Below are 57671 nucleotides of genomic sequence, written 5' to 3'. Positions count from 1 at the left end.
GATGAGCGCGATTTACGACCTTTTAGTCATCGGCGGCGGCATCAACGGCGCGGGGATAGCGCGCGATGCCGCCGGGCGCGGCATGAGGGTGCTGCTGGTCGAGAAGGACGACCTTGCTTCGCACACCTCCTCGGCCAGTACCAAGCTTGTGCATGGCGGTTTGCGCTATCTGGAACACTATGAATTCCGCTTGGTCGCGGAAAGCCTGCGCGAGCGCGAGGTGCTGCTCCGCAATGCGCCGCACATCATCTGGCCGCTACGCTTCGTCATGCCGCACGAACCGACGATGCGGCCGAAATGGATGCTACGGCTCGGACTTGCGCTCTACGATCGTATTGGCGGGAAGATGAGCTTGCCGCGTAGCAAGCGCGTGGACCTGCGCATCGCGCCGCATCGCGGCGTGCTGCAGGACCGGCTTGCGGCGGGGTTCGAATATTCGGATTGCTGGGTCGAGGACGCCCGCCTGGTGGTACTGAGCGCCAAGGACGCGGAGGAACGCGGAGCAGAGGTCCTGGTGCGCACCGAATGCACTGATCTCGAGCGCTCCGCCGAAAGCTGGAGCGCCACTCTGCGCGACAAGGAGGGCGAACGGAAGGTCTCCGCGCGCGCGGTCATCAATGCCGCCGGCCCCTTCGTCGACCGGGTGGCGAAGGTCGCGCTTGGCCAAGGCACCCCCGCCCACCTCCGATTGGTCAAGGGCAGCCATATCATCGTCTCGCGCCGATTTCCCGGCGAGCACGCCTATATTTTCCAGCAGCCCGATGGCCGCATCGTCTTCGCGATCCCTTACGAGCGCGATTTCACGCTGATCGGCACCACCGATCTGCTGCATGAAGGCAACCTCGATGCGGTGCGCATTTCGGATGAGGAAACGCGTTATCTGTGCGATGCGGCGTCGCGCTATTTCGCCAGCGCGATAACCGTGGAGGAGATCGCCTCGACCTATGCTGGCGTGCGCCCGCTCTACGAAGACAATGCCGCGAGCAATTCGACCGTGACCCGCGACTATGTCTTCGAACTGGAAGCAGAGGGCGGCGCACCGATCCTGTCGGTCTATGGCGGCAAGATCACCACCTACCGCAAGCTTGCCGAACATGCGCTCGACAGGCTGGGCAAGGTGCTCGCCCTGCCGGGCAAGCCATGGACCGCCCATGCGCCCCTGCCCGGCGGAGACATGCCCGATGGCGATTTCGCCGCCTTCCTCTGGCGCGCGAGCGAACGCTATTCCTGGGTTCCGCCGGAGATGCTGCTGCGTCTCGCGCGTGCCTATGGCACACGGATGGACAGGGTGCTCGGCACAGCGACATCGCTCGACGATTTGGGGCGAGATTTCGGCGGGACGCTATTCGAAGCCGAGCTACGCTATCTCGTCGACCAGGAATTTGCGCGCACGGCCGAAGACGCACTGTGGCGGCGCAGCAAACTCGGCCTCCATCTGCCCACCGAAGCGCGGCAGGCAGTCGCCGAATGGTTCACCGCCAGGGCGTAACGCGACGTTACGGAACCAAGGGCTTTCACAAAGCTTGAAAGCAAGTCGCCGCGGGTCCAAGTGGCGCGAAATAACCCTCTAGTCATTCGGAGTCGTATGGCCCTGCACGATCCTGTTCGCCTGCCCGCAATTTCCCGCCAAACCGTTCGCGAAGCCTATCGCGCGGAGGAGAATACCTGCGTGGCCGAGCGCCTGGCGCAGGCGGCCGGCGCAAGTGCGAAACACGAGGACGCGGCCCGCATTGCGGTCCGCCTGATCGAAGAAGCACGCAAGCGCAAAGCCAGCGGAATCGATGCTTTCCTTCAGCAATACGGCCTCGCGACAGAGGAGGGCGTCGCGCTGATGTGCCTCGCCGAGGCTCTGCTGCGCGTGCCCGATGCCGCAACCGCCGATGCGCTGATCCGCGACAAGATCGGCGATATCGACTGGGCTGAGCATATGGGAGAAAGCTCATCCACCTTCGTCAATGCGGCAACATTTTCGCTGATGCTGACGGGGGAGGTGCTCGAACGCCCCGAAGAAGCCCAGAAAGGGATGCGCCGAACACTCAAGAACGCAGTCACACGACTTGGCGAGCCGGTCATCCGGAAGGCCACCTTGCAGGCTATGCGCATTCTGGGCGGGCAATTCGTCTATGGTCGCACGATCGAAGAATCGCTGAAACGCGCCAAGCCCGAGCGTGCCCGTGGTCTGACGCACAGCTTCGACATGCTCGGCGAGGGTGCGATGACCTATGCCGATGCCGAGCGCTACCGGACGAGCTATGAACTGGCGATCAAGCGCTTGGCGCGTGAGTCGACAGGCGATATGCGCACCTCGCCGGGCATCTCCGTCAAACTGTCGGCACTGCATCCGAAATACTCGTTCCTGCACGCCGATCTCGCTATCGCCGACCTGTTGCCGATCGTTCGCGATCTCGCAGCCAAGGCACGCGATGCGAATATTCACTTCACGATCGATGCCGAAGAGGCGGATCGGCTCGAGCTGTCGATGGACTTGATCGAAGCGCTGGCACGCGACGATACCTTGTTCACGCGCCCCGATGGCAGCCGCTGGGAAGGCTTCGGCTTGGCTATCCAGGCCTATCAGAAGCGCGGCGTTCCAATGGTCGACTGGACCGCCCGGCTCGCGCGCAAATATGATCGCAGATTTTTCGTGCGGCTGGTGAAAGGTGCCTACTGGGACACCGAAATCAAGCTCAGCCATGTCGGTGGCTTCACCGATTTTCCGGTCTTCACGCGCAAGCTCGCAACCGATGTCAGCTATCTCGCCTGCGCGGAGAAGATGCTTGCCGCGGACGATGCGATTTACCCCGCCTTCGCCACGCATAACGCCTATACGATCGGTGCGATCAAGGCGCTGGCCGGTTCCAAGCCGCTGGAATTCCAACGGCTGCACGGAATGGGCGAGGACATTTACGGCGCGCTGGCGCAGATGGAAGGCAATGCCCGTACCAATGTACGCATCTATGCGCCCACCGGTACACACAAGGATCTGCTCGCCTATCTCGTGCGCCGATTGCTCGAAAACGGTGCCAACAGCTCCTTCGTCAACCGCATGGCCGACGCCGAAGTGCCCGCCACCGAGCTGGCGACCGATCCCGTAGCCGAACTCGCCACGCTCGAACCCTATCGCAACCCGGCCATTCCGCTGCCCGCCCAAATCTTTCCCGACCGCCGCAATTCAGCCGGCATCGACCTCTCCGATCCCTTGGTGCTCGAACCGCTTCAAGAACGTCTTGCCGTGCTCGAAAGCAGGCACTGGGAAGCCGAGCCGACGTTCATGTCGGGGGCGGAAAGCGAACGCGCACCGATAACCAAACCGCACGATCTGACAGCCGAGGTCGGTACGCGACGCGACACACTCGATTTCGAGGTCGAAGAGGCCATCACTCGCGCCGAAGCGATCCAGCCCGGCTGGGACCGGCTCGGCGGCGAGAAGCGCGCGCTGCTGCTCGAAGCGGCGGCCGACCTTTTCGAAGAGCACACCGACGAGTTCCTCAGCCTGTGCCAGCGCGAAGCGGGCAAGACGCTGATGGATGCGGTGCTCGAACTGCGCGAAGCTGTGGATTTCCTCCGCTTCTATGCTAACGAGGCGCGCCGCCTGTTCACCCGCCCGATGCCGTTGCCCGGCCCGACGGGCGAGGAAAACCGCCTGAGCCTTCACGGACGCGGCGTGTTCGCCTGCATCAGCCCGTGGAACTTTCCACTCGCGATTTTCATCGGCACGCCTGCCGCCGCGCTTGCCGCAGGCAATACGGTGGTCGCCAAGCCCGCCGAACAAACCCCGCTGATCGCGGCGCTGGCAGTGCGCCTGTGCCACGAGGCGGGCATTCCCGAAGAAGCGTTCCAGCTCCTTCCGGGCGCCGGCGATGTGGGTGAAATGATCACCTCGGACCCGCGCATCGCGGGCGTTGCCTTTACCGGTTCGACCCAGACCGCACAGGCGATTAACCGCACCCTCGCCGCGCGCGAAGGGCCGATCGCTACCCTGATCGCAGAGACGGGCGGGCAGAATGCAATGATCGTCGATTCCACTGCACTGCCCGAGCAGGTGACGCGCGACGTGGTGGCATCCGCGTTTCAGAGCGCGGGCCAGCGCTGTTCGGCGCTGCGCGTCCTCTACATTCAGGACGACGTCTATGACGAGATGCTGCGGATGATCCACGGCGGGTTCGAGGCTCTGACCATCGGCAATCCAGAGGAGCTTTCGACCGATGTCGGCCCAGTGATCGATCCCGATGCCAAGGCCGCGCTCGAACGCCATGTCGCGCGTCGCAAGAAGGGGGGGCGCCCGGTTTGGCGCCGCAAGCTCCATCGCGGAGCCGGTGCCGGATGCTTCGTCGCGCCGACGATCATCGAGATGGATTCGATTCTCGACCTGAAGCGTGAGAACTTTGGGCCCGTGCTCCATGTGGTGCGCTGGAAGGCGAGCGATCTCGAGCAGGTCGTCGCCGACATCAACGCGACCGGATACGGCCTTACCTTGGGTCTCCACAGCCGCAATGACGACGTGCGCGCCTTCGTCGAGGCCCGCGCCAAGGTCGGCAACTTCTACGTCAACCGCAACCAGATCGGTGCGGTGGTCGAAAGCCAGCCTTTCGGCGGCGAGGGCCTGTCGGGCACCGGTCCCAAGGCCGGCGGCCCGCACTATGTCGCGCGCTTTGCGACCGAGCGCGTGGTCTGCATCGACACAACGGCGGCCGGCGGGAACGCGACGCTGCTGGCGAGCTGACCTCCCCCTACCTCCGCTCAGGCTGAGCGGGTGGGGGAGCGCAGTGAAGCGCTCCCCCACCCGCCGCGATCGCGCCAAAGAGGGGATATTCCGCGTCTCCCGCTTGCCCCCGCCAGCCCAATCGGGAATGCCTCTCCCATGGCGATTCTTTCCGACAAGTGGATCCGCGACAAGGCGCAGAACGAAGGCATGATCGAGCCCTTCGTCGAGGCGCAGCGGCGCGAAGGTGTAATCAGCTACGGGCTGTCGAGCTATGGCTATGACGCGCGCGTGGCGCCGGAATTCAAGATCTTCACCAATGTCGACAGCGCGGTGGTCGATCCCAAGGATTTCGCCAGCAACAGCTTCGTCGACCGCGAAACCGACATCTGCGTGATCCCGCCCAACAGTTTCGCGCTCGCCCGCACAGTAGAATATTTCCGCGTGCCGGAAGACGTGCTGGTCATCTGCCTCGGCAAGAGCACCTATGCGCGCTGCGGGATCATTGTGAACGTCACCCCGCTGGAGCCGGGCTGGGAAGGCCATGTGACGCTGGAGTTTTCGAATACTACGCCGCTCCCGGCCAAGATTTACGCCAACGAGGGTGCGTGCCAGTTCCTCTTCCTCAAGGGCAACGAGCGCTGCGAGACCAGCTACAAGGACCGCGCGGGCAAATATATGGGCCAGCGCGGGGTCACATTGCCTAGGCTCTAGAGTATCGTGTAGCTCGGCTCAGGCACAAAAGCGCTGCCAACACCGATCACATCCCGCCAGGCCGGAGTGTGGCCCCATCCCCGGTCACCGTAACGGCTTTGACTCTCCGTCTGCCCGCGCGCAGACAGGCGGTTGAAGGAGAGATATATGGCCGACCGCGAATTCGACATCATAGTCTATGGCGCAACCGGATATACCGGTCGCTTGGTTGCCGAGCATTTCGTGCGCGAATACGGCAACGCCGCCAAGGGGCCTAAGTGGGCAATGGCCGGGCGCAGCATGGACAAGCTGGAAGCCGTGCGCGACGAGATCGGCGCGCCCAAATCGACCCCGCTGGTGATTGCCGATGCCGACGATCCTGCGAGCCTCGAAGCCATGTGCGGACGAACCCGAGTGGTTCTAACCACGGTAGGCCCCTATCAGCTCTATGGCGATAAGCTGGTCGCCGCCTGTGTGAAGACCGGGACCGATTATGCCGATTTGTGCGGCGAACCCGCCTGGATGCGCGAGCAGATCGATCTGCACCACGATGCGGCGAAGACATCGGGTGCGCGGATCGCCTTCTCGTCCGGCTTCGATTCGATCCCCTTCGACCTCGGCGTACTGATGCTGCAGAAGGAAGCGGTGGCACGCCACGGCTCGCCCGCGCCGCGCGTCAAGGGCCGGGTGCGCGCAATGCAGGGCACCTTCTCGGGCGGCACTGCGGCCAGCCTGACCGCAACGATGAAGGCAGCGGCGAAGAACCCGGGCATTATCAAGGTTCTGAACGATCCCTTCGGCCTGACGCCGGGCTTCGAGGGCCCCGACCAGCCCAGCGGGATGATCCCGCGCCACGAGGCGGAGCTCGACAAATGGGCCGCGCCCTTCATCATGGCGACGATCAACACCAAGAACGTCCACCGCACCAATTTCCTGCGCGGGTATCCCTATGGCGAGGATTTCCGCTATGACGAGATGATGCTCACCAGCCCGGGTGAGGCGGGTAAGGCGGCAGCCAATGCCGTGGTGGAAATGCTCAAGAACCCCTTCGGCGCCAAGCCGCCCAAGCCGGGCGAAGGACCGAGCAAGGAAGAGCGCGAGAACGGCTTCTATGATGTCCTGTTCGTCGGCGAATGGCCCGACGGCAAACGGCTTCATTACGGAGTAAAGGGCAAGTACGATCCGGGTTACGGTTCGACCAGCCGGATGCTGGCAGAAACCGGCATGGCGCTGCTCGACAGCGACGCCGAAGGCGGAGTCGGCACGCCCGGTTCGTTCCTCGGCGAAGCGCTGGTCGAGCGGTTGCGGAACCATGCGGAGCTGACCTTCGCGGTAGAGGAATAGGAACCACCAAGCCGCAGCGGGTTTGAGAGAACATTATACGGGGAGAGAAGCAATGGCAGCCATTACCGCGACAATCGGGCGCATCCTGCTCGGCGCACTGTTCGTCTTCGCCGGGTTCGGCAAGGTCATGGATACCGCCGGGACCGCCGCCTATATGGAAGCGGAATCGCCCTTTCCAGGCAGCCTTGCGCTCGCTGTGGGCGCATTCGAGATCGTGGCCGGGCTGGTGCTGGCCAGCGGCTTCGTGACGCGGATCGCCAGCCTTTCATTGATCGTCTTCACAGCGCTCGCCACGCTGTTCTTCCACGAACAGGTCACCGACCAGGTCCAGGCCGCGATGGCGCTGAAGAACCTCGCCATCATCGGCGGCCTGCTGATGGTCTTTGCCTATGGCCAGGTGCGCGGGCGGATCGACGTGGTCGACGAGCGCGCGAAGCGGCTCGACGCCGAAATCCGCGCCGCGCATGCCGAAGGCAAGGCCGAGGGCGCCAGTGCGGCCAGCAGCGACTAGAAGCTGGCGCGCACGCTCGCGCTGATGTTGCGGCCCGCCAGCGGCACGAAATCCTTCGTAAAGCTGGTGTGGCGGCGGCCCGTCACGTCGAGGATATTGTCGGCCTTCACGATGAAGCTGACGTTCGGGTTGTCGCGCAGCGGCCGCCAGGTGATCGCCGCGTTCACGTGGGTGAAGCCTTCGGTTGCGGTTTCGAACGGCGCGACCTTGCGCTGATCGTCGAACCATTCGACCTCGCCGCGCAGGTCGAAATCCCCCGCCGACGCGGTCAGCGCGCCGGACAGGCTCAAAGGCGGAATGCGCGGAACCGAATTACCGTCGGAGAGCTTGGCGCGGACATATTCGCCGCGCAGTTCGGCACCGAGTGCGACATTGCCGTCATCGTAGAACTCGTAATCGATCTCGCCTTCGACGCCGGTGTAGGTGGCGTCCTGCTGGCGATAGGCGAAGACCGGCAGTTCATCTTCTTCCGTGCCGGTGGCGCTCAGGTAGATGAAGTCGTCGAACCAGTTCTTGTATGCCGCAAGGCTGAATTCCGCGCGCCCCACACGGCCGCGCGCGAAGATTTCCGCGCCCCATGCCCGTTCGGTGTCGAGGTTCGGATCGCCGATCTCGAATGCCTGGGTGGCGATATGCGGACCGTTGGAGAACAGCTCTTCGCCCGACGGAGCCCGGGCCACGCGTGACACGTTCACGCCCGCGCGGAAGGCCTGCGACCCATCATAGGCCAGCCCCAGCGCACCGGAGAAGGTATCGAAGCTGCGTTCGATGCCGAGCTGGGTCGAATCGACGTCGGTCGATTCGAAGCGGACGGAACCTTCTACCTGGACAGGCCCGTTGCCATATTCCTGCAGCGCGAAGAACGCGATCTGCTCGGTCCGGTTTGGCGCCACGAAGGCTTCTGCGCCGACCGCTTTGAAATCGCGGAAATAATATTGCGCACCCATCGAACCGCGCCAGCGCCCCTGCTGGTTCTGGACCAGTTCGAGCCGCCCTTCGATCCCCTCGACATCGAAGACCGTGCCGACCTCGTCACCCTCGAATTCGGTATGGGTGTAGTCTGAATAGCCCGCGCGCAGCCTCAACCGTTCAAAGAAACCCTCGCCCAGGAAGACGTCACCGCGCAAGTCCGCGCGATATTGGCGCAGGCCAATGCTGACGAGTTCCTCGCCCTCTTCCTCGCCATGCTCCTCGTCGCCGTGATCGTCCTCGTCATGGCCCTCCTCTTCCTCGCCGTGATGGTGCCCCGCACCGGGACGACCAGGGATGCCATAGTCCGTGTCATAAACGCCGAAAGAGACGCCAAGGCTGCTGTCGCCGCGAAAAAAAGCAAGGCCGGCATTCGCGGTCCAGGTCTCGGTCGCGCTGTTAGGCAGGATTCCGCGCTGCTCCGCCGCTTCGCGCAGTTCGGCAGCTTCCTCGACTTCGCCTTCCGCCTCTTCTTCGGCTGCCTCTTCGAGCAGCTCGGCACGCAGGAGCGGGGCGACCTGATAACCTGCAATCTCGAGATCGTTGGTTTTGCGCCATGACCCATCGATATGGGCCACGAAACCGCTATTCCCGAGAGGCACATCGATCGAGCCGCCGAATTCGCGCAGGTCGCTGGCGGTATCGCCGCGCGCGACCAGATCGACATGGATCGGTTCGTCGGGAATGCGGCGCGGAATGCGCTTGTCGATCACATTGACCGCGCCGCCGATTGCCTGGCTGCCGAACAGCAGCACCGCAGGGCCGCGCAGCACCTCGATGCTTTCGGCGGTCAGCGGGTCGATCGACACGGCATGGTCGTCCGAAGTGTTCGACGCGTCGATCGCGCCGATCCCGTCGACCAGGACCTTGACGCGCTCTCCGGCAAACCCCCGCAGGATCGGGCGCGACGCCCCCGGCGCGAAGCCCGAGGCCGAAACACCGGGAAGACTAGCAAGAACTTCACCGAGCTGTCCGTCCATATTGCGCTGGAGATCGGCCGCTTCGACCACGCTTGTGCCTGCCAACAAATCGAACTGGCGCAGGCCCTGCGCGCTGACGATGATCTGCCCCTGATAGTCGATCCGGCGATCGTGCAAGTCTTCGGAAGGCGGTTCATCCGCTTCCGAAAGTGTGGGATCCTCGCTTTCCTGCGCAGCTATCGGAGCGGCGGCAAGCACGGTCGCGAGTGCGAGTGTGGAGGCGAAAAGGCGGCGGGAGGTTTGTTTACGATACAACATATCCTCGCCAATAAACGGACTCCGGAATGACGCAACCGTTTTTGTCCTTCGTCTTCCGGCGGATCGACAAACCTACGTTTTTCGACGACGAAATGTGTGGCGGTGCATTGGCTCGGTTGCGACCTGTGCCGACAGGCAGGGCGCGATTTCATGCGCCCCGTACGGCTACGGACGGCGAAGGACCGGAGCGTCCGCGCTCGATGACGAAAACATCACCGAGGATACGCGTCGCTACCGATACGCGACAATCCACGCATGCACTCGGCGAAAAACATCGTGCGCAGGCGGCGGCCCCTAGCCTTCCTGCGTATAATACAATTCCGCGACACTCGCATTCGGGAGCGTCTTGCACGCCCATGGTGCGGCGGCCCCTTCAACCGTCAGGAAGTGGGTTGGACCGGTTTGGTCGACCTCCACACGCTCCACCGAGATAATCGATGTCGGCTGGTTCGCGATCCGTGCCAGTTCCTCAATGCAGTTTTCGGCGGCGATATCGGGCGCTTCGGCATCGCCCTCGGGATTGGTTTCCACCGGATTGGGGGCAAGGTCGGTGTTGTCTTCCTGCATGGCGGTGGCTTCGGGGGTCATCGCGATCTCGCGATCAGGAGATTCGCTTTCAGCCGAACCGCAGGCTGCCAGAAGGGTCGCAAAAAGGGCGAATGCGGCGCTGGCCGCGACGAGCTTGGTTCTCATGGATCAAAAACCTGTCGTATCGAAACCGGTTCCCATCACGGTCTTCAGAAAGGTCCAACGATCGACGATGTATTGCGGCTATCAACCGCCGGTCGCCGCACCGTAGAATGTCCGAGGAGGCTGGCGCCGACAAGACGCTAGCAGGATAAAAACAGCTTGGCAGGCGGCACTGATGCGCCTGGCATACGGCCCGATCAGGAAACGGGGCGCGAACTGCTGTGATAGCGCAGGATCTTCCATCCCGCCGCATCGTGCATCAGGACAGAGGTCGCGCTGCCGCGGCGTTCGATCGCACGGCCGTCTGCCAGTTCGATACGGTAGCGATAGGTTTCCATACCCATCGCCATATGTTCACCCTGGCGGACGATATCGATCGTGGGTTCGATGAAGCGGAAGCTCTTTATAGCTTTCAGTTCAGGGCCGAGATGGTGTTCGAAATACTCGGCGAAGGTTCCTTCGGCCTTGCCGTTCTCGACGATGACTGCTTCGTCGGCAAATAGCCGCGTCATTGCCGCGCCATCCAATCTTTCAAGCGCCGAGCGGAAGGATATGAGGGCCTCTTCGGGGGTGGCTTGGCCGACGGCAGCCACTTCCGCCTGCTGCGGCGTATGCGCGGCATGACCGGAATGGTCCTGAGCCAGCGCGGGCGTGGCAGCTGTGGCCTGCGCCATCATGAGCATAGTGAGAATTCGCATGGTGTTCTTCTCCTCAGAACCAGAAACGGATGCCGACAACATAGTTGGTGACGCTGGGATCCTCGCCCGCAAGGCGGGCGAAATCGGCACTGCCGCCCAGCTTCCATTCTTGGTCGACGCCGATATAGGGCGCGAATTCGCGCGCGAATTCGTAGCGGAGGCGCACTCCCAGCTCCACACTGTCGAGGCCCGCGCCCACTCCAATCTCGGGGATGTCCTGAGCGGCAAGCGAGAGTTCAGCGCGCGGCTGCAGGATCAACCTTTGGGTGATCCGCTGGTCGAGTTCGCCCTCGATACGGGCCGTCAGATCGCCCTTGGTCGACAGGAAGGCCGCCGCATCCACCTCGAATTCATAGGGAACCAAGCCCTGTATGCCGACGGCAAGATGTGTCCGCTCCGGACCGGTGAGGTCCTGCTTCACACCCAGCTGGACATCGAAGAATGGCGCGATTGCGCGGCTGTAAAGCGCCTGCACCTCGGCGCTTTCGATATCCTCGCCAAAGGCGCCCTCGCCTTCCGCCTTGAACCACAATTTGTTCAGATCGCCGCCGTAATAGCCCTGGAGATCGAACAGATAGCCGTCTTCGCCCTGGCGCGCCCGATATTCAAGCCGGTCACCCTGAACCCAGAACACCTTCGGCCCGCGAATTTCGCCGATCACTTCGGCGCGCGAGGCGGACATCACATCCGCGCCGACAAAGGCATCGGCGGCGAAACCGGGATTCTCGAATGCTTCGGGAGGTGGGGCGGTTTCGGGAATAGCCGAATCCATCGCCATAGTGCCGTGCCCCATGGCGGCATGATCCATCGCCGACATCTCGCCGGACTGCGCCGCCGAGTCTTTGGCGCGGTCTTGCGAAGCCGTCTCCTCGGCATCCATGGATGACATGTCATGCGCCGACTGCTCTTGCGGGGACTGCGGGGCGGGCATCGTATGTGCTGCGTGCGGCTGCTCTTGCGCCATGGCCGAAGTACCAACCGCCAGCGCAGTGCCGAGAAGGAAGAAAGCGCGGATCATTTTGCGCCTCCACCGGCCAGCGGGCGTACTGTCACCACCTGGAACATGCCGTTGTGCATGTGGTAGAACAGATGGCAGTGGAACGCCCAGTCGCCGCGTTCGTCGGCAGTGAGATCGAACTGCGCACTGCTGCCCGGCTGGACCGTCAGCGTGTGTTTTTTCGGCTGGCGGTCCGGAGCTGCGCCATTGACCAGTTCGAAGAAATGACCGTGCAGGTGGATGGGGTGCGCCATCATGGTGTCGTTCACCAGCTTCACCCGAACACGCTCGTTATAGGCAAAGCGGATCGGTTCGGTCACGGCACTGAACTTCTCCCCATCGAAGGACCACATATAGCGGTGCATGTTCCCGGTCAGATGTAGCGTCTTCAGCCGGGTCGGCTGGCGCACTTCGGCATGCGGTTTGTGAGAGACGAGCTGGCTATAGTCGAGCACACGATGACCGACATCCTCCAGGCCAAGGCCGGGGTAATCCATCCTGTCGACGGGATTTGCCGAGACCATGTCGAGACCGGGGCCGACCTTGACGGTCTCGGGCAGGCGCGACGTATCACGCATTGTCATGGCTCCCCCTGCCATCGCGGCCTCGCCCGACATGTCACCGCCCATAGAATCCCCGCCGCCATGAGCGGAATGATCCATGCCGCCCATACCCATATCGGCCATGGTCAGCAGCGGCGGCTTGCGCAGCGCCGGGACTGGGGCCTTCGCACCCGGACGGCTGGTCAGCATCGCCACCCCCATGCCCGACCGGTCGGTCGATTCGGCAACGATCGCATGGGCGAGCGCCGTCGGCTCGACGATCACGTCATAGGTTTCGGCAACGCCGATCTGGAATTCATCGGTTTCGACCGGCTGGACATTCTGCCCATCGGCCTGGATCACCGTCATCGCCGTGCCCGGTATGCGGACATTGAAATAGGTCATGGCGGAACCATTGATGAAGCGCAGCCGCACCCTCTCGCCGGGCCGGAAGAGATATTCCAACCCGTCCTCGGGGCCATGCCCGTTGACGAGGAATGTATAGGTCGCACCGCTGACATCCGAGATATCGGTCGGCATCATCCGCATACGCGCCCACATGCGCCGATCTTCGCCGGACATATCATAATCGTCGGTCCAGGTCGTCTGGTTGTAATTGAAGTAGCCGTCCGCGACTTTCAGCTTTTTCATGATCTCGTGCGGGCTCATCTCGCTCCAGTCGGAGAGCATGACGACATAGTCGCGGTCGTACTGATGCGGTTCGGGCTCGATCGGATCGATGATCAATGGCCCGTAGTGACCGAGCGGTTCCTGCAGCGTATGTGCGTGCCACCAATAGGTGCCCGATTGGCGGATGGGGAATTCGTACCGATAGGTCTCACCGGGTTCGACAGCCGCCATGCTGACGCCGGGCACTCCATCCATCAGGAAAGGGACAAGGAGGCCATGCCAATGGATCGACGTTCCGTGCGTGCTGTTGTTGACGAGGTCGACAACGAGGTTCTGCCCCTCCTTCAGGCGGACAAGCGGGCCTGGAATGGTGCCGTTGACCGCAACGCCCGGGCCTCGGCGCGATCCGGTGGTGAACAGGGTGTCGGCCACCGACATGGTCAGATGCTCGCCCGACAAGACGTCGCTGCCCTTGCGCGCAACGGTGCCCGATACCGCCCCACGCGCCCAGGCGGGCATGGCGGTAAGCAGGCCGGTGGCGGCGACGGCACCTGTACTGGACGACAAAAACGATCGACGGCTGAGCGCGGACATGAAGGCGGTTTCCCTGACTGTTTGACCGCTCTTACGTTGTCGCCGGTTCCACCCCTCAGTTTTGGTCGAACTTTTTTCGCAGAGTCTTGCGGGCACGATAGACCCGGGTTTCCACGGTCTTTTCGCTAACGCCGAGAATATCCGCCGCCTCCCGTTGGCTGCGTTCGTCCACGGCCACGAGGACAAGCGCCTCACGCAGTTTCATGGGCAGCTTGTCGAGCGCTTCGCGCAAATGTGCCAGCTTCTGCCGGTCGATCGCCTGGGCTTCGGGATCGGGAGTATCGTCGGCGATGGATAAATCGTCGATCTGCTCCGGAAAACCGAAAACACCCTTGACCTTACGGCGCCTTAACCGATCGCGGCACTTGTTCAGCACAACCGTGGTCACGAACGGCGTAAACGGACGCTGGGGATCAAGGCGTGCGCGCGCCACCCAAACAGACGCAAGGGCATCCTGAACGCATTCTTCGGCCTGGGCCGAAGCGCCGAGCATCCGATTGGCCATGGCGATCAGCCGCTGGGATTGCGGACGGATGAGCGCGGCAAACGCCTGCCGATCGCCCTCCCGCACGCGCTCGACCAGAACCTTTTCGCTGCCTGGTTCCTGCTTCAACCCGGCTTCTCAAGCGCGCGGGTCGCGCGTTAAAGCGGTTCCGACATGCCTATCGAACAGCTGCTGCTGGGCCGGGTTCAGAAGTTTGCGCATATCGAATACGTGGTTGATGGTCGCCTTTTGCAAGGCCCCCATGCGCGCATGCACCTCGTCGATAGCGGCGGCAACTTCGGGACCGAACTCGTGTTCTTCGTCCATGGCGCGCGCCAATCTTGCATTGGCGGCGCGCAGTGCAAGTTCCAGTTCTTTGTATTCCACGGCATAGGCCGCTTCGAGGGTTTCGAGCTGCTTGCTCTGCTCCGCGGTCAACTCGAGTTCGTCGTGGACGAACTCGTGCAGCGTCGGCTCGTCATTCGCACGGATCCACCGATCTGCCGCCAGCGCCCCGATGCAACCGGCCAGAGCCGCCAGCAATACTGCAATGGCGAGATGCCAGGGCTTTATGCTCATCGCGTTACATGAAGCAGGGCAGAAGGCGTCAGATCACCACCCGAAAGAGTGATGGACGGAGCATCGGAGGCGAACGCCGCTGTCTGGGGCACGCCCATGCCCGCGCCCAGCCCGACCACGAAGAGCGCCGCGAACATGCCACTGCGCTGTCTGGCCTCGTGCTTTGCCTGTAACTGTCCGGCTCTCTCCCACACCGCATCGAAAGAGATACTCGCTTGCGATGAAGCGGTGAGCCGGGAAAGGCCTTTCAGGCCCTGGTCGATCTGATCGTAATCGCTCATCGTATTCGGTCTTTCGTGAAAAGGCTCTCCATGCCCTTTATACGCGCGGCACCGAACTGACACTCAACAATTTTTTTGAGGGATGGTTGGTACACCCACGTACTGTTCGACATGAAGCTCGTTCTCTCCGCCCTTCTCGCCGCTCTGCTATTCGCGGGTCCAGCCACCGGCGCGTTCGCCCACGAAGCGCATCAGCAGGATATGTCTGACGCGGAAATGGCAGCAATTATGGCGTCCACGCATGGCGAGGCGGCGGCGTCAATCGAGACGGGTGCAACAGCAACCTCCGAGACGCTGGATGGCTCAGCCGTCTCGCAGGCGGTCGAGGACAGGTCCCTCTCCCTCTCCGACGTCCTTGGCCGCCTGCATCCCTTTGCCGCGCATTTCCCGATCGCCTTGCTCCTGACGGCGTTTCTCGCCGAGCTTGTATTGCTGGCCCGCCCAGCTCTCGGACTGGAAACGAGCGTTCGTGTTCTTGTCGCCGGCGGAGCCCTGGGCGCCACCTTTGCTGCTGTGCTCGGCTGGTTTGCCGCAGGCTGGCGCCTGACCGACAGGTCCGAAACGCTCGGCCTGCATCGGTGGAACGGCACGGCGATCGCCATCGTTTCGCTGATTGCCTGGTGGGCGGCATCGCGACCGTCGCGGACGCCCCTGCGCGCTCTTCTCGCACTGCTCGCAGCCGCCATTCTTTACCAGGGCTATCTCGGTGGCGAGATGGTCTTCGGACCAAATCACCTCGGACTATGAACAGAACAAGGATCGAGACATGAAAACGCTCAAGTCCCTCGCGGTCGCAACCACACTGTCGCTCGCAGCCCTGTCGCAGGCGGCGCAGGCTGCCACTTACACCATGTATCGTGATCCGAACTGCGGTTGCTGCCACAAATGGGCCGAGCAGATGGAGGCCAAGCTCAAGGTCGATATAGCGGTGGTCAACCGCGTCGACATGGCGCAGATCAAGAAGGCTAGAGGCGTGCCCGCCGACCTTGCGTCCTGTCACACGATGACAGTGGCCGGTTATGTGATCGAAGGCCATGTCCCGGCCAAGGAGATCGCCCGCCTGCTTAAGGAAAAGCCCAAGGGTGTAACCGGCATCGCCGTACCCGGAATGCCGCTCGGTTCACCCGGTATGGAGGCTCCCGGCCATGAGCAGCATTACCAGCCTTACAAGGTCGTTTCCTTCGGGAAGGCCGGTGTCCGCACCTACGCCAGCTACCGCTAAAACGACGCGCGATAACCGCTGATCGTAACGGAGAGCGGCATGGCCAAATGCTGCCAGAAGGGCAAGAGCGGCACGATGGGGTGCTGCAAGAAGGATGAGGGCGGGACTATATCGCGCCCGAATGATGGATGATAATAAAAGCGCAGGGGCCGAAGACGAAGCGGCCCTTGCGAAAGGGCAAGTCGCCAGTCGGCCGGACTTAAGCGGCCAACAGAAGACATGACACGGAACGCCGACAGCAAGGGGGCTGACATGGCAATTCAGGAAACGATGGGCAATGCAATATCGCGCTGGGGCTGGACGATCTCCACCTTCCTCGCGATTTCCTACTTGATCTGTATTGGCTTCGGCCTCCTTATGCCGGACGCAATGCGCATGTGGACAGCTTGGGCGCCTCTCCTGCCAGGTTTCGAATGGTTGACCTGGACGGCATTCCTGTCCGGTCTGATCAGCGCCTTTGCCTATGGCTGGTATATCGCCCTGATCGGCGTTCCGCTCTATCGTTTCTTCGCAAAGCGGTATCCGGCATGAGCAATCATTCCGGTTGCCATCAAGGCCACGACACACCTGCATCCACCGACGGGCGTTACGACGAAGTTCCCGTCGGTTACGACGGTCCGGTCTGGACCTGCCCGATGCACCCCGAAGTGCGCCGCACCAGCATGGGCAGTTGCCCGCTATGCGGTATGGGGCTGGAACTGGAATCGGCAGCCATGGCCGTCGACGAGCCGAATCCCGAACTGGTCGATTTCACCCGCCGGTTCTGGATTGGCACGGTTCTGACCATCCCGCTGCTGGTGCTCACCATGGCGCCATATCTCGGCTTTCCCGAAGTGCGGGACATCCTCGGCGAGCGCGGCACGCTGTGGCTTGAACTGGTCCTTGGCACGCCGGTCGTGCTGTGGAGCGGCTGGCCGTTCATGGTACGCGGGTGGACCAGTTTCCGTACGCGCAACCTCAACATGTTCTCGCTCATATCCATGGGCGTTATCGCCGCCTGGCTGTTCAGCGTGGTGGCCGTGATCGCGCCTGGGATATTTCCTGCGGGGTTCCGCAATGCCGAAGGCCATGTCGGCGTCTATTTCGAAGCCGCAGCGGTGATCGTCACGCTGGTTCTGCTGGGTCAGGTGATGGAGCTGCGCGCGCGCGAGGGTACCGGCAAGGCCATTCGTGCCCTGCTCGACCTCGCCGCCAAAACCGCCCGCGTGATCCGCCCCGACGGCACGGAAGAGGAAATCGAGCTGGACCATGTCGCGGTCGGCGACCTGCTGCGCGTGCGCCCGGGCGAAAAAGTGCCGGTCGACGGCACCGTGACGGAAGGCCGTTCCTCGATCGATGAAAGCATGATCAGCGGCGAACCCGTTCCGGTTGAAAAGACCGTTGGCGACGCTGTAACGGGCGCGACGATCAACGGCACGGGCAGCCTGGTAATCGAAGCGCGGCGCGTAGGCGCGGACACGATGCTGGCACAGATCGTCGAGATGGTTGCCGCCGCCCAGCGTTCGCGGGCGCCGATCCAGAAATACGCCGACAAGGTGGCCGGCCTGTTCGTACCCGTAGTGATCGCGATCGCCATACTGGCCTTCATCGCCTGGGCGGCCTGGGGCCCGGCTCCGGCACTGGCCTATGCGCTGGTGGCATCGGTCGCGGTGCTCATCATAGCATGTCCCTGCGCGCTCGGGCTCGCGACACCGATGTCGATCATGACCGCCACCGGGCGCGGCGCCCAAGTCGGTGTGCTGATCAAGAATGCCGAAGCGCTGGAACGGTTCGAGACGATCGACACGCTGATCGTCGACAAGACCGGTACGCTCACCGAGGGCAAACCGCGACTGGTCGGAGTCCTCCCCCAGGCAGGGTTCACCGAGAACGAGGTGCTGGCGCTTGCCGCCTCTCTCGAGCGCGGCTCGGAACATCCGCTCGCCGAGGCCATCGTGCGAGGCGCCGAGGAACGCGACATCGCGACCGAGACCGCCGGGGATTTCGAGGCGGTCACGGGTAAAGGTGTACGCGGCACGGTTGGCGGCAGGGCGGTCGCGCTCGGCAACGCCGCCATGCTCGATCTGATCGGTGTTGAACGCGATGATGGCGCGCAGAAGAAAGCTGGAATGCGCCGCGATGATGGCGAAACTGTCATGTTCGTGAGCATCGACGGCACGCTGGCAGGGCTGGTGGCCGTTGCGGACCCCGTCAAGCAGACGACCCCTGCGGCATTGAAGGACCTGCATGCGCTCGGCCTGCGGATCATCATGGCGACCGGGGACAACGAGCGGACGGCGAATGCGGTGGCGGCGCGTTTGGGGATCGACGAAGTGCGTGCCGACGTGCTGCCCGAGGACAAGGCACGGATTATCCGCGAATTGCAGCAGGCGGGCGCGAAGGTCGCCATGGCCGGTGATGGCGTGAACGACGCGCCCGCCCTGGCTCAGGCCGATGTCGGGATCGCCATGGGCACCGGTGCCGATGTCGCGATCGAAAGCGCGGGGATCACGCTGGTGAAGGGCAATCTCGATGGTATCGTCCGCGCCCGGCGGCTTGCCCGTGCAACGATGCGCAACATCCGGCAGAACCTGTTCTTCGCGCTGGTCTATAATGCCGCAGGCGTGCCGGTCGCAGCAGGGGTGCTTTATCCGTTCTTCGGCATCCTCATCAGCCCGATGTTCGCTGCCTTCGCGATGAGTGCCTCCTCGATCTCGGTGGTACTCAATTCGCTGCGGCTGCGTAGCGCGAAACTCTAGGCGATGGAGCAACACAGCCACACGGACTCTTCCGAGAAGGGCTCGATCAGCCTTGCCGGTGGGGTCGCCATGGGCACGGGCGTCATGATCGGTGCGGGTATATTCGCGCTGACCGGCCAGATCGCGGAACTGGCCGGGCCCCTGTTCCCGCTCTCCTTCGTTGCGGGCGCGATCGTCACATCGCTCGCCGCCTACAGTTATATCAAGATGTCCAACGCCTGGCCTTCCTCGGGTGGCATCGCAATGATCCTGCAGAAGGCCTACGGTCCAGGCACGGTCGCGGCCTCGGCATCGCTGCTGATGGCACTGTCGATGGTCATCAACGAAAGCTTGGTCGCGCGGACCTTCGCCACCTATGCGCTGCGCCCGTTCGAAGCCGATGGCAACGGGCTGCTGGTGTCCGCGCTGGCTTTGGGGCTGATCGGCTTCGCCTATCTGGTCAATGCATCGGGCAACCGTTCGGTCAGCTGGCTGTCGCTGGTGATGTCCGCCGTCAAGGTCGGCGGGATCGTGCTCTTCGCCGTAGCGGCGATGTGGACCAGCGGCTTGGGGGACGGGGCTTTCGCCGGGCCTATCCGGCTGACGAATGGCGAGGCGCTGCTGGCCTCCGTCGCCTTCTCGATTCTCGCCTTCAAGGGCTTCACCACCATTACCAATAGCGGCGGCGAAATCGTCGATCCGCACCGTAATGTCGGCCGCACGATCATGATCTCCATCGCCATTTGCGTGGCAGTCTATCTGCTGGTCGCCTTTGGCGTCGGCGCGAGCCTGACGATCCCCGAAATCGTCGCCGCACGCGATACGTCGCTGGCCGCAGCCGCTCGTCCCGCACTGGGCGAGCTTGGCTTCTACTTCACGATCGTCATCGCACTGTCCGCGACCATGTCGGGCGTGATCGCCAGTGTCTTTGCCGTCTCCCGCATGCTTACCATGCTGACTGAGATGGAGATGATCCCGCACAGCCATTTCGGCATGAGCGGCGGCATCCGCAGTCATATGCTGGTTTACACGGTTGTCATTGCGGGCACGTTGGCGGTCCTTTTCGACCTGTCGCGCATCGCCTCCCTCGGCGCGATTTTTTATCTGGTGATGGACATGCTGGTACATTGGGGTGTGTGGCGCCACCTGCGCAACGAGATCGATGCCAAAAGCTGGATACTGCTGACCGCACTTGCTGCCGATGCCGTGGTGCTGATCGCGTTCGCATCGATCAAGCTGGCGAGCGATCCGATGATCCTGGTTATCGCCGCTGTGCTGATCGGCGCGGTCTTCCTGGCGGAGCGTATCTATCTGAGCCGCAAACCGGAGGTGCGTGCCTCGAACGACGGCGGGCGTGAAGAACCCCTCCGATGACGATGGCGATCGCGCTAGGCCTCGCCATTGCGCTGTTTCTCCTCTCGGTGGCACTTCATCTCGCCAGTCTCGGTGTGGGTCATCGATGGCTGGCACGGCGCAACGATTTCGTAGTCAAGCTGGCCATTTCGCTACTCGTACTCCTATCCCACCTGCTCGTCGTTTCCCTGTTCGCCACCGGATTTGAACTTGGCGTACTGTGGGGGCTCGGCACGTTCGCCGGAACCCAATCGCTCGGCTGGATGGATCATTTCTACTTTTCGCTCGTGACCATGACGACGCTCGGCCTCGGCGACATCTATCCGACCGGCCATCTCCGCATAATCGCCGGTGTCGAGGCGCTGGCGGGCTTCGTGCTCATCAGTTGTTCGGCCCAGATCTTCTGGTCCATGATGCACGAACAGCACTCGCAAGGCGGCTAACCGAGCACATTCTCCGTCAGCAGCTCTCCGCCCTGCCTTGCGGACGCATACTGCAAACGTGAACTATCCGCGCGGGGACCCCCGCCGCGGATCGAACACAGGTCCCTTCCGGAAGCAGCGTGCATCCCGGGCGGTCGTGCGCCAAATCACATATCGTTGACACCGACACCAAACGTCTTAGATTGACATTGATGTCAAAATGGAGTCGAGCGATGTCTTCTTATTCGAAAAGTCCGGACAATCTCGTAATTCCGGTACGGAACCTTAAATTCCGGCTCGAGCCCGGGCCGTCCGATGCCGAGCGCTGGTGGCACGGCGGAGATCCGGTGCCGACCGCGTTCTTCAATGCACTGTCATCCACTTTCCCCGATGGGGAGAGATTTTTCATGGACAGTGTTCGCCGGTTTCAGGGGCTCGCAAGCGAACCCCTGAAATCACAGATCAAGAGTTTCATCGGTCAGGAGGCGGTACACAGCCGCGAACATCTCGAGTTCAACGCATTCGCGGCCAAGGCAGGGTACAACATCGCCGCGCTCGAACGCAGAGCCAAGCGTGCGCTGGCCTCCCATGAAAAGAGGAGCGATGTCCGCAAACTCGCCGCAACCTGTGCGCTCGAGCACTTCACCGCCATTCTCGCCCATGCCCTGCTTTCCGCTGATAGCGCGGATCTTGCGGGAGCGCCCGAGGAAGCGCGACGGCTTTGGAGCTGGCATGCGGTGGAAGAACTCGAGCACAAGGCCGTGGCCTATGACACGTTCCTGCTGGCGACCAAGGGCTGGTCGCGGCCGCGCCGCTATCTGGTCCGCGTCGCGGCCATGATGATTTCAACTTGGGTGGTGATGCGCGTGATCGGCGCGAACATGGCCTCGCTCTATCGCCAGGACGGGATAAACACACCGAAGACCTGGTGGAGAACCCTGAAATACCTATTGGTGGCACCCGGTGCCCTGCGGCGGATTATGGTGCCATATGCCCGATACTATCGCCCCGGCTTTCATCCGTGGGACCACGACGATCGCGACTTGCTCGCCAAGACGCATGCGCGATACGATCTGTCGACGGGGTGATGAGCTATGATCAAGGCAGCCATTGCCCTCAGCGGGTTCTCCCGCCGTCGCACCACATCCGAACGTCAGACTAGCCTCCCAATCTTGGCAGGTAAAACCGTTGCTGCGAGGAATCGTTCGTCCAAAAGGCGGTTTCGCCGAAGGAAAGGCCCAATGAAACAAGCAGTCTTGGCAGTTGCCGTGGCAGCCACACTCGGCACCCCCACATTGGCTCAGGGGGCGAGCATCACTGGGGTATGGAATACCGGCAGTAAGGGCGGAAAAGTGCAGATCTACCGCTGCGGCGACGCCTATTGTGGCAGGATCGTCGACGCGGCGCGACTACGCGCCAATCCAGATCAGCGCGACGAGCGTAATTCCAACCCTCGCCTCCGCGATCGCAAGCTCAAGGGCCTGGTCGTGCTGCGGGACGTAACCGGTGGACCGACTGAATGGTCCGGGGGGCCGGTCTACGATCCGGAAACAGGCGATGGCGCACGTTCGGCGAAGATAACGTTGCTGTCCAATGGCAAGCTCAGGATCAAGGGCTGCGTCGCGGTGTTCTGCCGGACCAAGATCTGGACGCGGGCGAAGTAAGCACTGCAACAGCAGCAAGTTGGCCTTTGATGACCGAGGTTCGGTCCCGATCGGGCGCTGGCTCATCGGGTGGGGGGGGGGGGGGGGATCGTATGGTTGGATTGTGGCGATTGAGACAGGTCAATTTCGAGAGCCAGTTTGGAGAGCTCCATAGAGCCGGCCGGGCAGGCCCAAATACCGACACCGATCCCGCAATTACGGAGCACATGTCGAACAAACAAAATCACCTGCAAGTAAACACCGCCGCGCTTCAATCGGCCCCATATTGAGCGATGATCCACTGGGACCGGCCCCCGTGGAAGTTATTCAAGTGGGTTAAAATGCCATTCATAACCAACATTGACATCATTGTCGACTCGACTATTCTTTACTTGCATCGATTCGCTCAGATGCAAATAAACAATGGAGAGGATGGAATATGTTAAAGAATGTAGGAATTCTGGCTGGTGCAGCGGCACTTGTTATCGCCCCGGCGGCAATGGCCGATACTTATACACCGGCGAGCACTTCGACCTTCTCCGGACCCGTTACAGTCCAGAAGGACGGAGCAGCGTACGATTGCACGCTGACAGTCAATGTCGACGCCACGGCCGGTTCCAGCGCATCCGCAACCGCCTCAATCGGTGGGAACTTCCCATGCGGCTTCATCGCCGTCAACGGCACAGGCTCGGTTGTTTACGATGGCACTTACCTGACGATTTCCGGTCTGGTGATCGATCCGCCGCTCAGTTCGGGCACGTGCACCGGGCCGATCAAGACTGTCTGGGGTGGCAACTCCGCCTCGCCGCGCAATATCACTCTGAGCGTCCCGCTCTCGAATTCTTCCGCGACCAGCGGTGCCGATTGTAAAATGGCCGGCACTCTGAGCCAGACTGCCGGTTCCCCGCTGAGCATCACCCCGTGAGTTTGGCGTCAGCGCAATAGCTGGCAAGCTCCTCAGCCTTGAAGGGCGCGCGTGGTACGCGCGCCTTTTTTGGTCGGTTTGGGCCAGCATAATTGCCGCGCAAAACGATAAAGGCGTCCCATTACCCCCAAGGCCAACCTCGAGTGGAAGCGATTCCGGCAGTCCTGCCGCGGCCAATCGCCGCGCATCGCCCGATTGCTCGTACGAATAGCTTGGTCCGTCAGTTTGTGCGCCATACCACTCGGCGAAAGCGGTTCCGTGTTTGCCCGGACCGGCCCGATGGCAAGCGACGAAGTACCCGACCAGATCGCAAAACCGAGCGAGGACGATCCTCAAGGCCAGCCGATTATCGTCGAAGGCAAACGTTGGGGCCGTGCGGAAATCGACGCGGAGGCCGAGATCGGGGAGAGCGAGATAGCCTCCTTCGCGGCCACGACGATTGGCGAACTTCTGGAAGCCACCGCCTTTCTGGTGGACGGATCCGGGCAGGTACCCGAAGTGCTCGTCAATGGCAGGCGCATTGCCAATCCTGGCGAACTAGACGACTATCCCAAGGAAGCCTTGGCCCGCATTGCCATTCTACCGAGAAACGCGGCGGCAGCCTATGGCTTTGCGCAAGGGAAGCGTGTCGTAAACCTCGAACTCAAGCGGCGCTTTGCAACCTGGCGTTCGGAAGCGGGCATGGAATCCCCCACGGCCGGCGGCAGGAGGAGCAGCACGCTCTCGATCGGCCGGTTCGCCATCGATTACGATACGCGGTGGAATATCGGCGCGACCTATTCGCATGACACCGAACTTCTCAAAAGCGAGCGCGCCATTCCCGCGCAGGCGGCAGTTTTGCAGCAGTTCGACAATCTCGACCGGAGCAACGCTTCAATCGATCCGGCCGAATACGAAGCCTTGTTGCCGCGAGCGCACTCCGCCGGGGTCAATGCAAGCGCCACCCATCCCTTCGGCGCCTTCAGCGGAACGCTGAACATTGGGGCAAATCGTAGCCAGAGCATACAGAAGATTGGCCTGCCTCCGGACACCGTTTCGCGGCCTTTACGGCGCCATCTCACGGCCTTGGAAAGTCGCCAGACGTCCGAAAGCCTTGCCGCAGGTCTCGCGATCTCCGGCCCCGTTGCGGGATGGCAGTCCAATCTCGGGCTGCGCTACAGCGTGGATTGGGCAAACACGGACAGGGAAAGCGGCTATCGCACCGATGGGCCGGAACAGGTCGTCGAAGATGACTACACTCGAACGGCCGGTGATGGTGGTCTGCTCTCACAAACGAACCGCCTGCGTTCGAAATCAGAAGCCTACACCCTCTCTCTGACCACAGGTAACTCCATCGCCTCTCTTCCAGCCGGCCTTGCCCGCGCGAGCCTGTCCTTGAACGCGGGCCATCGGCGCGTGAAATTCACCGACTTCGCCCCATCCACCGGCGGTTCTTATAGCAGCGTGACGCATAGTGAGCAGCTGGACGGCCTGGTCTCGTTTTCGCTCCCCCTGGCTGGCGCGGGAACAGAGCCGTTCGCCGCGCTTGGAAAGGTCGATGCCAGCGCGACGGGGGCTTTCCGCAAGGTTAGCGGTGCGCCGACGAACTACCGGATCGGCGGTGCGATCGACTGGTCACCCGTGAAGTCGGTGAACCTTCGCGTCGCCTATTCGCATGAGAATACCGAACCCACATACGATCAACTCTACGCTCCGAGGGTCGAGATATTGAAGCGGGTGTTCGATTTCACGCGTGGAGAGTATGTCCAGCCCCTTTTCCGCCTGGGCGGCAATGACGCGCTTGTTGGGGGGAGCCTCGAGAGTTTCACGGCCGACCTGCGCGCCACGCCTTTCGACGGGCACCTTCTTTCCGTCGATCTTGGATACCGCCACGCCAGGGCGCAAGGCGGGATCGCTTCTCTGCCGGCGTTGACGCCCGAAGTCGAGGCCACCTTCCCCGAACGGGTGTTTCGGAACGCGCGCGGCGAGCTGATCGCAATCGATGCCAGGGCCATCAATATCGGTTCGGACGTGACCAAGCGTCTCACTAGCGGGCTGTCGTTGCGCTGGAGCCAGCCGCGAAATTCGCATCAGGAAGCCGGAAAGGTTGGCGGTGCGTTCACGCCATGGACGATCACGGGATCGCTAACCCATCGGTGGGAGTTGAAGAGCGAAACGGCAATCCGAAGGGGTCTGAGCGTCATCGATCGACTCGATGCGAATGGCCAGGCGCGCCACAGTATTGCCTTTCATCTCAATGTCGGTCGCAAGGGGCTGGGCGCGAATTTCGGCGGCACCTGGACCGGAGCTGCGAGGGTCGCGCGCGACGGAGCGGTCGCCTATCGCTACCCGCCCTCGTCTACCTTCAATTTGGGCGGTTTTGTCGAACTCGGGATGCTAATTCGCGGTGCCAAAACCAGGGACTGGGTAGATGCACTAAAGCTGTCCCTCGACGTCCGGAACCTTTTCGACAGCAGGAGATGGGTGGAATCGCCGACCAGGATGGAAGGGTTTTCGCGCTACGAACTCGATCCGCTCGGTCGGACGATCCGGATTGCCGTTACCGCGCAGTTCTAGGCCGCTTCGTCCGGTTTGGCGCCCCCCCCATGGAACGGCATGGTGATCAAAAGGGGCAGCATATTGGACGTCAGCCTGCGCATTTCGTCGTCCTCCATGTCGAGCATCTCGCGTAGATGCGGCCCGATGACCGCATCCCCGAAGGCCGAAATGGCGATTGTCAGTACGGCCCCCTTGACCCGCTCTTCGGCATGGGGGCCGGAGATCTTCTCAGCAAAGGCACCGACGAGCGACCGGACAGCATCGCGAATCGGTTCGAGATGTTCGAAATCCCTCGCCAGCACTATCCAGGCGGCAAGTTGGCCGGCGCCCCCGGAATCGAACGCATCGAACACCTGCTCGACGACCGTCCGCGGTGCATCGGGGTCTTCCCGAAATTGCTCGACCGCACTCTCGAGCGCCTCGGCGAGATCGTCCACCATCTTGCCCATGAGCGAAGCCTGCAGCCCCGCGGCAGAACCGAAGTGATGGATGATATTGCCATGCGACATACCAACCCGTTTCCCGATGTTGGACACCGTCACCGCGCCAGGCCCGCCTTCCAGCAACAGCGACCGGGCGGCCATGATGCTTTCTTCGCGCGCTTCCTCCGCGCTGCGTTTGCGCCGGGGGGCCTTCTTGCCTGTCGCGCTCGATTTGGCATACTTGCCTCGCGCTACGACAGGTATGGCGGTTCCCTTGCCCACACCGCCTAGCCTTTCCGTTTTTTTCATCTTGGCATCATACGCCGATATCCGGCTCTGACAAATCGATCTGCCACCCTTCTTGTCGATTGTGCGCTGATGGGACGGTTATGTTATACAATGCAAATCGTCCCGCGCTGCCAGCGCTGGTCGAGCGCCCGCTGCGCGGTGTTATTCTTCTAAATAATCAAGGGCGAAGGTCTATAGTATCATATACTACAACCTCCTCATGATACACGATCTGGCATGGACTTAGCGAATGACTCGCGACGATATTCGGGGCAGCCCCTGGCTCGTCGGACCATGTGATTTGGTACACGCATACAGCTCTATACCAATCATGTAATCGGCCAAATAATATATATCATTTTGCTATTTGATACATCATATCATATGCATTACAAAATATTTATGACCTCGCAATTTGCGTGCTATCGCCGAACAGTTTGGCACCTCTTCGCGCCTCAAATACTTCATGAATAACAAGCGCGAAGCTGCGCCAAGAAGGCCAGCGGGCGATAGATGATATCGCCGCAAACATTCCTCGAAAATGGGTCACTGACATGAGTGCCAATGTCAAACCTTATTGACATGAGTGTCAGCATTGATAGCTTTCGGCCCGTCATGTCGGGATGCGATCTGGGCTTTCTTTGCTGAGAGGCAATGCGAGTCGCCGATCACGAGGCTCCTCGGCACGGCGAGAGAATTACGCCTTTTGCCTGCGTACGCGCCACTCGAAGGGCCGGCGAGGTAATCCGGGCGAGGACATGGGGAGAGGATATGAAAGGAAGTTTTTTCGCTCGCGCAGCATGCACGACGAGCATTGTCGCGATCACTGCACTTTCAGCGGTACCAAGCTACGGTCAGGAATCCGATCAACCAGCCGCATCGGCGGCTACGGGCGAAACCGCGGAGTCAGTGCCCGGTGGGAACGTGATTATCGTTACCGCGCAAAAGCGCGAGGAATCCATCATGGATGTCCCGATCGCGATATCGGCCATATCGGCCGAAGCGCTCAACAATCAGAAGATCGAAGGCGGTTCGGAGCTTCTCAGGGCGGTGCCGAACGTCAACTTTTCGAAATCCAATTTCAGCATGTACAATTTCTCGATCCGCGGTGTCGGGACAAAATCGATCTCGGCGGCGTCGGATCCGGCCGTTGCGGTCAGCTTCAACAATACACCGCTAATCCGTAACCGCCTGTTCGAATCCGAGTTCTTCGACATGGCCCGGATCGAAGTGTTGCGCGGCCCCCAGGGCACTCTCTACGGGCGCAATGCAACCGCAGGGGTGGTCAATCTCATCCCCGCCATGCCGACCCCGGACTTCGCCGGGGAGATAAGGGCGGAAGTCGGCAGCTTCGGGACCACCCGCGCAAGCGGCATGGTCAACATCCCCTTGAGCAACACGTTGGCAGCGCGCGTAGCTGGCGCCTGGACGAAGCGCGACGGGTACGATTTCAACACCTTTACCGGGAAGAAGGTGAATGGCCGTGACCTGTGGTCCACCCGAGCCATCCTCGAATGGGAGCCGAGCGACCGCTTCAACGCCAATCTGGTCTGGCAGCATTTCGAGGAAGACGACAACAGGTCTCGTACAGGCAAGAATCTGTGCACCCGCGATCCCGGGAAAACCATGATCGGGGATACTCCGGTTCCCGTATCGCAGTTTGAGCCTGTGCCCCTGTCTTCGAAATTCAGCCAGGGCTGCCTTCCCGGCTCTCTGTACAGCGATGATGCCTATGGGGCCCCCAATGCCGAAGCCCTGGCCTTCATCGCGGCGGGCCGGATCGTCTTGAACATGGGCAGGGACCCCGACAAGGGTAACTTGGTTCCAGCATTTTTGCCAGGCGACCCCTTCGCCGACGTGGTCCAATCGCGCGACCTCCGCGAGATCGCTACCAGCTACGATCCCGTCTTCCGCGCCAAGAACGACGTGGTCCAGCTCAACCTCGATTTCGGAGTATCGGATGATTTGCGGTTGGTTTCGCAAACGGCCTACGCAAGAGACAGGTATTATTCGTCGCAGGATTACAACCGTTTCGTATCTGGTCCCATTTTTAGCGATACTACGGACCTTGTTGGGCCATTCTTCGGGCTACCGATAAACCAGGAATTCGCCGCGCCTGGGGGCATCTTCGTTGACCCGCAACTCGGGGCATCGAACCGGCTTCTGGCCATCGACATAAGCCGATCGCGCAATCGCCAGTGGTCGCAAGAATTCCGCCTTCAATCCGACTACGACGGATCGTTCAACTTCAATATCGGCGCAAATTATCTGAATTTCAAAACTCAGGATGACTATTTCGTCCTGAACAACGCATTCACTTACTTGGCCTACAACCTTTACAACCGTAGAGGCTCTCCGCTCGACTATATCGACTGCCAGCCAAGCACGACGGAGTATGACTGCGTCTATGTCGACCCCAATCCTCTCGGCAGCCTGGACGAGATGGGGCACAATTATTTCCTCAGCCGGAACCTGGTCGAAACCGAATCCTGGGCCGTGTTCGCGGAAGCGTACTGGAATATTGCCGATACGGTGAATATCACCGCTGGCATCCGCTGGACCAAGGACAAAAAGACCACCACCCCCGTTCCAAGCCAGCTCCTGCTGGGCGCAGGCACGAACGGGACGAGCGGCGGGTCGATCGCAGGCGGCTATCCCGAAGGCGATCCGGTGGTACAAAAATGGTCGGAGCCCACCGGCAGGATTGTCGTAGACTGGCGGCCGAACCTCGATTTTTCCGACGATACTTTGATCTACGCATCGGTTTCGCGTGGCTATAAGGGCGGCGGCACCAATCCGCCGCGTCCCGACATCGATCCCTTTGTCGTTCAGTTCCAGCCCCTGCCCGCCACGTTCGAACCAGAATATCTGACCGCTTTCGAAATCGGCACGAAAAACAGCTTCGATGGCGGCCGTCTGATCTTGAACGCGACGGGATTCTATTACGATTATCAGGGCTATCAGATATCCAAGATCGTCGATCGCATTTCCTTGAATGAGAATTTCGACGCGACGGTCTGGGGCCTCGAGTTCGAAGCCGCCTGGCAGCCTTCCCGCGCTTTTCGCCTCGATACCAATCTGGGTTATCTCAAAACGCGGCTGAAAGAAGGCGCGCAATCGATAGATGTCATGAACCGTACCCAAGGGAACGAGGATTGGGTTGTGATCCGCCCATGGCTGCAGGTCCCGTCGAACTGCATCGCGCCGCGGGAGATCGTCGAACAGGTCTTAGCCAATCCCCTTACGTCATTCGGCCTAGGTTTTCCCGCGCTCGGCGCATTGTGTGGTGGAACGGCCGAACTCGGCACCTTTACTCCGGAAATCGACGGTCTCCCGCTCTACCAGTTCTATGGCTTCGAATATAATCCGCTTACCGACGCTCCCAACGGAGGAAGGGGCTTCTATGCCGATCTCGAAGGCAACGAACTGCCCAATGCCCCCAGATTGACGTTCAATATCGGTGCACAATACACATTCTTCATCGACGAGGGCGATTGGGAACTCACATTTCGCGGCGATTATTACCGTCAATCGAAGAGCTTCGCCCGGGTCTACAATACCGAATACGACCGCTTGAAGGCGTGGGACAATGCGAACCTGGCAATCACGCTGGAGCGACCGGCATCCCAGATCGCTTTCCAGTTCTATGTGAAGAACCTGTTTAACGATACTCCGATCACGGATTTCTTCACGAACAGCGACGATTCCGGGCTGACCACGAATGTGTTCACACTCGATCCGCGCATATTCGGCTTCAATGTGACCAAGCGGTTCTGACACGAGAATCGGAGACAATGCTTTGCGCAATGGGTGCCCCCTATGGGGGAGCGAAGCCCATCGGGTTGATGCTCGTTGGCATGGCGCGACAAAGTCTGCCTAATTGACGAGGGAAGCGGTGCGGAAGAGGCGAGAATACGCTTTTCCGCACCGCTTTGCTCCAAACGCCGTCTCAGCGAGAGCCCGGCCCTACCAGGGTCGCCAGATCCAAATCCAGCCAATGATCCATCAGCGCGAACAATGCTGGCGATCGATCAATCGCGGATTTCGCTCCGGCATGCCCATCTTGCACCGAACTATCCATTCCCGGTCGGTTTGTTCGGGTTCCGGTTTTGTCGTTTCGGTCGTACCTCGGCGCACTTCGAGGTCAATTGCCAATCGTGTCGTGGTCTCGGCCTCCCCAACCGGGTAGGTCCGGGTCTTGCCAACTCCGTGCATCTTCGCCGGAATATTCTCAAGAAGCGCCCGATACGCTGCCATGTTGCAGAGCAGGCCTGTCGGGTGCACCGGCTGGAAAGCGTCTCTCGGGAGCAGGCATTAATCGCGGGATGCGGATGACCATTCGCTTCCGCGTCATCGGCGGCGCCGCGACCATCCGTCCCGGGCGGTTCGCCATATCAACTGGACTCAGGCCGGTCCGTGGGACGGTAGACTATCGTGGCGACCAGGCCGGTTGCCGCGTTTTCGAGATACAGCCCCACGCCTATCGCCTCGGCGATTTCGTGGGCAATCGCCAAGCCTAGACCAGCGCCGGGCTTGCTCGTGTCGAAGCGTGATCCCAGAGCAAACGCTTTGTCCATATTCTCGGGCTCGATGCCCGGGCCATCGTCGCTAATCCTCGCCACAACAGCGCCGTCGTCGTCGTTGTCGAACACCAGCCGGACTTCGTGACGCGCCCATTTGCCGGCATTGTCCAGAAGAATGGAGAGCAACTCCGCATAGTCTACCGCGTCTACCGGAATGGTCAGTCGGTTGCATTCGGCCGCGTTCATGGCGAAGGATTTGGTCGGGTGCAGGCGTTTCATGGCGCGCAAAATAGGCTCTGCAACATCGGGGATGCGGGTCGGACGCGCAGCATGAGGCTGACCCGAAGACGATCGCGCCCGGGCAAGCTGATAGGCGATCTGCTGCTCCATCGCGCTGCATTGTTCCAGAAGGACCTGGGACGCTTGCGAACATTCCGGGTTGCCGGCGAGGCGCTCTGCTTCGTCTGTGATGATGGTCAGTGGAGTGCGCAGCGAATGCGCGAGGTTGCCCGCCTGGACACGCGCCCGGGCAATCATGTTCGCGTTTTGCCGAATATATGCATTGAGATCGCCAACAAGCGGTGCGATCTCGGCCGGATAGTCTCCCTCGAGCTTTTCCGCCTCACCCTGCCGCAAGCGGGCAATAGCTCGTGCAAGCCGATCGAGGGGGTGCAGGCCGAAGCCGATTATCGCAAGGCCAGTTGCGAGCAAGAGACTGCCGAGCCCCGCAAGCCATAAGGTGAGGTGCCCCGTGAAGCCATCGATAAGCCGGTCGAGTTCGCTCTGATCGGTCGCGATGACATAATGGATCATCCGACCGGACGGATCTTTCTCGACGAGGCCGTAAGTGATCGTCGGCCCGGTCGGGCCATTGTCAAGCGTGTGCAGGATTTTGGAAGAGTTGGCTATACGTTCGTCGAGAGTGCCTTTCGTCATCGACCTGGATCGCAGGGGCTTCCGGCCGTCGACAGTGATCTGCCAGTAGAAGCCGGACAGTGGCTCCTCATATCGCGGGTCCGAAAGGGGGCGGCTCAATCGGATTGCGCCTTGGCCATCCAACACGGCCAGCCTGGCAAGTTCACGCACATGGACTTCGAGTTCTTCGTGATAGGACTTTTCGACATGGGCAGTGAAAATTCCGACAGCCGAAAACCAGATCGCGCCAATCCCCAGCGCGACCCAGACTGAGATTGCGAGCAGGAAGCGCAGGCGGAGGCTGCCGGGGACGAGCCGCTTTTTCATTTTTCGAACCTGTAGCCCATGCCCCTGAGAGTGACGATTCGATCACGACCGATCTTGCGCCGCAGGCGGCCGATCAGGACCTCAACCGTGTTCGGTTCCCGTTCGTGCCCAAGTTCATAGAGATCGTCGAGGATCGTGCTTTGCGACATCACCTGCCCCGCCCGGCGCATGAACAGGTGCAACAGCTTGAATTCCTGCTTGCTCAAGGACAAGGGCTTGCCAGCCTGCTCGACCAGACGCGTCAGCGGGTCGAGAGCGAGATCGCCTATTTCGATAAGGGTGCTGCGCTTACCCTGCTGGCGCCGGAACAAAGCGTTGAGCCGAGCGAGCAATTCTTCGAACCGGACCGGCTTTACAACGAAATCATCTGCTCCCGCATTCAGGCCTTCGACCTTGTCCTGCCAACTTCCCCGTGCCGTGAGAATCAGGACCGGCGTATCGATCCGCAGATCGCGCCAATGCTTGAGGAGTTCGATCCCGTCTCCATCAGGCAACCCCAGATCGAGGATCACCGCAGCCATCTGGTCGACATCGGGCCAGTCCTCCGCCTCGCTCCTGCTTCGCGCAACCTCCACCGCGAAATCGGCGCCGCGCAGACGTTCGCCCAGGCGCCGACCGAGTTCGGGATCGTCTTCGACAAGGAGCAGGCGCATCGAACAAGCCTCGTAGTGGCGCGCTGGGTAGTGGCGTGCTGGCGGACAGCCATCGAGTATGGTTCTCGAAACTGACAACAAGCTGCCAGACTGACAAGTTGCTGTCAGCTTGGTGCGTCATTTTCGGGGAATGATTGCTCGATCTCTCGTTACTCTCGGGTTCGCCACCAGCCTGCTCGGGCTGTCCGCATGCACGGACCCTGCTCCGCCGGATGCAGCAGATACGGCCGGGGCCGATCCGCTATCGGGTCTCGCGATCGAAACGGCTTTGGCCCAGGAGGTGACCCACGTGCCGATCGGTAGCGTACCCGGGACCGTCACTTTCCCGCCCGACGCGCGCGTTGCCGTAACAGTGCCGTTCCCCGGCGCCGCGGTGCGGGTCTATGTGATCGAAGGCCAGGCGGTGCGCCGTGGCCAGCCCTTGGCACTCGTGCGTGCCGCGGAACCTGTCCAGATTCGCGGTCAACTGGCAAGGGCGCAATCCGCGCTCGGGCTCGCCGAGGCACGCGCACATCGACTGACGCAATTGGCGGATGAGGGGATCATAGCGTCGGCCCGTGCCGACGAGGCGAATGCGGAGCTGGCGCAGGCTCGCGCCAGCCTCGCCGAACAGCGCCGACTGGCATCCCTGGCGGGCGTCGGCCCGGATGGCACCATGACGCTAAGTGCGCCGATTTCGGGCCGTGTCGCGCATGTCGGCGCGGTCACAGGTGGCCCGGTGAACGGCATGGAGGCCCCTTTCGTGATCGAGGCCGAAGGTGCTTATCAGGTCGAGTTGCAATTGCCCGAACGGCTGGCGAGAAAGGTCCGTCCCGGCATGCCGGTCGAGATCGCGCTGTCCACCGATGGCGGCGGATCAGTGCCCGTCGGTGGCCGAATTCTCGCGGTTTCGCCCTCGATCGACCCGGCCACCCGGTCGGTACTGGCCCGCGCGAGCATGGGCAGCGCCCCGGGTATCGTCGCCGGTCGCAATGTCAGCGTGACGATCATAGGAAAGGCGTCGCCGTCCGGCATTGCCGTACCCGCCAACGCTGTGACGAAGATCGGCGGAGGAACCCATGTCTTCGTGCGCGACGAAGGGAGCTACGAGGCGCGTAAGGTCACGGTGGTCGGAACGACCGACCAGCAGGCTATCATCTCCGAAGGCCTGACGGCGGGCGAAGTCGTCGCCGCGAGCAGCGTAGCGGAACTCAAAGCCATGAGCGCGGAGTAAGCCGACATGCTTCGCAATCTGATAAAAAAGGCGCTCGATCTGCGCCTGGGCGTCATCGGCCTGGCGCTGGTCCTCGCCGGGGTTGGAGCATGGTCCTTCGCCAGGCTACCGATCGACGCCTTCCCCGACATCAGCACCACGCAAGTCAAGATCATCCTCAAGGCTCCGGGGATGACGCCGGAAGAAGTCGAGAGCCGCGTGGTAACGCCGATCGAGATGGAGATGCTCGGAATTCCCGAGCAGACCGTACTCCGCTCGGTCGCCAAATACGCTATCGCCGACATCACGATCGATTTCGAAGATAGCACCGATATCTATTGGGCGCGGCAACAGGTCTCCGAGCGGCTCAATGCGGTGGTGGGAGATATGCCGGCGACGGTTGGAGGCGGGCTAGCTCCGATTTCGACGCCGCTCTCCGAGATGTTCATGTTCACGCTCGAAGGGCCGCAATCGTTGGCCGAGAAACGTCGGGTGCTCGACTGGACGATCCGTCCGGCTTTGCGCACCGTGCCCGGCGTCGCAGACGTCAATGCGCTCGGAGGCTTCGTCGAAACTTTCGAAGTCGCACCGGACAGCTCGGCCCTGGCGGTATCCGGCCTTTCCACCGCCGACCTCGCCGAAGCCATCGAGATGAGCAATCGCAACGATGGCGCAGGAAGGCTGACCATTGGCGAGGAATCGCTGATCGTCCGTTCGATCGGGGCCATCCGCACTTTGGAGGACCTTGCAGCCGTGGTCGTCAAAGCCGACACGGGCGCGGTCGTCCGCGTGGGCGATGTCGCCACCGTCCGCATGGGAAGCCTCACCCGTTATGGCGCCGTTTCAAAGAACGGCCAAGCCGAAGCCGTGCAAGGCCTCGTCATCGGCTTGCGCGGTGCCGACGCCAGCCAGATCGTCGACGGAGTGAAGCAAAGGCTCGAGGAGATTCAGCCCAGCCTGCCCGAGGGAATGAGCGTCGCGGTCTTCTACGATCGTTCGGACTTGATCGAACGCGCGGTCGGGACCGTCGAGACCGCGCTTTTCGAAGCGACCGTGCTGGTCATCATCCTGCTTCTGCTGTTTCTCGGCGATGTCCGAGCCTCGGTGATCGTCGCACTGGCATTGCCGATGGCCGTCCTGCTGACCTTCATCTTCATGCGGTCGATTGGCCTCAGCGCCAATCTCATGAGCCTGGGCGGGCTTGCGATCGCCGTCGGAATCCTTGTCGATGGCGCGGTGGTCGTGGTCGAGAATGTTGTAGAGAGACTTTCCGATCCCAAACACTCGACGAACAGCAAAATCCACAACGTGTTCGTCGCCGCTGTCGAAGTCGCCAAGCCGGTCGCTTCGGGTCTTGCAATCATCGCGCTGGTATTCCTCCCGCTGCTGACTCTGGAAGGGCTGGAAGGCAAGCTTTTCTCGCCAGTCGCCCTGACCATCGTGCTGGCGCTAGGTTCGGCGCTGGTTCTGTCGCTGACGCTTGTCCCGGTGCTCGCTTTCTATCTGCTCAAGGTCAAGCAAGGCCATTCCGAACCCTGGTTGATGCGTAAAATCGCGCCGCGCTATTCGGCAGCCCTGATGGCAAGCTTCGACAACAAGAAACGCGTGTTCGGGGTGGCCGGGCTCGGGCTTGCGCTGGCGGCGGGGGCATACACCGTCACCGGTAAGACCTTCCTGCCCGTGATGGATGAAGGCTCGATCATCGTGCAGCTCACCAAACTCCCTTCGATCTCGCTCGACCACAGCGTCGAGGGCGACATGAAGGTGCAGCGCGCAATTCTGGATCAGGTGCCGGAAGTCGAAGCAGTGATCGCCCGCGTCGGTTCGGACGAGCTCGGGCTCGACCCAATGAGCCCCAATGAAACCGACAGCTTCCTCGAGCTCAAACCGCGCGAGGAATGGCGCGTGAAGGACAAGGACTGGCTGCTGGGCGAATTGCGCAAGGTAATGGAGCAATTTCCCGGGATAGAACCGACCTTCACCCAGCCGATCGACATGCGGACATCGGAAATGCTTACCGGCGCACGCGGCGATCTGGCGATCAAGCTGTTCGGCCCTGATCTTGACGAACTCGCGCGCCTCGCAGGGGAAATCCAGAAGCGGCTGGAGGGTCTTGAGGGAACAAGCGAGGCTATGACCGTCGCCAACGATCAGGTGGATTACCTCTTGATCGATATCGACCGCGTTGCCGCGGGCCGCGTTGGCATGCCGGTGTCCGACTTGCAGGATATGATGCGTGCCCAGGTCGAAGGCGTGCGTACCGGCATCGTCGCCGATGGTGTCCGCCGTGTACCGATTGTCTTGAAGGGCGACGGTTCTCGCGGTCTGACACCGCAGGGCTTCGCCGATCTCGTCTACCGCGCGCCCTCCGGCCAACTCGTGCGGGCAAGCGATGTGGCGCATGTCGGCCAGGCCTACGGGCCGGTCAAGCTCGAGCATGAGAACGGTTCGCGTTTCGCCATGGTACAGGCCTTCGTATCGGGGCGCGATCTCGTCGGCTATGTCGAGGACGCGAAGGCGGATATCGCGGCGAATGTCTCCCTGCCGCAGGGCTACCGGATCGAATGGGGTGGTCAGTTCGAGAACCAGCAGCGTGCTTCGGCCCGGCTGATGGTGGTGCTGCCGATCTCAATCGTGCTGATCTTCGCCATCCTTTTCTTCACGCTGAAATCGATGCGCGGATCCCTGCTGATCCTTACCAACATTCCCTTCGCGGCCGTGGGGGGGATGATCGCCCTGGCAGTTTCGGGCGAGTATCTTTCCGTCCCGGCGTCCGTCGGCTTCATCGCCTTGCTCGGTATCGCCGTGCTCAACGGTCTCGTGATGGTGACGTATTTCCGCCAGCTTCGCGAACAAGGCATGCCTCTTTCCGAAGCGGTGCGGCGCGGAGCCGAACGGCGGCTCCGCCCTGTCCTGATGACTGCCAGTATCGCCGCCTTCGGGCTTGTGCCGCTGCTGTTCGCAACCGGGCCGGGATCGGAAATTCAGAAGCCGCTCGCAATCGTCGTCATCGGTGGCCTCGTGACTGCGACGCTGCTGACGCTCATCCTCCTGCCGATCCTTTACGAGCGGTTTGGAGAAACCGCAGCCGAACGCGAGGCGAGCGATGCTTTGCGGTTGGAGGAGGACTAGAATGCGCCCGATCACGACCATGGCGGCCACATTCCTGTTGGTCTCGCCCCTCGCGGCCGAAACTGGTTTGCCCGACGAAGCGACCGTCCAGCAGGTGCTCGACGATCATCCCTCGGTCGTCGCCGCTCGCGCCCGCCTCGAAGCGGCACGCTCTCGGGCCGCGGGCCTGCGCAGGGGGCCACATGAAGTCACCCTGTCGGGCAGCTACACCCGCCGTAGCGTCGATATCGGCGGCGAGTTCGATGAATACGATGCTCAAGTGACGCGCGCATTTCGATTGCCGGGAAAGGCACGGCTCGATCGCGAAATCGGCGAACATGGCATCGCGGCCGCCAGCAACCTCGCGGAGGATGCTCGCCACCAGGCCGCGCTGCTTCTTTCCGAACAATGGTTCGATTGGCTGTCCGCATCCGCGCGGGCGAAAGTCGATCGCACGGCAGTGGCGAATTACGAGAAGTCGCTTGCCGCCATAACCCGGCGGATGCACTTGCGCGATGCGGCTCGACTGGATGTCGATCTGGCGCGCGCCGCGCTCGCAGGGGCTCGGATGGCACTGGACCGCTCGGAGGGCGGCATAGCTTTGGCACGTGCTCGCCTGGAGGCGCATTTTCCGGGCCTTCCGCTTCCGATCGAAGCGCCCGATCTGCCTTCTCCCGAAATCTCGGATACGCGCCTCTCCCAGTTGCACGATCTGGTCGTCCTCAACAGCCACGAGATCGGTGCTGCCCGGGCCGAGGCAAAACGCAGGGCCTCTATCGCCGATCGCATGGACAAGGATCGGCTCGCCGACCCTTCGGTCGGTGTGAGAGTGTTTTCCGAATCCGGCGGCGCGGAAACCGGCGCCGGGCTTGTTTTCTCCATTCCGCTCGGCGGAGGTCATCGCAGGGCACTGGCAGGCGAGGCGGCGGCCCTTGCCTCAGCCGCGCGAGCGCAAGAAGGTCTGGCACGTTACAATGTCGAAGAAACCGCCGATGCAGACCTTGTCGAGGCGCGGTATCGGACAGCGGCTTGGCGGCGTTCACGCGAAGCAGTCGAAGCGCAGGTTGCCGCGTTACGCAAACTGCGGAAGGGCTATGAACTCGGCGAAATCGATCTGACCGACCTGCTGCTGGGCGAACGGATGGTCCACCATGCATTCCTAAGCGAAACCGAAGCAAGGGGCGAAGCGATGCGTGCGATCACCAAGCTGCGCATCGACAGCCACGCATTATGGCTTGCTGACTGAAGAGGAGCGGTACGTTCCCCTGCGCCTCATTCCGCAAGCGGTTCGAGAGCTGTCCACCGCATCACGTGCGGGAGATCGGCTTTCAATCGGAGACACCTGAAGTCGCACACCAGGCCACCGCAAGAAGCAACGCATGCTCGACCCTGCACGCTATCGCCAGCGCAACCTGGCCGAGTGCTTCGTCAACAAGCTCAAACACTTCCGCCGTCGGCCCATTGCGCACAAGATCGAAGGCATAAGCCCGCGTGAATTGGCCTTGGCCTCGCTTCTCGCATCCGAAGACGGGGCTCTTTCGTGCTGCCGTTACCGGCGTGCCGAACGAAATCTATCGCGCGCCCTCATTTCCACAAGCAGAGTGAGAGCCTCATGATCGATCTCTTTCACGAATTGAGTCCTAAGATCTTCGGCACACTTCCTGACTGCGGGTTTACCGGCGAAGCCGGAGCCGTCCTTGCACCGTTCGATAGAGAATTTGGTCATCCGGTCGAGCAAGGCTTCCCGGTTTTCGGACGTCGACAATTCATTCTTCGTCAGCGCGAATTCGACGACCTCCCCGGCATGGGCGACTTGCGGTGCCGAAGACAGTACCGAGAAGAGGACAAGATGTCTCTTGGAAAACTGCATGCTAACCTCCGCTATTGCTGCGATGCAGTATGAACGAGGCATCCGGGCATGCCATCGCAAAGACATCAAGGTATCTTTGCAATCGTCGCAACGGGGTAAGCCTCTGATATTTTTTATCTTATGAGCGCAGCGCCGCCACTAGGCGAGAAATCGTCATTTGTGCAGTGCGGCAATTCGGTCCATAGTCGGGCGAGGTTTCGAGGAATTTCCAATTCGCAGACTCCCTCCAACCGGTTCTCTGGAAGCCTTTCTCACGGCGGCGCGCTTCGGTTCGCTGCGCAAGGCTTCGGACGAGCTGAATTTATCCGTTTCGGCCCTCAGCCGGCGCGTTCAAAAGCTGGAACGGCACGTTGGCACCGCACTCTTCACGCGCACGGGGAATGAGTATCGGCTCAACCAGGAGGGTAAGCGCCTGGTGGCCGAGATCGAACAGCCCTTCGATCAAATGATGTCGGTATTCGAGCGGCACGAGGGACCACGAAAAATGGAGCTGGTCGTCGGCGTTCCGACATCCTTCGCCACGGCATGGCTGATACCGCGTCTCGATTTTTTCCGGAAAGCCAACACCGACATAGAACTCCGGCTGGATACGTCCGGTTCTCCGGTAGAAAAGCTCGGAGACAGCCTCGATATGATCATATTCTTTGCCGAAGAGGGCGCGGAGAAAGTGTCGTTCCAGCCCTTGCGCCCACAGGGTGCGTTCATCGTAGCTCAGGAAGGCACGGTGAACCCTCTGGATGGGCTGAGACAGACGCTGAGAAGGACACCGCTGCTGGTGCATCGCCAACTGCCGCGCATACTGGATAGCTGGATGGCTGCTGTCGGGTTGCCTGCGGACTTCGATCTCACCATCGACAGGTTCGATGACGGGCCACTGCTTGTCGCAGCCGCCCAAAGCGGCCTTGGACTGGCGCTCGTGCTCGAGGATATGATCAACTTCTATGGAAACGCGTCGGGACTGGTCAGGCCGTTTGGCGAGTACGTCCGCACACCCTTCAGCTACGCGATCGCAGCAAAGCCCGTGCCGGGCAATTCGCGCGCGGTCCAACGCTTCGGCGCGTGGATCGCCGAAGAAACGCGCAAGGACGGTGGGACGACACTGCCCGAAAAATTGCTGGAGACGCCGTGACGTCTCCAGCGGAAAGGCTTGGGAGAGGTGTCAGAAGGGCTTCCCCCTGACGCCTCGATAGTTCGTTGAATAGAGCGAGGAATTCCATCGCAGTGATGGAAAGGTAGCGTTGCACAAAATGCAACGCCCGGTGCCTCTTCTCGGCCTGGCTCGGCGTATCCAAGCGTATTTTCGCCCGACGGCGTTAATGGGCGCTTGGATTCGTGCCTAGGCGGTTTACGGGCGGCCCCTAATCATCATTGGCCAATACGCGTTTCGAGGGCGGTTTCCTGCGGACAATCCAGGAAAAATCGCGTTTGGTGAAAGATTTGAAGAGCAGGTAAAATCCGGTTCCCGAGAGAAACAGCGTTCCAAACGCCACTATTATGATCAGGGGATGATTGAAACTGGAGCGATCCAGGTAATCCATATTGTGGAGCATCCAGAAGAAATCCCACAAACGCCAGGTATCCCCGCGCATCGTCAGAAGCTCACCCGAGGCCGCCGAGAAATATGCGGAGGAATTTTCGGCATCCGCGAAATCGACACGCCACACGGCCCCCTCATAGTCCCGTGCCTCAAGGTTCGGGCGATCCATCCGTGTAATAGACTTGATCCGCGCAGGAGCGATCTCCTCGGCGCGCGCGCGAACGAAAGCCGGATCGACCGTTATCGCATTGCCCGTGCGAGCATCGAAAAGGCGGATTCCATCATCGTAGGAGACTTCGTAGATCGGTCTGTCGCCAACGCTACGGACCGCGAATCCCGTAACCTGCTCATCAGTGATTTCCGCCGGATCGACAAAATTACCGGCGGGGATTCGGCTTGGAGAGACATCGGGCCGCGCTTTCATCGCCTCCATGTCGATGGTCGCCATCATGGCCCCGCTGACAGCCCACAGAATGAACTGAATTCCGAGAATCAGGCCGACCCATTTGTGGACCCGGCGAAAAAACAGGGGCGAGAATCGGATTTTCTTCATCAGCGCTTCTTCTTTTTCCGACGTTTCGGGAAGGCCCAGACCAGCAGCCACGCGCCGGTAAGCGCCATCAGAACCGCGAGCCAGGTGCTGATCCGAAGGAGCGGATTGTTGATGTCGCTGCGTTCGTCATAGTCCATGATGTGCAGCATCCAGGCAAAGTCGAAGATCCGCCAAAGCGAATGCCGACGTGAAATGAGTGCGCCGGATTCCGGCGAGATATAGAAGGTGGGACTGTCCCAGCGGTCGAATACCACCTGCCAGTAGGGTGGCTTGCGGCCCTGCATTTCCATCGGGGCGCTGGTAAGCAGCTCGACCGAACGGATGGGTTCGTCGAACGCATAGATTTCGCGAGCGACCGCGGCAGCCTCGTCGCGGGTGACGGGACGAAGCACTTCCCCCGTCCCCGCATCCACCAGCTTCATCCCTGACGGCCCGGAGATTTCCCACACCGTCCGGCCTAACAGAGACGAACTCCGCATTTCCGTAGCCCCCGGATAGCGACGCAGCGCATCCTCGGGTGAAACCATCCGTTCTACATCCAACACCTGTGCGGGTGCCGACTTGATCAAATGATCGCCGTGGATCCGGTCTATATGGACGACGACCATGTAAAACCCGGTCGCCGTCCAAAATACCACCTGCAACCCGATGATCAGTGCCAGCCATTTGTGGAAACGCCGAACGAAGAGTGGCCATCTGATTTTCATGGTGGGTCCGATCAGAAGCCGGTCTGGAAACCGACATAGAAGCGGCGGCCCATGAGATCATAGGTCATGGTATCGGTATTGGCGTCGGTAAAGCTCTGGATATAGGGAGCATCGCGATCGAAGAGATTGTCGACCCCCAGGCGGAAGCTGGTCCGGTCATTCACGTCGAAACGCACCTGCAGATTGTGATAGAATACGTCCGGCGTCGAATAGCCGATGTCGCCGGGGCTGGCGTTAAAATCGGTGGCAGAACCGATCCACTGAGTGGACCAGGTTGCGCCGATCGGGCCGTTTTCGATGGTGAGAGTGCCATAGCCACGCCACTCTGGATAACCGCCATTACCCCCACCGATAAAGCCATCGAACTGGATAGGAGCACCGCCTTCGAAGGGGTAGACCGTATATTCGTTCAGCCAGGTAACGTTCAAATTAAGGGATACGTCGAACGAGCCGATTGATCGATTATACAACATGCCGACGTCGAGCCCGCTCATCTTCTCCAGGCCGGTATTGATAGGCTGAGCGGACAGCTCCGTGACTTCGCCGGTCAGCGTGCTTCGCTTGAAATCATCGCAAAACTCGCTGCTCAGATTGGGGCTGGCGTAGCAGACTGCCAGCTTGGTCGAACCGGGAATGGCGCGGATTGCGTCCTCGATATCGATCTCGAACCAGTCGACCGTCAGAGAAAGGCCCGGGATCTGATTTCTCGGCTGCACGACCGCACCTATGGTCCAGGTCGTTGAGCTTTCAGGCTGGAGATCCGGGTTGCCCCCGACCGTGGTCAGAATGGTATTGCCGAGCTGGACATATCCCGCCGGCACGCCGGTGGCCTGACAATTCGCGATAAGCGTCGCATTGCCGCTGGTGCTGTAATTGCTGCATGGATCGGTGGTCGTCAGATTGCCTTCGGAAACGCCTCCGAACAATTCCGGCACATTGGGGATTCGAAAGCCTGTCCCGTAGGTGGTACGAAAACGCAAACCATCGAACACCTCCCAATCGGCACCCAGCTTGTAGTTCCAGTCCGTACCGAAGAGATCGTAATCGGATACCCGCAGCGCGCCATTGACGGTCAGGGCCTCCGCAAATGCAGCGCCTGAGAAGACCGGAACCGACAATTCCAGATAGGCTTCCTTGGCCTTGCTTTTCCCGGAGATCGGGTCCTGTTGATTGGTGTTCGCGATACCGGCGACGGTCAGGGGATCGGGATCCCGCCAGCCCTTTTCTTCACGATAAGCTATACCGGTCGCAAACGATACCGCCCCGGCAGGAAGCGTGAAGAGGTCCCCGGTGAGATCCAGAGTCGCGCTGACGAGTTCGTTTCCGCCCCTGTCTCGCGACGTGAACAAAATGTAGTCGAGAACTTCCGGGGTAAGGTCCCCGAAACCCAAGAAGTCGGCGCAAGGGATACCGTTAGAGCCGCAGGTCGCGGGATCGATTGCATTCCCCACCCGCTCGAGATTGGCGACATTGGTGGAACCGTCGATCGCGGTGTTCTTTCCCCAGCTTACGGCAGCTTCCCAGTGCCAGGCGTTGGACAGATCGCCCCGTAGCCCGCCGGTTGCCTGCCAGGTCTCGGAATCCTGGAAAAACTGACGGGGGCCAGCCTCCGCCAGACGGCGCCGGATGACGACCAGATCCTCGCCCGTAGGGTTGCTGGGGAAGCTGGCCGGGATGGCCAGATTGCGCAGAGTACCCGGCGTCGCGATCTGGTTGCTTTTGCGTTTGGTATAGAGGAATTCGCCAAAGGCCTCGGCTGCGTCACCCAGTTCGACATCGCCGAACACTCCGATACTCCACCGCTCGATTGGACTGACCGCATTCAGCGTAAGGGCGGAATTGTAATTGTGCTTGGCCGGATCGTAGGGTTCATAGAAGTCCCCGTCGCCACCCAAAACCTGATTGAAGTTGATCTGCTGGCCATTGGGAAGCACGGCCCGCCCACCGATGGTGGAGGAACTGTTCACGCAGGAAAGAGAGCCCGGCGTTGTTTCGGCAAGCGAACACGGTGCCCGGCTGAACATGCTGACCGGATCGGTGTTCTGATAATTGGCCGCGACCATGATTCCGGCGCTGTCTGATCGCCAGCCCGCCAGCACATCGATGGAAGCATCTGCGCCGTCGCCCTGTTCCGTGATGCCGTAACGCCCGCCGACTCGGATACCCTCGAAATCCGTACGGGTAATCATGTTCACGACGCCCGCCATTGCGTCCGCACCATAGACTGCGGAGGCGCCATCCTTGAGCACCTCGGTGCGAGCCAGCATGTTGACCGGTATCATGTTGAGGTCGGGCGAGGAATTGGCACCCGTCCCGCCAGCGACCAGGCGTCGACCATTGAGCAACACCAGCGTCCGCTTGATGCCCAAACCACGCAGGTTGACCTGAGCGGTGCCGTAGCCATTGCCGGTCCAGTAGGCCGAGGTCTGATTGCCGGCGAAGCCCGCATTGGCGGGAAGCCGCTGCAGAAGCGTCTCGACATTCACGATGCCGGTGTTTTCCATTTCTTCCACGCCGACGACGGTCGTCGGCCCAACACCTTCGATATCCGCACGGCGAATTCTCGATCCGGTTACGAGGATAGCATTGGATCCATCCGGCTCGGCGGATATGTCCGCGCCGCTCGCTTCGGTCGCGGCTTCGTCCGCGGCATCCTGCGCCGCGACCGGGCTCGAGATCGCCACCGCGAGCACACTGGTTCCGATTAAAATGCTCTTGCAACGCATCGAACTTACCCTCCCAAATTGAATTTCCAGGAGAGTGAACACACTGCCGATCTCAGTCAATGACTTTTTGTATATACATCAAAAACATCATAAAGCACTGATTTATATAGGTATTTTTCCGATACGGGTCCAAAATCCTTGCTCTTGTTGGAAATTAATTATCGACTTTACGAAACATTATTTCCGAGCGGAGCCGAATCGGGCGTCAAGGCTGTAAGACTCGCCGACGAAGAGTTGGCGCACTGCGGTTATGTGCTCTTTGCCTCGCCAAGTTCTACGCGCGAGGACCAGACACGGTGCGCCCGGAGTGATCTTCAGGCTGCAGGCCTCTCGCTCGGTCGCACCCGTTGCCGAGATATTGGTTTCGGCTTCGGTCCAGGGGACGTGTTGGAGAAGCCAGCTTCCGGGAGATTCCGGATCGAATGCCGCGTCCTCGATTTCAGGAACCGCCGTCAGACTCACCACCCTGCTCTCATAAGCGAAAGGGTACCCATCAGCCATATGAACACCGATAGTCAGCAAGGAAGGACCCGAAATTGGCGCTATGCCAAATTGGTGCACCGGCCCTAGGTCGAGCGCCTCTGCCTGGGCCGCCTCGCGATGGATAAGCCGGAAACGGTACTCCTGGTCGCGCCCGCGCACTTCCTCTGCAAGATCGGGAATGTCCAGAACCATTGCATGGGCCTGAGGCCGGGCCACAAAACTACCGGCCTTGCGGCGCCGTTCGACCAGACCCGTCGCAGCAAGAGCGGATATCGCCTTGTTTACCGTCATGCGGGAGCACCCATATTGCTCCATCAGCTTGGCTTCGATCGGCAACCGGTCGCCCGGAGCAAGATCGCCGCTCATTATGCGGTTCTCGATGTCGGAGCGGATCCGCTCGTGAAGGGAGGTCATACGAGTAATCTCCACAAATCGTTCGGGGGTTCTCGCTCAATCGTCCCGCGTCCGCAATGATGGCCACTCTGCATCTCGGCGGCGCCCCCGCAACCCGCGCGACAAACGCGAAGCCAAGCGCCCATAGACCTTGGATTTGAACCGGCCGACTTAGGAATGGTGCCGTCCGAAGCCGCCCAATTCCTTGTATAGTATATGATTTGCCGTGTCACGGATACGAGAAGGACGCGGCTGCAAGACACGATTTCACCATGAGCACCCGACACGAAGCAGGTTTGATCCGGTTAAGCATGGAGGAACCGGGGACAGCACCCCGGACCGCAAACCAATCATCGCTGTCCCCCTCCGGCACTCGCCCACTAGCCACCCCCAAGCGCTGCCTCATGGCAGAGTACTTCGGCCTACCCGCCCTTCGATAGAGCTTCCTCGACAAATTATGTATATACATCAGGCTGGAGCATGTAAACGGCGGCGGCCAGGGCGATAAGCGGGCACGCTTGCGAAAGGCTATCGGACCACCCGGCATTTACAGTCTTGACGCAGAGCATGGCTCTATGTAGTTATCATGCTAACTAAAGGAGCCTCAGAATGGCGCAACTGAATATCATCGCGCGAATTACGCCGCATCCCGAATATTTCGACGATGCGCGCAAAGCTGTGTGCGGCATAATCGAGCAAACGCGCGCGGAGCCGGGCTGTATCGAATTCCGGTTGAGCGAGAATGTCGAAACCGGGACCCTGCATCTCTATGAGGAATGGGAGGATGAAGCGGCTCTGAAAGCCCATCACGAGCAGCCATATACCGTTGCGGTTTTCAAGGCATATGAACGCTGGCTCGCCGAGGAGCCGGAGATACTTCGGCTCCACCCGGTGGCCTAGTACGATGTTTTTTCTCAAGGACTTGCCCAGTCGGCAGATGGTCGAAGGCTATTCCGACCGGTTCGAGGGCGTCGATGTCGGCAACGTCATGGACGCGCTCGATCTGATGCGTAGGGCAAGTCTCCTGATCCGCGATCTGGAAGCGTATTTCGCGGACCATGGCTTCTCGCAATTGCGCTTTCTCACTCTGGTCGTCATCGATCGTGAACCGGATCGTTCATCGCTGATGGCGGGGGAGGTCGCCGATCGGCTGGATGTGTCGAAACCCGTCGTAACGAGAGTGCTGCGCAGCCTGGAATCCGCGAAGCTCATCAGCATCGCGTCCAGTTCTGATGATGCCCGATCGCGCGAGATTTCCCTTACCGCGGCAGGCCAGGCGAAACTTGCCGAGATCATGCCGGGCTATTTCTCGATCCTGAACCGAGCCATGTCTTCGGCAAAGGCCGGTTCGTGAAAACCGTCCTCCTCCATCTTCTGCTGGTTTGGCTGATCGTATGGCCGCTCGTGACGTGCTTGCTGATCCTGCTTTCCGGCTTGGCCCACCCCCTGCCACTGGGCGTGCAGACGTTGATTTTGACCGGAATTCTGGTTCCGCTGACCAACCTCGTTCTCGGCCCGAAAATGCGCCGACTCGCAAGCCACCTTACGCGGGAAAATCCGTAATGGGGCCAGTCCGGAGTGGGCCGGATACACCGCTTGCAACGGAGCAAGTCGGCGGGCAGGATTTACCCCGCACAAAGCGCCTGGCTCCGTTCCGTCGCCACGCGGCGAAATTGAAGCTCTCGCGAAGCTCGGCCCGTCAGCCCACCACGCCCGCACTCGCCAACACCGCCAAGGTCAGCACGTCCGGCGCGATCGCCGTCATCGGGGCGATCTGGACGGGTTTTTCCATCCCGATCATCATCGGGCCGACCGTGGTTTCGCCTGCCAGTTCGCGCAGCAGCTTGGCCGAAAGGTTCGCCGATTGCAGGCCAGGCATCACCAGCACATTGGCCGGTCCGGACAGGCGGCTGAAGGGGTAGAGCTTCATCACTGTCGGATTGAGCGCGACGTCGGGCGCCATTTCGCCTTCATATTCGAAGCCCGGTTCCTCGGCGTCGAGAATCGCCACCGCATCGCGGATATTATCGAGCCACTGCCCGCTGGGGTTGCCGAAGGTCGAGAATGACAGGAAGGCAACGCGCGGTTCGTGGCCCATGCGGCGCGCCACGGCGGCGGTTTCCTTGGCGATATGCGCGAGCTGTTCGGCGGTGGGGCGTTCATTGATCGTGGTATCGGCCAGGAACACGGTGGTGTTCTTGCCGATCATCATATGGACGCCGAAGGGTACTGCACCGGGAGCCGGATCGAGCACTCTCCCGACCTCGCGTGCGGTCTGGCTGAAGGTACGGGTCAGACCCGAGATCATGCCATCGCCATGTCCCAGCGCGACGAGCAGCGCGGCGAAAACGTTACGCTCCTGATTGACCATGCGGGCCACATCGCGTTCGGTATAGCCGCGCCGCTGCAGCCGCTTGTAAAGGAAATCGACCATGGCCGGGACCTTGTCCGACAGGGCGGAGTTTTCGACGATCCAGTCGTCGGGATCGTCGACGGCAAGTTCGGCCAGCTTCTCGCGCACCTTTTCCGTCCGACCGACGAGAATCGGTTCTCCATAGCCGAAGTCGCGGAACTGGACCGCGGCGCGCAGCACCACATCCTCTTCCGCTTCGGCGAAGACCATCCGCTTGGGATTGGCCTTAGCCTGTTCGTAGATATTGGTCAGGGCAGCGGTCGTCGGATTGAGACGCGCCTTCAATTGGTGGCGGTATTCCTCGAAATCCTCGATCGGTGCCTGCGCGACTCCCGTTTCCATGGCCGCTTTCGCCACCGCGCTGGATACGACTTCCATCAGGCGCGGGTCGAACGGGGCCGGGATGATGTACTCCTCGCCGAATTGATGCGTGACTCCGTAAGCGGCAGCCACTTCCTCGGGCACGCGCTCGCGCGCCAGTTCGGCGATGGCACGCGCCGCCGCCACTTTCATCTCCTCATTGATCGCGGTCGCCTGCACATCGAGCGCGCCGCGAAAAATGAAAGGGAAGCCCAGCACATTGTTGACTTGGTTGGGATAGTCGCTGCGGCCGGTCGCGATGATCGCATCGGGCCGGACCGTCTTGGCATCTTCGGGCATGATCTCGGGCACCGGGTTGGCCATGGCGAAGATGATCGGCCTGTCGGCCATATGCTCGACCCATTCGGGCTTGAGCGCACCCGCCGCCGACAGGCCAAGAAAGATATCGGCACCCTTCAGGGCCTGCTCGAGATCGGTAGCGGAAGTCTCTACCGCATGCGCGCTTTTCCACTGGTCGACGTCCGCGCGGCCTGGTGTGATCGGACCCGACCGGTCGCATACGATCACATTCTCGTGCGGCACGCCGATCGCCTTGATCAGTGCGGTACAGGCAAGCGCCGAGGCACCCGCACCGTTCACCACCATCTTCACATTCTTGAGGTCGCGGCCCGTCAGGTGGCAGGCGTTGATCAACCCGGCTGCTGCAATGATCGCGGTGCCGTGCTGGTCATCATGCATGACCGGGATATTCATCCGCTCGCGCAGCGCCTGTTCGATGATGAAGCATTCGGGCGCGGCGATGTCTTCCAGATTGATGCCACCGAAGGTCGGCTCCATCAGCGCGACGGCTTCGATGAACTTTTCCGGGTCCTCGGTGTCGAGTTCGAGGTCGATTGAATCGACATCGGCGAAGCGCTTGAACAGCACTGCCTTGCCTTCCATCACCGGCTTCGAGGCCAGCGCGCCGAGATTGCCCAGGCCAAGGATGGCGGTGCCATTGGAAATGACCGCGACGAGGTTCGAGCGCGCGGTGTAACGGGCCGCATCCTTGGGGTTTGCCGCAATCGCTTCCACCGGGGCGGCCACGCCGGGCGAATAGGCCAGGCTGAGATCGCGCTGGCTCGCCATGGGCTTGCTGGCGATGATCTCGATCTTACCGGGACGAATCGTCTCGTGGTAGAACAGCGCTTCGCGGGTGGTGAATGCGGATTTCTCGTCGGCCATCGGCGTCCCCTTGTCTTGCGTTGCTGCCCCTAACCGTTCGGGCGGCGAAGTCATAGGGGAAAGGAAGGGTAGCCCGACTCCCGAATCGCCGCCATGCTCGCTAGGCCCCTCCCATGCCCGGCAAGCCCACTCCGATGATGCAGCAATATCTGGCGCTCAAGCGCGAGGCAGGCGATGCACTGCTGTTCTACCGCATGGGCGATTTCTTCGAGCTGTTCTTCGAGGATGCCAAGGTGGCCGCGGGCGTGCTCGACATCGCGCTGACCACGCGGGGCGAACACGACGGCGAACCGGTCCCGATGTGCGGTGTCCCGGTCCATTCGGCCGAAGGCTATCTCGCCCGGCTGATCAAGGGCGGCTGCCGGGTCGCGATCGCCGAACAGACGGAGACGCCCGAGCAGGCAAAGGAACGCGCCAAACGCGAAGGCACGCCGGTATCCAAGGCGCTGGTCGCGCGCGATATCGTGCGCTTCGTTACTGCCGGCACGCTGACCGAGGAAGCGCTGCTCGAACCGCGCCGCGCCAACCTGCTGGTAGCAGTGGCACCGGTGCGCGACGGCGTCGGACTGGCGGCGTGCGACATCTCGACCGGGCGAATGGAGCTCGAGGAATGCGATCCGCAGGCGCTCGATGCGGCGCTCGCGCGTCTGGGAGCAAGCGAGGTTGTTGCCCCCGAGGACTGGGACGCCGCCCCGCCCGAAGTGATCGCACGGCCACGCGCGGATTTCCGTAGCGAGAATGGCGAAACACGCCTCAAGAACATTCACGGGATCGCAACGCTCGACGGGCTGGGCACCTTCACCCGGCCGATGCTCGCGGCGGTGGCCGGGCTGATTGCCTATCTCGATCATGCCGGGCGCGGCACGCTGCCTTTCCTGCTGCCGCCGGTGGCGCGCGGATCGGGCGCGCATCTGGCGATGGATGCGGCGACACGCACCAGCCTCGAAATCCTCGAGGCGCAAGGCGGCGGACGGGCGGGAAGCCTCATCGCCTGCGTCGACCGCTGCTCTACCGGGGCCGGCGCGCGCCAATTGGCCGAGGACCTTGCCGCCCCGCTCGCCGAGCGCGGCGCGATCGAAGAACGTCTCGCCAGCGTGCAGCAGTTTTACGCCGACCCGCTGCTGCGAGCGGATCTGCGAGCCGTCCTGCGACAGGCGCCCGACATCGGCCGTGCACTCGGCAGGCTGGTGGCTGGGCGGGGCAGCCCGCGCGATCTCGGGCAGATCCGCGACGGTCTGGCCGAAGCGCGGCGCGTGCGGGACATGCTGGCGGCCAGCAGCGACCGGCCTGCACTGCTTGCGCGGATGAGCGATGCTTTGGGCGGTCATGGCGCGCTGGTCGATCATCTGGCGCGCGCGCTGGTGCCCTCTCCGCCGACCGAGCGCAGCCAGGGCGGTTTCATCGCCAGCGGCTACGACCATTCGCTCGATGCCTTGCGCGAAACCAGCGGCAATGCGCGCAAGGCGATCGCCGCGCTGGAAGCAAAATATCGCGAGGAGACCAAGACCCCCTCTCTCAAGATCAAGCACAACAAGGTGCTCGGCTATTTCATCGAAGTACCGGCCAAGCACGGCGACAAGCTGATGGCGGCGGATAGCGGCTTTACCCACCGCCAGACCATGGCGGGCGCGGTGCGGTTCAACTCGGTCGGCCTGCATGAAGAAGCCTCGCGGATCGCGGAGGCCGGGGCGCATGCGCTGGCGGCCGAAGAGACGCATTTCGACCGCCTTGTCGGCGAAGTGGTCGACGCACGCAAGGCTATCGCCGCAACGGCCGCTGCGCTGGCGCGGATCGACGTATCCGCAGCGCTCGCCGAACGCGCAGCCGAAGGCGACTGGGCTCGACCCGAAATCCTCGACGAGCCTTGCCTTGAGGTCAGCGGCGGACGGCACCCGGTGGTCGAACAGGCGCTGGCCAAAACCGGCGAACGCTTCGTCGCCAACGACTGCACGCTCGGGCCGGACGACCGGCTATGGCTGATCGGCGGCCCGAACATGGGCGGCAAATCGACCTTTCTGCGGCAGAACGCATTGATCATACTGCTCGCCCAGGCGGGAAGCTTCGTGCCCGCGACCAAAGCGCGGATCGGGCTGGCCGATCGCCTGTTCAGCCGGGTGGGCGCGAGCGACAACCTTGCGCGCGGCCGCTCGACCTTCATGGTGGAGATGGTCGAGACCGCCGCCATCCTGTCGCAGGCCACGACACGCAGCTTCGTCATTCTCGACGAGGTGGGCCGCGGTACCTCGACCTATGACGGTATGGCGCTCGCCTGGGCGGTGGTCGAGGCGGTGCATGAGCAACTCGGCTGCCGCTGCCTTTTCGCGACGCATTATCACGAGCTCAGCCGCCTCGCCGATACTTGCGATGCGCTGAGCCTGCACCATGTTCGTGCGCGCGAATGGAAGGGCGATCTGGTGCTTCTGCACGAACTGGCCAGGGGCGCGGCGGACCGCAGCTACGGCCTGTCGGTCGCGAAGCTGGCGGGCGTACCCGCGCCGGTTATCAAACGCGCCAAGGCGGTGCTCGACAAGCTCGAGAAAGGCCGCGAGGCTACCGGCGGGCTCGCGGCGGGCCTTGGCGAACTGCCGCTCTTCGCGGTCACTGCGCAGATGGAGGAGGCCGAGGAGGATCCGCTACATGCGGCGGTGGAGGCAATCGATGTCGATTCACTTTCGCCGCGAGAGGCGCTCGAAACGCTGTATGCCTTGAAGGCGCAAGCCGCAGCAACAGACGCTTAACTCCCATCCGCTACGATCTGCGGCCATGGATCAGGAATTTCCTCCCGGACTGGTCAAGAAGCTGGCCTTGGTTGGCGCGTTTCTGGTGGCCGTGGCGCTGCTGATTGGCGGGGAAGACGATCCCGGCGTGATCGGCCAACTGGGCGACGCGCCGCCCATTGAGGGCCGGGCTGCGGGGGCGCAGCCCGCAAGCGGGGATCAATGGCCGAGGCCTGGAACCCGGCAAGTGCAACGCAACGACCAGGCGCTGTCCACCTGGTATGCCGAAAATGACACCACCGGTCCGGCCAACCCTCAGCCATTCGAGCCAGAAGCGATCGACCGCAGCCATTTGACCGGCGACGCCATGCCCATGGTGGGACCATCTAACGGACGAGCCCCCAGGGCCGCACCGGATGAAGAACCTGTCATTGCGGAAGAGGTGCGATAGATGACGCCGGAACCGGCGCGGCCTTTCGCCCATTGACACGTCATGGCGCAGGACGATCCCCCGGATAGCCCCGATAAATCGACGCAATGGGCGGAATTTCGCACCGACCTTGCCGAAGATCGCAACATCATGGCGATGGAGCGCACCTTTGCAGGCTGGATGCGTACGGCCTTTGCAGCGATCGGCATCGGCCTCGGCTTTCGCGCTGTTTTTGGAGATTTCGAGCCGCCTTGGCTAGCCAGAGCCATCGCCACGGTTTTCATCGTGGGCGGCGGCTGGCTGGCCATCACCGCCGAGCGACGCGCCTGCAAAACGCTAGCCCGGCTCGATCCGCATGAATTCGAAGCAATCTCGACTCCGAATTTCAAACTTATGGCCTACGCCGTTGCCACCGGCTCGGCGGTTCTAACCGCCGGCCTTTGGATCCTGAACGACGGCTCGATCGAATAATCAGCCACCGTCGCCGCGCAACCCGTCGGGTTTGCGCGCCTTGCCGTATTTGTCGACATTGTCGTCGTGGTTCGGCTCGCCGGTATAGGCATCCATGTCGATCCGGCCCGAGCTTTCCATGTCGCGCATGTGATCGACCGTATCCTGCGTGGAATCGCCCATCAGGCCCGACGATCTGTCGCTCTTAAGGCTCTCGGTTGGCGAGCCTGTCTCGGACGTCACCTCCCGCGCCTGCTCGGCGACTTCCTGCGCCTGGCTACGGTGATCGTCCTGCTCATCATTATGCGTTTCCGGGGCAAGGCCGTACTGACGCATTTCCTGGCTCTCGGGCTTGGTGGTACTCATCGAATATCTCCTTTGGAGGAGAAACGGGGAGCGGGGGCCTGGGGTTCCGTTATTTGTTGGATGCGGGCCGGTCGCTTGTCCGGCACTTCAGTGCCAGCCCTCGCCCCCATCCGGAGCTTTTTATAGGTGCGGTCGTGACGTCCGGCCCGACCTTGCTGTTCCATCCCGCTCCCCCTCCCGGCCACCCACAGCATCATCCTGATTGGGTGGTCGGGAGGGGGAGCGGGATGGAACAGCCGAGCCGTCAGGCGAGCAAACTAACGCGTCGGGACCGGCACTTCGCCCGAATAATCGTAGAACCCGCGGCCGGTCTTGCGGCCGAGCCAGCCTGCTTCGACATATTTCACCAGCAGCGGCGCGGGCCGGTATTTGCTGTCGCCCGTGGTGTTGTAGAGCACCATGATAATGTCGAGGCAGGTGTCGAGCCCGACGAAATCGGCTAGCTGCAGCGGCCCCATCGGGTGGTTGAGACCGAGGCGGCAGCCCTTGTCGATATCCTCGATCCCGGCGGTCGACTGGCCGAGCACGAAGACCGCTTCGTTGATCATCGGCAGCAGGATGCGGTTGACGACGAAGCCGGGCTCGTCCTGGCTCAGCACCACTTCCTTGCCCAGCCCTTCCGCAAAGGCCACGGTCTTGTCGGTTGTCGTCTGCGCCGTGGCAAGGCCGGGGATGACCTCGATCAGTCCCATGATCGGGACCGGGTTGAAAAAGTGCAAACCGATAAAACGCGCCGGATCGGGCGAGTAGTTGGCCATGCGGGTGATCGGGATCGAGCTGGTATTGGAAGCCATGATCGCGTCGGGGGCGAGGAATTCGCCAGCTTTCTCGAAAATGGTCTTCTTGACCCCTTCCTTTTCGGTCGCTGCCTCGACGATCAGACTGGCATCCTTCATCGGCGCATAATCGGCAACTGGCGTGATGCGCTTCAGTGTCGCTTCGGCATCGGCAATCTCGATCTTGCCCTTGCCCACCAGCTTGCCGAGCGCCTTGTCGATGCCCGCATGCGCCTTCTCGGCGACATCGAGGCTTATATCGGCCAGCAGCACATCCATGCCGTGAGCGGCCACGGTTTGCGCAATGCCGGAACCCATCTGCCCCGCACCGATAATGGCGACCGTCTTGTTCATCGAGATTTCCCTTCGCATGTGCAGCAAAGTGCGCGGTCTAACGGGCGTGCGGCGACAATACCAGCGCCTTTCCGGCAGGCATGACCGACCGGCACAGACGGCGCCCCTTTTGCGATCGTCACACCGGACCGAGGCCGGTGTGACGGAGCAGGCCTGGATGGCACAAATTCCGACTACCGGTTGGCGCCGGGGATCCACTTCACGTCGGCGCGCCCGTCGTCATTTGCCACGCGGGCAAGCACGAAGAGATAATCCGACAGACGGTTGATATAGGCGAGCGCCTGCGGGTTGGTCAGCGACTGCGAAGCCATCGCCGTCATCGCCCGTTCGGCGCGGCGGACCGCAGCCCGGGCCAAGTGGAGGCGCGCCGCGACTTCGCTTCCGCCGGGCAGGACGAAGCTGGTCAGGGGTTCGAGCCGCGCATTGGCCGCGTCGATGGCTTTTTCCAGCCATTCGACCTGCGCGGGAACAACCCGGAGAACCATCTCCGAGGGCGCGAAGTCATCCTCTTCGGCGGCCGGTGTCGCAAGGTCGGCACCAAGGTCGAACAGATCGTTCTGGATGCGGTAAAGCGGCTCGGCAAACCCGCTCTGCGCCCATGCGACCGCCGCCAGCCCTACCGCAGAATTGGCTTCGTCCACCGCGCCGATCGCTTCCATGCGCGCATCGTGCTTGGGCAGACGCGACCCGTCGACCAGGCCCGTGGTGCCATCGTCGCCGGTACGGGTGTAGATCTTGTTGAGCTTGACCACGCCGCGTTGCGGATCAGTTAGCGATGGCGAGGAGCACCGCGACCACCACGACCGCCAGAGCCTGATATTTGATGCGGGCGAACATCATCCTGTTCTGCGCCAGCTGCATATCGGTCGCGTCGGTCTGTTCCCCGCTCTCCAGATCGATCTTGGTGCTCTTCATGAAAGCGACGATCCCACGGATCAGCGAAGCCACCACAAGGACCATCATGATGACGAGAAGGATGGTGAGGAATGTTGTCATAGCCCAGCGGGTTTAGGCGTTCAGCAGGGAAATACCAGCCGGAAATCTATGCAAGCGCAGTTGTTCTGCAAGCAACAGTCCGTTCTCCCCGCCCTGTCGCCGGTCCGCCAGCCCGAGGCCAGAAGCACCCGATCCGCGGCGCTTGGCGAGCTTCTGCCCGCTCCGATCGAGCAGCAACCCATGGTGATGCCAGCGCGGCACCGGCAGGCAGAGAAGCGCCTGCAGCAGCCGGTGTATATGCGTTGCGGGAAACAGATCGGCCCCGCGCGTCACCAGCGTCACCCCGTCAGCCGCATCGTCGAGCGTCGCGGCGAGATGATAGCTCGCCGGCGCATCCTTGCGCACGATCACCACATCGCCCGCCTCGCGCGGATCGGCGATCTGCGGCCCCGCGAGCTCGTCTACCCAAACCAGCTCCCCTGCCTCTGCCAAGGCGCGATCGACATCGAGCCGCAGTGCGGCAGGTTTGGCGGGATCGAGCAGGCGCCCCTTGCAGGTGCCCGGATAGATCGCGCCCTGCGAACCCAGCCGCGGCTCCAGTGCCTCGATTTCCGCCCGAGTACAGGTGCAGGGATAGAGATAGCCGCGCCGGAGCAATTCGTTTGCGGCCCTGTCGTAAGTTGTCAGCCGGGTCGATTGCGCGGGAACCTCTTCCCATTCGAGCCCCAGCCATTCGAGATCGCGGCGAAACTCGTCGGCAAGCTCGGGGCGCGATCGCGGTCCGTCGATATCCTCGATCCGCAGCAGGAACCGGCCGCCAGCTTCGCGCGCCAGATCATGCGCGACGATCGCCGAATAGGCATGGCCGAGATGCAGCGGGCCATTGGGGCTGGGCGCGAACCGCGTAATCACCATGATCCAGCCGCCGCATCCGCGCTCCGCTTGCTGTGAAAGGCAGCGAGTCGGTGGAAAGGCTGTGGATAGCCTGTCTGTAACAGTCTTGACGCTTTACCTTGCAAATGCATTCTCGAAGCTATCGGGAGGGACGCACAGGTGTTCAAGGCCGAACTGCTGGAACGGGCCGCTAGGTTCCGAAGTACCGAGGAAGATCCGACGCGCAATCTGCAGTCGTGCCCTTCGCTCGTCCTCAATGCCGATTACACCCCCCTCTCCTATTACCCGCTGAGCCTGTGGCCCTGGCAGACCGCGATCAAGGCCATCTTCCTCGATCGGGTCGACGTGATTTCGACCTATGACCGCGAGGTGCATTCACCCTCGCTCGATATGAAGATCCCCAGCGTGATCGCGCTGAAGCAATATGTGAAACCGAGCGAGTTTCCCGCCTTCACGCGCTTCAACGTGTTCCTGCGCGACCGCTTCAGCTGCCAGTTCTGCGGCGACATGCACAACCTCACCTTCGATCATGTCGTCCCGCGGCGCCTCGGCGGCAAGACCACATGGGAGAACATCGCCACGGCCTGCGCGCCCTGCAACATGAAAAAGGGCGGCCGCACGCCGAAGCAGGCCGGGATGCAGCTCTACACCAAACCGATCCGCCCGACGCATTGGCAATTGCAACAACACGGCAAGCAGTTCCCGCCGAACTACCTTCACGAAACCTGGCGGGACTGGCTCTATTGGGACATCGAACTGGAGGCGTGATCAGCGGCTAGCGAGTTGAGTTCGCCGACCAACTCTGATCGCGCTCGCCAATAGCCGAACAGAAAGAATTCATCCCCATCGTTGCCCATGCCTCGTTCCATTCCGTGGCCATCGACCGATGCCGATAGATTGATGCCAATGCCGCCAGGGTACTTTTCGTAAAAACCGCCAACAGAGCCCCAAGGGATGTAAAGCGGGCGACGAATGGGGCGGCGAATATTGAGCCCGTCGGCTTGTATTCGAATTGTGGTTGGACGGACTCCTCGCAGGAAACCGACCATAAGAATGAACCCACCGCTCAGGAAAACCAACGGTTCTCGTCCTCGAGTGCGATATGAGGTAAAATCACCCTCCATGGCCCAGTAGATTGCCCCCGCGCCTACGAGTGCGAAGAGGAACATCACAAGCCGGCTCTCAGAAATTACCTTCCCAGTCATGTAACCGCCGCCCGCTGGCGGAATTCGGCACACTGCCACTCTCCGGTTTCCAGCACTTCGGCGAGGTGCCTTGCGGCCTCCGCCATGTGCTCGAAGCGCAGGTAGGCGGGGGC

At 61.6% G+C, this 57671-nt stretch carries 52 protein-coding genes and 1 pseudogene (2 of these 53 only partly in view); 30 read left to right on the top strand and 23 right to left on the bottom strand.

From position 1 onward, the window contains the following. The 6 genes from mtnP to L5849_RS11045 all read left to right on the top strand — a co-directional run. Window positions 1-5 carry the end of an S-methyl-5'-thioadenosine phosphorylase gene (gene mtnP / locus L5849_RS11070; protein WP_236925608.1) on the top strand. It extends 868 nt beyond the left edge of the window, so 5 of the gene's 873 nt are visible here — the last part of the coding sequence; its start codon lies beyond the left edge, outside the window; the stop codon is at window positions 3-5. Continuing rightward, window positions 2-1489, top strand: coding sequence for a glycerol-3-phosphate dehydrogenase (gene glpD, locus L5849_RS11065; protein ID WP_236925607.1), 1488 nt, complete (start codon window positions 2-4; stop codon window positions 1487-1489). The genes mtnP and glpD overlap by 4 nt, the downstream gene beginning before the upstream one ends. A 96-nt stretch (window positions 1490-1585) precedes the next feature. Further along, the gene (putA, locus tag L5849_RS11060; RefSeq protein ID WP_236925606.1) at window positions 1586-4723 is read left to right on the top strand and encodes a bifunctional proline dehydrogenase/L-glutamate gamma-semialdehyde dehydrogenase PutA; all 3138 of its coding nucleotides are present in this window, start codon (window positions 1586-1588) and stop codon (window positions 4721-4723) included. Between the two features lie 138 nt (window positions 4724-4861). Then, window positions 4862-5416, top strand: a complete 555-nt coding sequence (gene dcd, locus L5849_RS11055; protein ID WP_103022209.1) for a dCTP deaminase — start codon at window positions 4862-4864, stop codon at window positions 5414-5416. 147 nt (window positions 5417-5563) lie between these two features. Next, window positions 5564-6739, top strand: coding sequence for a trans-acting enoyl reductase family protein (locus L5849_RS11050; protein WP_236925605.1), 1176 nt, complete (start codon window positions 5564-5566; stop codon window positions 6737-6739). 52 nt (window positions 6740-6791) lie between these two features. Next, complete coding sequence (locus tag L5849_RS11045; protein WP_236925604.1) at window positions 6792-7250, top strand: DoxX family protein; 459 nt, start codon at window positions 6792-6794, stop codon at window positions 7248-7250. Here L5849_RS11045 and L5849_RS11040 read toward each other — a convergent pair. The 8 genes from L5849_RS11040 to L5849_RS11005 form a co-directional block, all read right to left on the bottom strand. Then, window positions 7247-9457: a TonB-dependent receptor gene (locus tag L5849_RS11040; RefSeq protein ID WP_236925603.1), complete on the bottom strand. Its 2211-nt coding sequence runs from the start codon at window positions 9455-9457 to the stop codon at window positions 7247-7249. The genes L5849_RS11045 and L5849_RS11040 overlap by 4 nt on opposite strands. A 294-nt stretch (window positions 9458-9751) precedes the next feature. After that, window positions 9752-10150, bottom strand: a complete 399-nt coding sequence (locus L5849_RS11035) for a hypothetical protein (protein WP_236925602.1) — start codon at window positions 10148-10150, stop codon at window positions 9752-9754. A gap of 194 nt (window positions 10151-10344) precedes the next feature. Continuing rightward, window positions 10345-10845 carry a nuclear transport factor 2 family protein gene (locus L5849_RS11030; protein ID WP_236925601.1) on the bottom strand — a complete coding sequence of 167 codons (501 nt, stop codon included), beginning with the start codon at window positions 10843-10845 and terminating at the stop codon, window positions 10345-10347. A 13-nt stretch (window positions 10846-10858) separates the two neighbouring features. Next, the gene (locus L5849_RS11025) at window positions 10859-11863 is read right to left on the bottom strand and encodes a copper resistance protein B (protein WP_236925600.1); all 1005 of its coding nucleotides are present in this window, start codon (window positions 11861-11863) and stop codon (window positions 10859-10861) included. Then, window positions 11860-13608, bottom strand: coding sequence for a copper resistance system multicopper oxidase (locus L5849_RS11020; protein ID WP_236925599.1), 1749 nt, complete (start codon window positions 13606-13608; stop codon window positions 11860-11862). The genes L5849_RS11025 and L5849_RS11020 overlap by 4 nt, the downstream gene beginning before the upstream one ends. A 55-nt stretch (window positions 13609-13663) precedes the next feature. After that, entirely contained in the window at window positions 13664-14221 is a 558-nt protein-coding gene (locus tag L5849_RS11015) for an RNA polymerase sigma factor (protein WP_115415757.1), read from the bottom strand. 9 nt (window positions 14222-14230) lie between these two features. After that, window positions 14231-14671, bottom strand: coding sequence for a periplasmic heavy metal sensor (locus tag L5849_RS11010; RefSeq protein WP_255704343.1), 441 nt, complete (start codon window positions 14669-14671; stop codon window positions 14231-14233). Next, the gene (locus tag L5849_RS11005) at window positions 14668-14952 is read right to left on the bottom strand and encodes a hypothetical protein (protein WP_115415756.1); all 285 of its coding nucleotides are present in this window, start codon (window positions 14950-14952) and stop codon (window positions 14668-14670) included. Before L5849_RS11005 ends, L5849_RS11010 begins: the two co-directional genes overlap by 4 nt. 228 nt (window positions 14953-15180) lie before the next feature. Between L5849_RS11005 and L5849_RS11000 the strand changes: the two genes are divergently transcribed. From L5849_RS11000 to L5849_RS10955, 10 genes are all read left to right on the top strand, one after another. Then, window positions 15181-15699: a DUF2231 domain-containing protein gene (locus L5849_RS11000; protein WP_236925598.1), complete on the top strand. Its 519-nt coding sequence runs from the start codon at window positions 15181-15183 to the stop codon at window positions 15697-15699. 19 nt (window positions 15700-15718) lie between these two features. Beyond that, on the top strand, window positions 15719-16174 hold the full coding sequence (locus tag L5849_RS10995; RefSeq protein ID WP_236925597.1) for a DUF411 domain-containing protein: 456 nt from the start codon (window positions 15719-15721) through the stop codon (window positions 16172-16174). A 252-nt stretch (window positions 16175-16426) separates the two neighbouring features. Then, window positions 16427-16705: a DUF5676 family membrane protein gene (locus L5849_RS10990; protein WP_236925596.1), complete on the top strand. Its 279-nt coding sequence runs from the start codon at window positions 16427-16429 to the stop codon at window positions 16703-16705. After that, a complete protein-coding gene (locus L5849_RS10985; protein ID WP_236925595.1) occupies window positions 16702-18912 on the top strand; it encodes a copper-translocating P-type ATPase in 2211 nt (736 codons plus the stop codon). The genes L5849_RS10990 and L5849_RS10985 overlap by 4 nt, the downstream gene beginning before the upstream one ends. A 3-nt stretch (window positions 18913-18915) precedes the next feature. Further along, complete coding sequence (locus L5849_RS10980; RefSeq protein WP_255704339.1) at window positions 18916-20265, top strand: APC family permease; 1350 nt, start codon at window positions 18916-18918, stop codon at window positions 20263-20265. Then, window positions 20262-20687, top strand: a complete 426-nt coding sequence (locus tag L5849_RS10975) for a potassium channel family protein (RefSeq protein ID WP_236925594.1) — start codon at window positions 20262-20264, stop codon at window positions 20685-20687. The genes L5849_RS10980 and L5849_RS10975 overlap by 4 nt, the downstream gene beginning before the upstream one ends. A gap of 212 nt (window positions 20688-20899) precedes the next feature. Continuing rightward, a complete protein-coding gene (locus tag L5849_RS10970; RefSeq protein WP_236925593.1) occupies window positions 20900-21754 on the top strand; it encodes a metal-dependent hydrolase in 855 nt (284 codons plus the stop codon). Between the two features lie 153 nt (window positions 21755-21907). Beyond that, complete coding sequence (locus L5849_RS10965) at window positions 21908-22330, top strand: DUF2147 domain-containing protein (protein WP_236925592.1); 423 nt, start codon at window positions 21908-21910, stop codon at window positions 22328-22330. A gap of 418 nt (window positions 22331-22748) precedes the next feature. Then, window positions 22749-23234, top strand: a complete 486-nt coding sequence (locus L5849_RS10960; protein WP_115415749.1) for a hypothetical protein — start codon at window positions 22749-22751, stop codon at window positions 23232-23234. A gap of 279 nt (window positions 23235-23513) precedes the next feature. Further along, window positions 23514-25790 (top strand): TonB-dependent receptor, encoded by a 2277-nt coding sequence (locus tag L5849_RS10955; RefSeq protein WP_236925591.1) that lies wholly within the window; start codon window positions 23514-23516, stop codon window positions 25788-25790. On the opposite strand, the gene L5849_RS10950 is transcribed toward L5849_RS10955, so the two are convergent. Then, entirely contained in the window at window positions 25787-26503 is a 717-nt protein-coding gene (locus tag L5849_RS10950; RefSeq protein ID WP_115415747.1) for a TetR/AcrR family transcriptional regulator, read from the bottom strand. The genes L5849_RS10955 and L5849_RS10950 overlap by 4 nt on opposite strands. A 903-nt stretch (window positions 26504-27406) precedes the next feature. On the opposite strand from L5849_RS10950, the gene L5849_RS10945 reads away from it, so the two are divergent. Beyond that, a complete protein-coding gene (locus L5849_RS10945; protein ID WP_236925590.1) occupies window positions 27407-30259 on the top strand; it encodes a TonB-dependent receptor in 2853 nt (950 codons plus the stop codon). A gap of 617 nt (window positions 30260-30876) precedes the next feature. On the opposite strand, the gene L5849_RS10940 is transcribed toward L5849_RS10945, so the two are convergent. Both L5849_RS10940 and L5849_RS10935 read right to left on the bottom strand, forming a co-directional pair. Then, window positions 30877-32247: a HAMP domain-containing sensor histidine kinase gene (locus L5849_RS10940; protein WP_236925589.1), complete on the bottom strand. Its 1371-nt coding sequence runs from the start codon at window positions 32245-32247 to the stop codon at window positions 30877-30879. Next, on the bottom strand, window positions 32244-32900 hold the full coding sequence (locus L5849_RS10935; RefSeq protein WP_236925588.1) for a response regulator transcription factor: 657 nt from the start codon (window positions 32898-32900) through the stop codon (window positions 32244-32246). The genes L5849_RS10940 and L5849_RS10935 overlap by 4 nt, the downstream gene beginning before the upstream one ends. A 130-nt stretch (window positions 32901-33030) precedes the next feature. Between L5849_RS10935 and L5849_RS10930 the strand changes: the two genes are divergently transcribed. The 6 genes and pseudogenes from L5849_RS10930 to L5849_RS10910 all read left to right on the top strand — a co-directional run bounded on the left by L5849_RS10930 (window position 33031) and on the right by L5849_RS10910 (window position 40202). Continuing rightward, window positions 33031-34113, top strand: a complete 1083-nt coding sequence (locus tag L5849_RS10930; protein ID WP_236925587.1) for an efflux RND transporter periplasmic adaptor subunit — start codon at window positions 33031-33033, stop codon at window positions 34111-34113. Window positions 34114-34119: 6 nt separating this feature from the next. Continuing rightward, entirely contained in the window at window positions 34120-37224 is a 3105-nt protein-coding gene (locus L5849_RS10925; RefSeq protein ID WP_236925586.1) for an efflux RND transporter permease subunit, read from the top strand. A gap of 1 nt (window position 37225) precedes the next feature. Further along, entirely contained in the window at window positions 37226-38449 is a 1224-nt protein-coding gene (locus tag L5849_RS10920) for a TolC family protein (protein WP_236925585.1), read from the top strand. Window positions 38450-38815: 366 nt separating this feature from the next. After that, window positions 38816-39106, top strand: coding sequence for a hypothetical protein (locus L5849_RS10915; protein ID WP_236925584.1), 291 nt, complete (start codon window positions 38816-38818; stop codon window positions 39104-39106). 124 nt (window positions 39107-39230) lie between these two features. Beyond that, window positions 39231-39470, top strand: a pseudogene (locus L5849_RS16150) (LysR family transcriptional regulator); the annotation flags it as partial. 18 nt (window positions 39471-39488) lie between these two features. Beyond that, window positions 39489-40202 carry a LysR substrate-binding domain-containing protein gene (locus L5849_RS10910; RefSeq protein ID WP_236925583.1) on the top strand — a complete coding sequence of 238 codons (714 nt, stop codon included), beginning with the start codon at window positions 39489-39491 and terminating at the stop codon, window positions 40200-40202. A 229-nt stretch (window positions 40203-40431) separates the two neighbouring features. Here the strand turns inward: L5849_RS10910 and L5849_RS10905 are convergent, their stop codons facing one another. From L5849_RS10905 to L5849_RS10890, 4 genes are all read right to left on the bottom strand, one after another. Beyond that, window positions 40432-41163 (bottom strand): PepSY domain-containing protein, encoded by a 732-nt coding sequence (locus L5849_RS10905; RefSeq protein ID WP_236925582.1) that lies wholly within the window; start codon window positions 41161-41163, stop codon window positions 40432-40434. Then, the gene (locus tag L5849_RS10900) at window positions 41163-41870 is read right to left on the bottom strand and encodes a PepSY domain-containing protein (protein ID WP_236925581.1); all 708 of its coding nucleotides are present in this window, start codon (window positions 41868-41870) and stop codon (window positions 41163-41165) included. Before L5849_RS10900 ends, L5849_RS10905 begins: the two co-directional genes overlap by 1 nt. 11 nt (window positions 41871-41881) lie before the next feature. Then, window positions 41882-44596 (bottom strand): TonB-dependent receptor domain-containing protein, encoded by a 2715-nt coding sequence (locus L5849_RS10895; RefSeq protein WP_236925580.1) that lies wholly within the window; start codon window positions 44594-44596, stop codon window positions 41882-41884. A 177-nt stretch (window positions 44597-44773) separates the two neighbouring features. Beyond that, window positions 44774-45493, bottom strand: coding sequence for a UTRA domain-containing protein (locus L5849_RS10890; protein ID WP_115415734.1), 720 nt, complete (start codon window positions 45491-45493; stop codon window positions 44774-44776). A 588-nt stretch (window positions 45494-46081) separates the two neighbouring features. Between L5849_RS10890 and L5849_RS10885 the strand changes: the two genes are divergently transcribed. The 3 genes from L5849_RS10885 to L5849_RS10875 are packed head-to-tail and all read left to right on the top strand — an operon-like array spanning window position 46082 to window position 47035. Further along, window positions 46082-46372, top strand: coding sequence for a putative quinol monooxygenase (locus L5849_RS10885; protein WP_236925579.1), 291 nt, complete (start codon window positions 46082-46084; stop codon window positions 46370-46372). A 4-nt stretch (window positions 46373-46376) separates the two neighbouring features. Beyond that, window positions 46377-46826, top strand: coding sequence for a MarR family winged helix-turn-helix transcriptional regulator (locus tag L5849_RS10880; protein ID WP_115415732.1), 450 nt, complete (start codon window positions 46377-46379; stop codon window positions 46824-46826). Continuing rightward, complete coding sequence (locus L5849_RS10875; protein WP_115415731.1) at window positions 46823-47035, top strand: hypothetical protein; 213 nt, start codon at window positions 46823-46825, stop codon at window positions 47033-47035. The genes L5849_RS10880 and L5849_RS10875 overlap by 4 nt, the downstream gene beginning before the upstream one ends. A gap of 136 nt (window positions 47036-47171) precedes the next feature. Here L5849_RS10875 and L5849_RS10870 read toward each other — a convergent pair whose 3' ends face one another. Next, the gene (locus L5849_RS10870) at window positions 47172-49430 is read right to left on the bottom strand and encodes an NADP-dependent malic enzyme (RefSeq protein WP_236925578.1); all 2259 of its coding nucleotides are present in this window, start codon (window positions 49428-49430) and stop codon (window positions 47172-47174) included. A 113-nt stretch (window positions 49431-49543) separates the two neighbouring features. Here L5849_RS10870 and mutS point away from each other — a divergent pair, with 113 nt between their 5' ends. From mutS to L5849_RS10855, 3 genes are read left to right on the top strand one after another with little or no spacing between them, the layout of a single operon-like run. Beyond that, on the top strand, window positions 49544-52168 hold the full coding sequence (gene mutS / locus L5849_RS10865; RefSeq protein ID WP_236925577.1) for a DNA mismatch repair protein MutS: 2625 nt from the start codon (window positions 49544-49546) through the stop codon (window positions 52166-52168). Window positions 52169-52193: 25 nt separating this feature from the next. After that, window positions 52194-52598 carry a hypothetical protein gene (locus tag L5849_RS10860; RefSeq protein ID WP_236925576.1) on the top strand — a complete coding sequence of 135 codons (405 nt, stop codon included), beginning with the start codon at window positions 52194-52196 and terminating at the stop codon, window positions 52596-52598. A gap of 42 nt (window positions 52599-52640) precedes the next feature. Further along, window positions 52641-53048 carry a YidH family protein gene (locus L5849_RS10855; RefSeq protein ID WP_115415727.1) on the top strand — a complete coding sequence of 136 codons (408 nt, stop codon included), beginning with the start codon at window positions 52641-52643 and terminating at the stop codon, window positions 53046-53048. Here L5849_RS10855 and L5849_RS10850 read toward each other — a convergent pair whose 3' ends face one another. The 5 genes from L5849_RS10850 to gluQRS form a co-directional block, all read right to left on the bottom strand. Beyond that, a complete protein-coding gene (locus tag L5849_RS10850) occupies window positions 53049-53393 on the bottom strand; it encodes a hypothetical protein (protein ID WP_236925575.1) in 345 nt (114 codons plus the stop codon). It abuts the gene before it with no gap. A gap of 257 nt (window positions 53394-53650) precedes the next feature. Beyond that, entirely contained in the window at window positions 53651-54523 is an 873-nt protein-coding gene (locus L5849_RS10845; protein ID WP_236925574.1) for a 3-hydroxyacyl-CoA dehydrogenase NAD-binding domain-containing protein, read from the bottom strand. Between the two features lie 173 nt (window positions 54524-54696). Then, a complete protein-coding gene (locus tag L5849_RS10840) occupies window positions 54697-55275 on the bottom strand; it encodes a cob(I)yrinic acid a,c-diamide adenosyltransferase (RefSeq protein ID WP_236925573.1) in 579 nt (192 codons plus the stop codon). A 13-nt stretch (window positions 55276-55288) separates the two neighbouring features. Then, window positions 55289-55519: an HIG1 domain-containing protein gene (locus L5849_RS10835; RefSeq protein WP_236925572.1), complete on the bottom strand. Its 231-nt coding sequence runs from the start codon at window positions 55517-55519 to the stop codon at window positions 55289-55291. A 12-nt stretch (window positions 55520-55531) separates the two neighbouring features. Next, window positions 55532-56374: a tRNA glutamyl-Q(34) synthetase GluQRS gene (gene gluQRS, locus L5849_RS10830; protein WP_236925571.1), complete on the bottom strand. Its 843-nt coding sequence runs from the start codon at window positions 56372-56374 to the stop codon at window positions 55532-55534. A gap of 138 nt (window positions 56375-56512) precedes the next feature. Here gluQRS and L5849_RS10825 point away from each other — a divergent pair, with 138 nt between their 5' ends. Continuing rightward, window positions 56513-57121 carry an HNH endonuclease gene (locus tag L5849_RS10825; RefSeq protein ID WP_115415721.1) on the top strand — a complete coding sequence of 203 codons (609 nt, stop codon included), beginning with the start codon at window positions 56513-56515 and terminating at the stop codon, window positions 57119-57121. Here L5849_RS10825 and L5849_RS10820 read toward each other — a convergent pair. Next, on the bottom strand, window positions 57094-57558 hold the full coding sequence (locus tag L5849_RS10820) for a hypothetical protein (RefSeq protein ID WP_236925570.1): 465 nt from the start codon (window positions 57556-57558) through the stop codon (window positions 57094-57096). The genes L5849_RS10825 and L5849_RS10820 overlap by 28 nt on opposite strands. After that, window positions 57555-57671, bottom strand: partial view of a kynureninase gene (gene kynU / locus L5849_RS10815; RefSeq protein WP_236925569.1) — the 3' portion only. The gene runs 1101 nt beyond the window's last position; 117 of the gene's 1218 nt are visible here — the last part of the coding sequence; its start codon lies beyond the right edge, outside the window; its stop codon occupies window positions 57555-57557. Before kynU ends, L5849_RS10820 begins: the two co-directional genes overlap by 4 nt.

The organism is Erythrobacter sp. SN021, from assembly GCF_021864455.1.
This window is presented reverse-complemented; position numbering and strand designations above follow the sequence as displayed.

Bases quoted from the DNA above. Each gene is read 5' to 3' on its own strand.
- glpD (WP_236925607.1), top strand. From the start codon at position 2: ATGAGCGCGATTTACGACCTTTTAGTCATCGGCGGCGGCATCAACGGC.
- putA (WP_236925606.1), top strand. From the start codon at position 1,586: ATGGCCCTGCACGATCCTGTTCGCCTGCCCGCAATTTCCCGCCAAACC.
- dcd (WP_103022209.1), top strand. From the start codon at position 4,862: ATGGCGATTCTTTCCGACAAGTGGATCCGCGACAAGGCGCAGAACGAA.
- L5849_RS11050 (WP_236925605.1), top strand. From the start codon at position 5,564: ATGGCCGACCGCGAATTCGACATCATAGTCTATGGCGCAACCGGATAT.
- L5849_RS11045 (WP_236925604.1), top strand. From the start codon at position 6,792: ATGGCAGCCATTACCGCGACAATCGGGCGCATCCTGCTCGGCGCACTG.
- L5849_RS11040 (WP_236925603.1), bottom strand. From the start codon at position 9,457: ATGTTGTATCGTAAACAAACCTCCCGCCGCCTTTTCGCCTCCACACTC.
- L5849_RS11035 (WP_236925602.1), bottom strand. From the start codon at position 10,150: ATGAGAACCAAGCTCGTCGCGGCCAGCGCCGCATTCGCCCTTTTTGCG.
- L5849_RS11030 (WP_236925601.1), bottom strand. From the start codon at position 10,845: ATGCGAATTCTCACTATGCTCATGATGGCGCAGGCCACAGCTGCCACG.
- L5849_RS11025 (WP_236925600.1), bottom strand. From the start codon at position 11,863: ATGATCCGCGCTTTCTTCCTTCTCGGCACTGCGCTGGCGGTTGGTACT.
- L5849_RS11020 (WP_236925599.1), bottom strand. From the start codon at position 13,608: ATGTCCGCGCTCAGCCGTCGATCGTTTTTGTCGTCCAGTACAGGTGCC.
- L5849_RS11010 (WP_255704343.1), bottom strand. From the start codon at position 14,671: ATGAGCATAAAGCCCTGGCATCTCGCCATTGCAGTATTGCTGGCGGCT.
- L5849_RS11005 (WP_115415756.1), bottom strand. From the start codon at position 14,952: ATGAGCGATTACGATCAGATCGACCAGGGCCTGAAAGGCCTTTCCCGG.
- L5849_RS11000 (WP_236925598.1), top strand. From the start codon at position 15,181: ATGGCGTCCACGCATGGCGAGGCGGCGGCGTCAATCGAGACGGGTGCA.
- L5849_RS10995 (WP_236925597.1), top strand. From the start codon at position 15,719: ATGAAAACGCTCAAGTCCCTCGCGGTCGCAACCACACTGTCGCTCGCA.
- L5849_RS10990 (WP_236925596.1), top strand. From the start codon at position 16,427: ATGGCAATTCAGGAAACGATGGGCAATGCAATATCGCGCTGGGGCTGG.
- L5849_RS10985 (WP_236925595.1), top strand. From the start codon at position 16,702: ATGAGCAATCATTCCGGTTGCCATCAAGGCCACGACACACCTGCATCC.
- L5849_RS10980 (WP_255704339.1), top strand. From the start codon at position 18,916: ATGGAGCAACACAGCCACACGGACTCTTCCGAGAAGGGCTCGATCAGC.
- L5849_RS10975 (WP_236925594.1), top strand. From the start codon at position 20,262: ATGACGATGGCGATCGCGCTAGGCCTCGCCATTGCGCTGTTTCTCCTC.
- L5849_RS10970 (WP_236925593.1), top strand. From the start codon at position 20,900: ATGTCTTCTTATTCGAAAAGTCCGGACAATCTCGTAATTCCGGTACGG.
- L5849_RS10965 (WP_236925592.1), top strand. From the start codon at position 21,908: ATGAAACAAGCAGTCTTGGCAGTTGCCGTGGCAGCCACACTCGGCACC.
- L5849_RS10960 (WP_115415749.1), top strand. From the start codon at position 22,749: ATGTTAAAGAATGTAGGAATTCTGGCTGGTGCAGCGGCACTTGTTATC.
- L5849_RS10955 (WP_236925591.1), top strand. From the start codon at position 23,514: ATGGCAAGCGACGAAGTACCCGACCAGATCGCAAAACCGAGCGAGGAC.
- L5849_RS10950 (WP_115415747.1), bottom strand. From the start codon at position 26,503: ATGAAAAAAACGGAAAGGCTAGGCGGTGTGGGCAAGGGAACCGCCATA.
- L5849_RS10940 (WP_236925589.1), bottom strand. From the start codon at position 32,247: ATGAAAAAGCGGCTCGTCCCCGGCAGCCTCCGCCTGCGCTTCCTGCTC.
- L5849_RS10935 (WP_236925588.1), bottom strand. From the start codon at position 32,900: ATGCGCCTGCTCCTTGTCGAAGACGATCCCGAACTCGGTCGGCGCCTG.
- L5849_RS10930 (WP_236925587.1), top strand. From the start codon at position 33,031: ATGATTGCTCGATCTCTCGTTACTCTCGGGTTCGCCACCAGCCTGCTC.
- L5849_RS10925 (WP_236925586.1), top strand. From the start codon at position 34,120: ATGCTTCGCAATCTGATAAAAAAGGCGCTCGATCTGCGCCTGGGCGTC.
- L5849_RS10920 (WP_236925585.1), top strand. From the start codon at position 37,226: ATGCGCCCGATCACGACCATGGCGGCCACATTCCTGTTGGTCTCGCCC.
- L5849_RS10915 (WP_236925584.1), top strand. From the start codon at position 38,816: ATGATCGATCTCTTTCACGAATTGAGTCCTAAGATCTTCGGCACACTT.
- L5849_RS10905 (WP_236925582.1), bottom strand. From the start codon at position 41,163: ATGAAGAAAATCCGATTCTCGCCCCTGTTTTTTCGCCGGGTCCACAAA.
- L5849_RS10900 (WP_236925581.1), bottom strand. From the start codon at position 41,870: ATGAAAATCAGATGGCCACTCTTCGTTCGGCGTTTCCACAAATGGCTG.
- L5849_RS10895 (WP_236925580.1), bottom strand. From the start codon at position 44,596: ATGCGTTGCAAGAGCATTTTAATCGGAACCAGTGTGCTCGCGGTGGCG.
- L5849_RS10890 (WP_115415734.1), bottom strand. From the start codon at position 45,493: ATGACCTCCCTTCACGAGCGGATCCGCTCCGACATCGAGAACCGCATA.
- L5849_RS10885 (WP_236925579.1), top strand. From the start codon at position 46,082: ATGGCGCAACTGAATATCATCGCGCGAATTACGCCGCATCCCGAATAT.
- L5849_RS10880 (WP_115415732.1), top strand. From the start codon at position 46,377: ATGTTTTTTCTCAAGGACTTGCCCAGTCGGCAGATGGTCGAAGGCTAT.
- L5849_RS10870 (WP_236925578.1), bottom strand. From the start codon at position 49,430: ATGGCCGACGAGAAATCCGCATTCACCACCCGCGAAGCGCTGTTCTAC.
- mutS (WP_236925577.1), top strand. From the start codon at position 49,544: ATGCCCGGCAAGCCCACTCCGATGATGCAGCAATATCTGGCGCTCAAG.
- L5849_RS10860 (WP_236925576.1), top strand. From the start codon at position 52,194: ATGGATCAGGAATTTCCTCCCGGACTGGTCAAGAAGCTGGCCTTGGTT.
- L5849_RS10855 (WP_115415727.1), top strand. From the start codon at position 52,641: ATGGCGCAGGACGATCCCCCGGATAGCCCCGATAAATCGACGCAATGG.
- L5849_RS10850 (WP_236925575.1), bottom strand. From the start codon at position 53,393: ATGAGTACCACCAAGCCCGAGAGCCAGGAAATGCGTCAGTACGGCCTT.
- L5849_RS10845 (WP_236925574.1), bottom strand. From the start codon at position 54,523: ATGAACAAGACGGTCGCCATTATCGGTGCGGGGCAGATGGGTTCCGGC.
- L5849_RS10835 (WP_236925572.1), bottom strand. From the start codon at position 55,519: ATGACAACATTCCTCACCATCCTTCTCGTCATCATGATGGTCCTTGTG.
- gluQRS (WP_236925571.1), bottom strand. From the start codon at position 56,374: ATGGTGATTACGCGGTTCGCGCCCAGCCCCAATGGCCCGCTGCATCTC.
- L5849_RS10820 (WP_236925570.1), bottom strand. From the start codon at position 57,558: ATGACTGGGAAGGTAATTTCTGAGAGCCGGCTTGTGATGTTCCTCTTC.